The sequence below is a fragment of the Thioclava sp. NS-SX20 genome (assembly GCF_057380695.1).
Genome location: NZ_JBXXRY010000003.1, coordinates 57,672 through 113,222, shown reverse-complemented (window position 1 = coordinate 113,222; position 55,551 = coordinate 57,672). Strand labels below are relative to the sequence as shown.

The window sequence follows — 55,551 nt, the reverse complement described above, 5'->3', positions numbered from 1 at the left end:
GCCCCAGCCAAGCTCCAGCATGTAATCGCTGATTTCGGCAATGATGTCATAGCGGCGCATCACGGCCTGCTGGTCATAGCAGGGCTTGGCCGCCGTGTCATAGGGGTCGGAGATCTGGTCGCCCTCGGGGGTAAGTAGAAAGAATTCGGCCTCGATACCGGTCTTCACGCGAAGCCCTGCGGCTGCGGCCTCATCCACCAGCTTCTGCAGCACATTGCGCGGCGCCTGATCGACGGGCTCGCCTTCCATCACGCAATTTGCGGGCACCCAAGCCACCTCGGGTTTCCACGGCAGCTGGATCGCCGCCGACGCATCCGGCACCGCCAGCATATCGGGATGCGCAGGCGTTAGGTCGAGCCAAGTGGCAAAACCGGCAAAGCCCGCGCCGTCTTCTTCCATATCGGTGATCGCCTGAGCGGGCACCAGCTTTGCGCGCTGGCCCCCGAAGAGATCCGTGTAGGAGATCATGAAATATTTGACGCCCTTCTCGCGGGCAAACTCGGCAAGACCTGCCATCTGAACACCTCTTTATCCCTGTTGAGAATGGCGGGGCGTTTGCCGCCCTCGCCCTGTCTTTCGACCAATCTGGAAACGGGCTTAGAAGCCGCCCTTGCCCGGCCACCAGCTCGTGCCCGCCAGAGGCACCTGCGCCATAGCAGCGGCCTCCATAGTCAGCGCGCAAAGATCCTCGGGCTCGAGGTTGTGGACATGGTTATGGCCACAGGCCCGCGCGATGGTCTGGCATTCCAGCGTCATCACATTGAGGTAGTTGCGCAGGCGACGACCTGCCGCCACCGGATCAAGGCGCTTCATCAGCTCGGGGTCCTGCGTGGTAATGCCCGCAGGGTCGCGGCCTTCGTGCCAATCGTCATAGGCGCCCGCCGTGGTGCCAAGCGCGTTATACTCGGCCTCCCATTTCGGGTCATTGTCGCCAAGCGCGACCAAAGCCGCCGTGCCGATTGCCACCGCATCCGCGCCAAGGGCGAGCGCTTTCGCCACATCCGCACCGGTGCGGATACCGCCCGAGACAACCAGCTGCACCTCGCGGTGTAGCCCCAGATCCTGCAACGCCTGAACGGCGGGGCGGATACAGGCCAGCGTCGGTTGGCCAACGTTTTCGATGAACACGTCCTGCGTGGCAGCCGTACCGCCCTGCATGCCATCGAGCACCACCACATCGGCACCGGCCTTCACCGCCAAAGCGGTGTCGTAATAGGGGCGCGCACCCCCGACCTTGATGTAGATCGGCTTTTCCCAGTTGGTGATCTCGCGGAGTTCAAGGATCTTGATCTCCAGATCATCGGGGCCGGTCCAGTCGGGGTGACGGCAGGCCGAGCGCTGGTCGATCCCGACCGGCAGATCGCGCATGCCCGCCACGCGTTCGGTGATCTTCTGACCCAGCAGCATACCGCCGCCACCCGGTTTCGCGCCCTGCCCCACCACGATTTCAATCGCATCGGCGCGGCGCAGGTCATCGGGGTTCATCCCGTAGCGCGAGGGCAGATACTGATAGACCAGCTTTTCGGAATGGCCGCGCTCTTCCTCGGTCATGCCACCGTCACCGGTGGTGGTCGAGGTGCCTGCAAGGCTGGCCCCACGACCCAGAGCCTCTTTCGCGTGGCCCGAAAGCGCCCCGAAGGACATGCCCGCGATGGTGATCGGGATTTTCAGCTCGATCGGTTTCTTGGCAAAGCGCGTGCCCAAGGTGACCGAGGTATCGCATCTCTCACGATAGCCTTCCAGCGGGTAGCGCGACATCGAGGCGCCCAGAAACAGCAGGTCATCGAAATGCGGCACGCGACGCTTGGCCCCGCCGCCGCGGATGTCATAGATGCCGGTGGCGGCGGCGCGACGGATCTCGGAGTTGACCTCCTGCGAGAAGGTCCAGCTTTGGCGCGGTTCGGTATGCGGTGTCTTATCCATGATCGCGCTCCTTAATACTCGTCGGCGTGGTCGATATTGAAGTTGTAGAGCTTGCGGGCCGAGCCATAGCGTTTGAACTCTTCGGGCTTGGCGTCGGCGCCGGTCTTCTCAAGGATGTCCTTGAGGAAGGTGAGATGCTCGGGGCGCATCTCTTTCTCGATGCAATCAGCCCCCAGCGATTTCACTTTGCCGCGCACGAACAGGCGCGCCTCGTAAAGGCTGTCGCCCAACGCATCGCCCGCATCGCCCAGCACAACCAGATTGCCGCGCTGTGCCATGAAGGCCGACATATGGCCGATATTGCCATGCACCACGATATCGATGCCTTTCATCGAGATCCCGCAGCGCGACGACGCATTGCCCTTGATGTTCAACAGACCGCCACGACCGGTGGCACCGGCATATTGGCTGGCGTCGCCTTCGATGGTGACCACGCCCGACATCATATTCTCGGCCACACCCGGACCGGTCGAGCCTTCGACCGTCACCGTGGCTTCCTTGTTCATGCCCGCGCAGTAATAGCCCGTTGAGCCCTTGATGGTCACATCCAGCGGCCCATCCAGACCCACGGCCACCGCATGGGAGCCGCGCGGGTTGGTGATATCGAAAGCTTCATTCTTGCGGTCTTTGGCAGCCGCCTGCAGCGTGGAGTTCAACTCGCGCAGGGCAACCTGCGACATATCCAGAACAGTCATGGATCAACGCTCCCAGAAATAGACAGTGGCGGGTTCGGGTTCCCAGACGCGGGCCGCCTCGATGCCCGGCAGATCGGCAAAGGCGCGATATTCGCTGGCGAAGGCCACATAGTCTTCGGTCTCGGCCATGATCGCGGGCTTGCAGGCCACCGGATCGCGCACGACCCCGAAGCCGTTCTTGGTGCCGGTCACAAAGGTGAAGAAGCCGTCGAGATCCTCAAGCGTGCCCTCCAGCGCCTCGCCAAGGCTGGCACCATCCGCGATACGCGAGGAAATATAGGCCGCCCCCACTTCGGTGTCGTTTTCGGTCTTGGTGAAAACGCCCTTCTTGGCGAGCTTGCGGCGCATCGAGTTATGGTTCGACAGCGAGCCGTTATGCACAAGGCATTGGTCATCGGCGGTCGAGAACGGGTGCGCGCCCAGCGTGGTCACGGCGGATTCGGTGGCCATACGGGTGTGGCCAATGCCGTGGCTGCCGCCCATCTCGCGGATGCCGAACCGCTCGGCGACATCCTTCGGCAGGCCGATCTCTTTGTAGATCTCCATGCTTTCGCCCACGCCCATCACCCGCAGGCCCTTGGCCTCAACGGCGGCCAGAAGGGCAGCCTCGGCGGCAAGCGGCGCTTTGATCACGGCATGGGTGGAGACAACCTTCACCGAAACCACAACACCCGCAGCCTTCGACAGATCGTCTTCCAGACCCGCAAAATCCACATCCGGCGTATCCGATTGCACGGTGATTTTCACACCTTCGCCATCATCCCCATAGATCGCGATGCCCGCACTATCGGGGCCGCGTTCGGTCATGGTGATCAGCATATCGGTCAGCATATCGCCCAGCTTCGGGCGCAGATCATCCTTTTTCAAAAAAAGGCCAACAATCCCACACATAGGTCCTCTCCATTGCGTTCGAGACCGGCGCAGCGCGCCTTCAAGAACATCACTAAAGAGAATATTTTATTCCTTCTAGGAAAACCGCCGTTTTCTCCGGTCTTTCCGGAAGGCCGCATGGAACCGCATAGATTTTACGCAAAATCCGCAGGGCCAAGCCGCACAACGCCCAGCCCTTAGGCGAAAGATCAACGCGCTTGCGGATAGGTGATGATGGACAGGTAGCGGATCGGCAGGGCCGCCAGATCTTCCGGCCCGTGCGGCGCATCCGAGTCAAACACCAGCGAGTCGCCCGGTTCCATCAGATAGCGCTGGTCCCCGTGCCGATAGGTCATCTCGCCTTCCAGCATATACAGGATCTCGATGCCCTCATGCTGGAAGATGGGGAAGCGTTCGGTGGGATTTTCCAGCGTGATCATATAGGGCTCGACCACAACGCCGGAATTGTTCGACCCGATATGGCCCAGAAGCTGGTATTGATGGCCCGCCCGCGTGCCCTCCCGTTCGATTTCGACCCCGTCACCGGCTTTCACATGCATACAGCCGCGTTGCTCCTCGAACCCCGAGAACAACTGGACCAGCGGCACCCGCAACGCATGGGCCAAGGTGGAAATCGTGCTGAGCGAGGGCGAGGTCACACCATTTTCGATCTTCGACAGCATGCCCACCGAAAGCCCTGCCTGCCCTGCCAGATCGGCCACCGTCATGCGCTGGCGCTTGCGCAATTCGCGCACCTGACGGCCAATCGCCACCTCGAGGTTCTTCTCGCGGATCTCGCGCACGGCATGGGGGTTTTGTTGCAAACCCTTTTTGGTTTCAGACATGTCTGGCTCTCCCTCATGACAGTGCGAGGCCGCTTTGGAAAACCGGCCTGCGCAGAGCCATTATTCAAAAAAGTTTCTTGTCAGGAAAGGCCCTAAAACGCTGTCAAAGGGTTATATGCCTGAAAACATCCGCGAAATCCGCAACGCATAGCGGTCTGTCATCCCCGAAACGAAATCACCCATCGCATGCAGCGCCGTTTCCGCCGATGTCACATCCCGCAGGTCCAGCCCCAACACCCGCACGATCTGCGCCGCATGGGTGTCCAGCGCCTCGGCCTGCCATCCCCGCGCGCCAAGCTGCTGATAGATCGGGGCGATCCCGTCCAGCACATTGGCAATGACCCGATAGCCCGAAACTTCCAGCTCTGTCTTGCGCGGGGCGGTGAAGATACGCGCTTTGGCAAGATCGCGGATCGCGGAGAACTGTGCGCCCAGATGACCGGCCTCGACCAGAGCGTGGCTGAACCGGCCCTCCATGATCGCGCTGTAATGTGCCTTGAAGGCCTCCACACAGCTTTCGATGGCCCGCCCGATACTCATTGCCCGCAGAAGGGCGATCTCTTCGGCAGGCAGACGCGATGGGTGGCTTTGCACGGGCCTGTCCTCGCGCCCCGCCAGCCGGAGCAACGTGTCGCGCACCACCTCGAATGGCAGCTCGCCCGTGGTAAAGGCATCTTCGAGATCGACGATATTATAGCAGATGTCGTCAGCCGCCTCGACGACATAGACCAGCGGGTGACGCCGCCACCACTGGTTCGGGCCGATCTCGATCTGGGGCAGGCCAAGGCTTGCCGCCACCTCGGCAAAAAGCCGCAATTCCGAATGGAAAATCCCGAATTTCTTGGCGCCGAAATACCCATCGGCGTGATAGCTCTCCTCGCCCAATGCGGTTTTCGTCGCTGCCGAAAGCGGGTATTTCATGAAGGCGCCCAGCACCGCCTTGGACAGCCGCATCCCGCCATCATTGCGATACATCTCGGTGCGGGCGATGATACGGAACCCTTGCGCATTGCCTTCGAACTGGCGGAACTCGTCTTGCAGAGCGGGGTCCAGATCACCAAACATCCCGCGCCCCTCCTCGAAGGCCCGCGCGAACCATGCGCCAATCGAGGCCTCGCCCGAATGACCAAAGGGCGGATTGCCGATATCATGGGCAGCGCAGGCGGCCTGCACGATATTGGCAAGGCTGTTTTCCTCGCCCGCCGCGATATGGCCCTGCGCCACCAGCCATTGCCCGATGGCCATCGCCAGCGACCGCCCGACAGAGCCCACCTCGATCGAATGGATCAGCCGGTGATGCACGTGGTCATGTTCGTATAGCGGCTGCACCTGCGTTTTATTGGCCAGACGCCGGAAGGGTTGGGAAAACACGATCCGGTCGTAATCCTGCGTGAAGATGGAGCGGTTGCTCTGCTCGGAATAGGTCCGGTCGCACAGGCGTTCGTTCGACAGAAGCTTTGTCCAGTCCATGTTCATCTCCGTAGGGGCCGTCCCTTTCTAGCCCCAAGCCCCACCAATAGCGAGACGGCATCACACACCGCGCTTATTGCCCCAGATCATCACATGCAACTGCGGCAGCACCCGCGGGCGGAACCATTTTGCGGCAAGGGTCTGCTGGACCAGCCATTCCAGCCGCTTGGCCGCCACATCCAGATTGACGGGGGTCGCGGGGTCCACCTCGCGATTGCCCGGCTGCAGGTAAAGCGGCAGATCGGGATAGCTTGCCGCGGTGGCACGGGCAAAGGCGAAATCGTCCTCGTCGAAAACGACGATCTTCATCACCACCTGCGTATGCGGACCCGCCGCCTTGAGACAATCCTCAAAGCGCTCCCAGACGACCCGTTCCCCCGAGGAGGGCGGCTTCGGGCTCAGCACGAGCGTATCAAGCCGCCCGAACCATGCCGCAGGGATCGACCCCTGTGTCTCGCAGGCAAAACGGTAGCCTGCCGCCTGCCCCATCTCGATCACCGGTGCCAGATTCTGGATCGCCGGATTGCCGCCCGACAGCGAAACGGTCAGCGGTCTATGGTCCGACAGATGCACGATCTCGTCCCAGACCTCGGTCGGGGTCATGACCTCCCAGTCATGGCGATAGGCGCTGTCGACCGCGTGCAGACTGTCGCACCAGCTACAGCGATAATCGCAGCCGCCGGTGCGCACAAACACCGTCGGCTCGCCGATCAGCACCCCTTCCCCCTGAATGGTCGGGCCGAAAATCTCGCAGATCCGCAGGCTCATGGACGATATTCCGCCCATGTCTTGGGCGTCTCCGAGACCTTCACCGCCGCAACCTCGGGCCAGCGCGCCTTGCACCAGAGATAGAAGTGACGTGCCATATGTTCGGCCGTCGAGGGGCAATCGAGCACGTCATTGAGATGGCGATGATCGAAGGTGCCGTCAATATAGTCTTTCAGCGCGGCCAGTTCGTGATAATCGCGCACGAACCCGTCGGCATTCAGATCGGCGGCGGCCAGTTCGACCACGACGATATAGTTATGGCCATGCAACCGCGCACATTGATGGCAGGCGGGCAGGTGGTCCAACTGGTGAGAGGCGGAAAAGTGGAATTCTTTCGTGATCCGGAACATTACGGCATCTCCTTGGGCGCGGGCAGGACATGCGGCAACACAACGGCACAGGGGCGACACCCCTTTAGGATATAGGTCATAGGATCAGTCCTTGTTTTGATAACCGGGTAGGCTGCGACCGGTGCGCCCTCGATACAGCCTTCGCGATTTTCGCGCAAGCGGTCTGAAAAGACGAAAACCATCGTAAATTTTGGTCATTGCAATCGAATTTTCTTGCCAAAAGCTGCATGGCCCCCTATCCGCTGCGACCATGATGGATACATTGCCCCCCTGCCCCAATTGCGCATCCACCTATACCTACGAGGTCGATGCCCTGCTCACCTGCCCCGAATGCGGGCATGAATGGTCGGCTGACATGTCCGGCTCTGACGAAGAGGTCATCCGCGACGCGGTTGGCAATATTCTCGCCGATGGCGACACCGTGACCGTGATCAAGGATCTCAAGGTCAAAGGCAGTTCCTCGGTCGTGAAAGTCGGCACCAAAGTGCGCGGCATCCGCCTTGTCGGCGGCGATCACGATATCGATTGCAAGGTTCCCGGGATCGGCCAGATGGGGCTGAAATCCCAATTCGTCAAGAAAGTGAACGACTGACCCCCAAGACCGCCCTGCGCGCCCCGCCGGGCGCGGGGCATGCCCTTTCGAACGGGCTTTGAGGCGGGCTTGGATCGGCCAAGCCCGCCTGCCTGTTTCAGGCGATCTCTGCGACGATCTGGCCCGCCGCGAGGCTGGCGCCTTTTGCGGCCTGCAGATGGATCACCCCGTCCTTTTGCGCGACAACCGGTGTTTCCATCTTCATGGCTTCCATCATCGCCACAGTCTGCCCCGCGCGCACGGTCTCGCCTTCGCCGACCGTCCAGTCCAGAAGCAGGCCCGAGATGGGCGCGGCCACCCCGTATCCGGCACCTTCTGCCGGCCCCTCGCCCGCGCCGCGCGCAGAGGCTTCGGCGGCTCTGGCGGCACCCTCTGCCGGTATCGTGCCCAGATATCGCGCAAGCTTTGCCACAAGATCGGCCCCGAAGCCGACATCACACAAAGCCCCATCAATCTCGATCCGACCGCGCAGAACGGCGGGCGCAGGTTCGGGAGGCACACGCAGCGCCGCCTCCAGCGGTTCGGCAAAATCGGTTTCGATCCAGCGGGTATGCACCGTAAACCCCGTCTCCTGCGTGAAATCCTCGGCCTCCAGCGCGGCACGGTGGAACGGCAACACCGACGCGACCCCCTCGATCCGGAATTCTCTCAGCGCGCGGCGCGCCCGTGACAGCGCTGTTTTACGATCCGGCCCCCAGACCACCAGCTTGGCCATCATGGAATCAAACGTGCCGGGCACGGTGCTGCCACTTTCCACACCGCTATCGACCCGGACACCCGGACCGGATGGCGCATGGAACATCGAAATCCCGCCCGGCGTCGGCAGGAACCCCCGACCCGGATCTTCGGCATTGATCCGGAATTCGATCGCATGACCATTGGGGCGCGGGGTCTGGGATACGGATAGCGGCAGACCATCGGCAATCCGCAGCTGCTCGACCACCAGATCGACGCCGGTGGTTTCCTCGGTCACCGGATGCTCGACCTGCAGGCGGGTATTGACCTCGAGAAACGAGATCATCCCGTCCGCCCCAAGCAGAAACTCCACCGTCCCCGCCCCTTCATAACCGGCCTCGGTGCAGATCCTGCGTGCGGCATCATGGATCGTGTCGCGCTGCACCTCACTGAGGAAGGGCGCGGGGGCTTCTTCGATCAGTTTCTGGTTCCGGCGCTGGAGCGAACAGTCCCGCGTCCCCAACACCACCACATTGCCCAGACGGTCGGCAATCACCTGCGCCTCGACATGGCGCGGGCGGTCGAGAAAACGTTCGACATAGCAGGCCCCGTTGCCAAAGGCGGTCTCGGCCTCGCGGCGGGCGGCGTGATACAATTCCTCGATCTCGGCCATTTCGCGGGCGACACGCATGCCACGCCCGCCTCCACCATGCGACGCCTTGATCGCAATCGGCAGACCATGCGCCCGCACGAAAGCCAGCACATCTTCGGGCCCATCCACCGGACCGGGCGTCCCCGGGACCAAAGGCGCCCCCACCTTCATCGCAATGCGCCGCGCCGCGACCTTATCTCCCAGCTCGGCAATCACCGCGGGCGGTGGGCCAACCCATGCAAGCCCCGCCGCAAGCACCGCCTGCGCGAATTCGGCACTTTCCGACAGGAAGCCGTAGCCCGGATGCACCGCATCCGCCCCCGCACGCTGCGCGATTTCGAGAATGGCAGGGATATTGAGATAGGTCTCGGCAGGGCGCGAACCGGGCAGGGAAAAGGCCCTATCGGCTTCGCGCACATAGGGCGCATCCGCATCGGCATCCGCGAAAATCGCCACCGAACCCACTCCGTAATCACGGCAGGCGCGCACCACACGCAAAGCGATTTCGCCGCGATTGGCAATCAGTACAGTCTTCATTGGAACGTCTTTCGTGTCACATGCCCGCGCAGGGCTTGATTTCGGCAAAGGGCGCGACCGGATTGAACCGGATTTTCACGCCGGGCGGCAACTGGCCCGCCAGATCAAGGTGATAATCGGCAACGGCCCCGATCACCGGATAGCCGCCTGTCAGGGGGTGGTCGGCCAGAAACAGAACCGGCTGGCCGGAATGGGGCACCTGTATCGCGCCGGTCGCGGTGCCTTCGGAGGGCAGTTCGCTCTGGTCCGGACGGGTCAGTGGCGCGGCCCCGTTCAGCCGGATCCCGACACGGCTGGATTGCGCCGTCACCTCCCATTCCTGCTGGGTGAAACGGTCCAGTATCTGCGGCTCGAACCAGTCGCTGCGTGGCCCCATCACCACATCCAGCACCACCAGATCACCCGCTTTAGGCAGGGTGGGCAGGGAAATCGCAGGCCCTACGGCATCGGCGGGGGCATGGGCCAGCGCCAGATGCGCGCCTTGGCGAACCGGCTGTGGCCCGATCTCGGCCAGACTGTCCCATGTCACAGCCCCCATCACCGGTGCCACGGCAAACCCGCCCCGCACCCCGAGCAAGGCGCGCAGCCCCGCTTTGGGCACCGAGAGGGTGATCCTGTCGCCCGGATCCACCGCAATCGGCGCATGCGACCCGAAATCCCAGTCATTGACGCTGACGCGACAGGGCGCGCCCGTCACCGCAATCACGGCCGGTTCCTTGGCGCGGAAGGCAAACCCGCCGCCCGTGATCTCTAGTGCGGCGGTTCCCGCAGGATTGCCCAGCATACGGTTGAGCGCGCGCAGAGCGCCGCGATCCAGCACCCCCGAGGCCGCAACCCCTTGTGCCGCCTGTCCAGCCCGCCCGTTATCCTCGAACATCGCGGGGAAGGGCGCGGCCAGAACCTCGAAGCCACCCTGCCCCGATGGCATGTCCGCAGACGACGGAAGGGCCGCAACGGGATAGGCCGCAACTGCGTCATGGCGCTCGAATTGCACCTGATCTCCGGGCTGCAGCAACGCCGGAGGCGTGCGCCCCAGATCCCACATCGCCAGATCGGTGGTACCGATGATCTGCCAGCCACCGGGGCTGGCCTTGGGATAGATGCCCGAAAACGCACCGGCCAGCGCGACCGATCCTGCCGGAATGCGGGTCCGTGGCGTGCGGCGGCGGGGCACTTCCAAAGCCGGATCACCCCCCGCCATATAGCCGAAGCCCGGCGCGAAGCCGCAAAACGCCACGGTCCAGGGGCGGGCCTGATGACGCTCGATCACCTCGGCCACGCTGAGCCCTGTCAGCTCTGCCACCTCGGCCAGATCCTCGCCATCATAGCGCGTCGGAATGGTCACAATCCGTGCCGCCTTCTGCACATGTGGCGTCAGATCCAGCGCATCGATCTGTGCCGCCAGAGCCTGCGCCGAGACCTCTTGCGGATCAAACCGGACAAACAGGGTCCGCGCCGCGGGGATCGTTTCGCGAAGACCCGCCAGCGGGGCCTCGCGCAGCAGCGCATGCAGGGTCAGAACCTGTTCGAGATCGGCAAGCTCGACCAGCAGCGCATCCAGCGCGACGGGCAGGAAACGCAGATGGCTCATGCCGCACCACCCGCCCCGAAGGCCGCAAGCGACACGCCTTCACGCAGGAACAGCGCACGGATCTGGCGGGCCATTTCGACCGCGCCGGGGCTGTCCCCATGCACACAGATCGACTGTGCGTCAACACGGACATCACGCCCGTTGATCGAGCGGATCACCCCCTCGCGCACAAAGCGCAGCATCCGCTGTGCCACCACATCCGCATCATGCAAAACCGCACCCGGCAATTTGCGCGACACAAGCTGCCCCCCGTCATCATAGGCACGGTCGGCAAAGGCTTCGGCCACAACGCTCAGCCCCGCCTGCCGGGCGCGCTGCTCAAGAGGGCTGCCCGCAAGCACCATCAGGGTCAGGCTCGGGTCCACCGCCCCGAGCGCCGCAATCACGGCCTCCGCCTGACGCATGTCATGGGCAATGGTGTTATAAAGCGCCCCATGCGGTTTGACATAGCTCACCTTGGTGCCTGCCGCACGGGCCAGCCCCTGGAGCGCGCCGATCTGGTAGATGACCTCTGCTGTCAGATCCGCGCTGGCGACATCCATATTGCGCCGCCCGAACCCCGCCAGATCGCGATACCCCACATGGGCCCCGACCTGCACGCCGCGTTCTGCCGCCGCACGCAAAGTGGTCAGGATGCCGTTCGGGTCGCCGGCATGGAACCCGCAGGCCACATTGGCCGAGGTGACGATCTCCAGCATCGTCGCGTCATCCCCCATCGCCCATGCACCGAAGCTTTCGCCCAGATCACTATTGAGATCCATGTTTTCTCCCTTCAGAACAGTCTGTGGCAGGTTCGGGCCTTACTGCCCGAGGAACGCGAAGATCGAGCCAACCGATTTGAACCCCATATACCATGTCAGGGCGCAGACGATCGTCCCAAGGATCAGCAGGCTGCGCGGATAGCTATAGCCATTCAGCAGATCCCTGCGCGCCCAGCCCACATAGATGAAGAGGCTGAAGCCCAAAGGCAAGATCAACCCGTTGAACCCACCCGCAAAGACCAGCAGCGCCGCCGGTGCGGTGCCAAGCCCGACATAGGTTGCCAGCGAGGCGGCGATGAAAGCGACGGTCGCATAGGCCCGACCGCGCTCGGTCAGCGAGGGGAGGAACACCGTCAGGAAAGACACGGATGTATAGGCCGCGCCGATCACGCTGGTAATGGCCGCCCCCCACAGGATCGCGCCGAACACCCGCAGGCCCAGATCGCCCGCAGCCGCCTGAAAGGCCTGTGCCGCCGGATTGGCCGCATGCCCCGTGGTATCCATCACCAGACCCGCCGAGACCACGCCCAGCACGGCCAGAAACAGCACAAAACGCATCACGCCGGTGACCACGATGCCGGTCACGGACGCACGGGTGACCGCGGCAAGATTTTCCTCGCCCACCATCCCCTGATCCAGAAGACGATGCGCACCGGCATAGGTGATATACCCGCCAATCGTGCCGCCGACGATGGTCACGATCGTGGCGAAGTTGATGCTATCGGGCCAGATCGACTGCGAGAGCGCCTCGCCCACCGGAGGATGCGAGACCCCCGCCACGAAAAGCGTCATCAGCAGCATCACCACCCCCAGCACGACCACGACACGGTCCATCAGCAGACCCGCGCGACGCGAAAGGAAAATAGCCACCGCAATCAGCGCACTGATCAGACCACCGATCTTCGGGTCCATGCCCAAAAGTGCGTTGGTCCCCAGACCGGCCCCTGCGATATTGCCCACGTTGAAGACGAAACCGCCCAGCAGGATGAAGACCGCCAGCAGATACCCCGTCCCGGGCACGGCACGGTTGGCCAGTTCGGCCGCACGGCATTTCGACAGGGTCACGATCCGCCAGATATTCATCTGCACGACAAAATCGATCAGCACCGAGACGAGAATGGCGAAGGCGAAGGTGGCGCCCATGCTGGCGGTGAAGGTTGCGGTCTGGGTAATGAAGCCCGGCCCAATCGCCGAGGTCGCCATCATGAAAATCGCCGCAACCAGCGCGTGACGGCGCAGCTTGGCCCCTTTGCCGGTCGCGGTTGTCGCTGTTTCTATTTCGGACATTTATATCTCCCTTGATCCCTGTCGGGCGGATTGATCCGCCTCTCCTGTCACAAAAGAGAGCAACCATATTCACATTGTTCAACAATATATTTGTATCGTAGGCCATATTTGCAGGCATCACCCTATATTCGCATGCTTTATGATTAATAATTATGCAAATTCGCCCAATTATTACGCGACGCCAGAGGCGAATGGTGCTTGGGGGCGGGATATGCGATAGAGCGGAAGAGTCACTTTGAAGGTCCTTCCATGTCCGCACCGCCCCTCTCCCTTGCCGAACGCACCGCGCAGCGGATTCGCGATCAACTGATCATGGGAGAGCTTCTTCCGGGCCAGCGGCTCTCCGAAACCGCCTGCGCCGAGGGGCTGGAAGTCTCGCGCAATACGCTGCGCGAAGCCTTCCGCATCCTGACCAAGGACGGTTTGCTCCATCACGAGGCCAATAAGGGGATTTCGGTGGCCAGCCCGTCGATGGCCTCGATCATCGATATCTATCGGGTGCGCCGCGTGATCGAGGTGCAGGCCATTCGCGGCAGCTACGCCCAGCATCCGGCACTGGCGGCAATGGAGGCCGCCATCGCCAAGGCCCATCGCTCTGCCGCAGAGTGCGACTGGCGCGGTGTGGGCAGTGCCAATGTCGATTTCCATAGCGCGATTGTCGCCCTGAGCGACAGCCCGAGGCTTGCGACCTTCTATGCCAATCTGACAGCAGAGTTGCGGCTGGCCTTCGGTGTCATTCAGGACCCCGAATTCCTGCATGCACCCTTTATTCCGCTGAACGAGAAGCTGCTGGGGCTGATGAAAGCCGCCGAGACAGAAGCCGCCGCCCTGATGCTGGAAGGCTATCTTGACCAGTCCGAACGGATGCTGATCGCTGCATTCTCACGCAGCGATGCCGCAAAGGCCGCCCGCTAGCCCACCTCCCCCTTGCGACAGAAAAGACGCTTGGGGGGAGGGGCGCGGCCTTAGGCCGACGGCAGCCGGTTTTCCAGCCAACGCAGCGCCAGCGTCAGCGTGCCGCTGAGCACCAGATAGACCGCGACCAGAAACAGCAGCGGTTCATAGGTCAGGAATGTGGTCTGGCGCACGCGGGTGATCACCGCATAAAGGTCGGTGATCGTAATCGTGGCCACCAGAGGCGTTGATTTGAGTTGCAGGATGATCTCGCCGGTCAGCGTCGGCAGGGCGCGATGCAGCGCCCGCGGGAACCATACCCGACGGAACAGCATGAAGCGCGGCATCCCGAAGGCGCGCGCGGCCTCCAATTCGCCCTCGGGCACACCCGCAAAGGCCCCGCGCATCACCTCGCCCTCATAGGCCGCGAACGAGACAGTCAGCGCGATCAGCCCATAGGGCCATGCCTGCCGCAGATAGGGCCAGAGCCAGGAGTCACGGATTTCGGGAAACTGCGCGAAAAGCGACCCGAGCCCGTAATAGAACAGCCACATCTGCAACAGCAGCGGCGTGCCGCGGATCACCGTGCAGAAGGCCGTCGCCGCCCATTTCAACGGGCGCGGCCCCGTCACCTGCACCAGACCCAGAGGCAGGGCGCAGAGAAATCCGATCACCACGCTCGCGACCAGCATGATCATCGTCATGCCCAGACCGCTCCAGAGTTTGGGGAAATAGGTGGGCAGCCAGCTCCAGTCCATATAATGGACCATCGCGGCCACGGCCCCCACAGCCAGCAGCGCCATCACGATCCGGTGCGGCATCAGCGCGGCCCGCCATTGCCCCAGCAAACGGGACAGGGGCGCAGGTTCGAGCGGGGTGACAATATCGCTATCAGGCATCTCGGACTTCCCAGATCAGCGGGCCAGACCACGGCGCGCGCGTTTCTCGAACCAGCGCAAACCGAGATTGGACACAAGCGTCAGGGCCAGATAAAGCGCCCCCGCCGCGAAAAAGAACAGAAAATAGGACCGCGTCGCCGACGCCGCCTGACGGGTTGCCAGCGTCAGCTCGGAGAAGCCGATCACCGCCAGAAGCGCGGTATCTTTGGTGGCGATCATCCACAGATTGGCCATGCCCGGCAGGGCATGTGGCGTCATGGCGGGAAGTGTCACACGGGTCAGCACCTTGCGCGAGGACATACCGAAAGCATGGGCCGCCTCGATCTGGCCATAGGGCACCGCCTTGATCGCCCCGCGGATGACTTCGGTCGCATAGCCTCCCTGCACCAGCCCGATCACCAAGATCCCCGCCGTCAGGCCATTGATGTCGAAGCCCTCATAGCCCATCGCCTGCATCGCCTTATTGGCCAGATCCGTGCCGACATAGTAAAACAGCAGCATCAGCACCAGCTCGGGCACCGCGCGGATGAGAATGGTGTAAAGCTCGGCCACATCCCGCAGCACGCGCCCGCCATAGAGTTTCGAGACCGCGCCGATAATGCCGATCACAATGCCAAGCAGATACCCCCCAGCGGCCAGTTCTACCGAGCGCACGAACCCCGTCAGAAGGGTTCCGCCCCATCCCGGCGCGTTCAAGGCCAGCAGGCTGAAATCTATCCCCGTTGCCATGATACGGTTGCTCCTTCTGTCAGGGTAAAAGCCGGAAGGCCGGGCGCCTGAACGCCCGGCCCCACCACTTATTCGCCGTAGATATCAATCGTGAAATACCGCTTGGACAGGGTGTCATAGGTCCCGTCGGCACGGATATCGGCAATGGCCTTATTGACCCGCGCCAGAAGTTCGGTGTCTTTCTGGCGCACGCCGACGCCCACGCCACGACCCAGCGTTTCGGGGTCGCCCTTCACAGCACCGACATAATGGCAGCAGGCTTTCCCTTCGTCGGATTCGATGAAGGGCTGCATCGCCAGCGTATCGCCGACCACCGCATCGATCCGGCCTGCGGCAAGATCCTGCAGCTCTTCGTCCAGCGTCTGGTAGACGCGCACGCCACTGGCGCTATCGGCCAGATGGGCATTGACGAAATTCTCCTGGCTCGAGCCGGATTGCGTGCCGATATACAGCCCCTTCACGCCTTCGGCATCGGGGGTGATGTCGAGCGATTTCGCGGCCAGAATACCGGTCGGCGAGTCATAGTATTTATCCGAGAAGGCGATCTGCTTGGCACGCTCGGCGGTAATCGCCATCGAGCCCATAATCATATCGATCTTGCCGGTATTCAGCGCGGGAATGATCCCTTCCCATGCCACGGGTGCCACCACACAATCCGCGTCGATCCGCTTGCAGACCTCATGCATAAGGTCGATTTCCCAACCACTCCAGTTGCCATCGGCATCGGGAGTATAGAAGGGCGGATAGGGTTCAGCCGAGACACCGACCTTCAGGGTTTCAGCCATAGCAGGGATGGCCATACCGGCGGTGACCAACAGGGTCAGGGCGATTTTTCTGATCATATGCAGTCCTTTATCGGATGATTCAGGTTGAGGAGAAAACGGCAGCGCCTAGGGCCTAGCTGACCGAGCGAAGAAATTGCTGCAGATGCGGCGATTGCGGCGCCCCGAAGATCTGCTGGGGCGGGCCCTGCTCTTCGATGCGGCCGTCGCGCAGATAGACGACATGGCTTGCGACATCACGGGCAAAGGCCATCTCGTGGGTGACCAGAACCATCGTGCGCTTTTCCTGCGCCAGATCGCGCAGCACGGCCAGCACCTCGCCCACAAGCTCGGGGTCCAGCGCCGACGTCGGCTCGTCGAGCAGCATGGCATGGGGATCAACGGCCAGCACCCGCGCAATCGCCGCGCGCTGCTGTTGGCCCCCCGAAAGCTGCGAGGGCCATGCCTGCAGCTTGTCGCCCAGCCCGACCCGTTCCAGATAGGCAATCGCCCGCGCCTCCGCCTCGTCCCGCGACAGCCCCAGCACATGGATCGGCACTTCGGTCACATTGCCCAGAACGGTGCGGTGCGGCCAGAGGTTGAACGACTGGAAAACCATGCCCAGATGCGCCCGAATCCGCTGCACCTGCTGGCGGTTGGCAGGCTCCATCTCGCCGGAGCGGGTCTTGCGCAGCTCATAGGCCTCGCCCTTGATGCGGATCATCCCCGAGCTGGGCACCTCGAGTAGGTTGATGCAGCGCAGCATCGTGGACTTGCCCGAGCCGGAGCCGCCGATCACCGCGACCACATCGCCGGGATAGGCTTTCAGAGAGACCCCCTTGAGAACCTCAAGCGGGCCGAAGCTTTTGTGCAGATTGTCGATTTCGATGGTCGGGGTCATGATCTACCGGAGAAGTTCTGGCTGCGCCTGTTACGAAAAATTGCGAAGGTGTCTTGTCTTTTGGCCATTACTATACGATCGTATAACAGCATAAGACCCGTCTCAGAAACACGCACTGCCGTAACAGCGCCCCGCCAGAATGGAGATGTCGAACTATGCTCATTTCACAGGCACCCGCACCGCACTACGCACCAATGCTAGGCAGTTTGTTTCTTTCATCGCCCCGTCTTTGGGACTTTCCGCGCGAAAAAGCAACAGAGCGGGCCCCGTTATGAGCCGAAAAACATTCCAGCGCCTGCCAGAAGATGCCCGCCGTCTGGAGCTTCTTGAAGCGACACTGGCCTGTATCGGGGAAGACGGGCTGAATGGTGCCAGCGCCCGCAAAATTGCCGAGCGCGCCGGTGTCACGGCCGGATTGATCCGCCATTATTTCGGCTCGAAAGAGGAAATGCTGCGGGCGGCCTATGCCCATCTGATGACCCAGTTGACCGGTCAGGCCGAGGCGGTGGCGCAAACCCGCGCGCTGACGCCTGCACAGTCTCTGGCCGGTTTCATCTCGGCCAACCTGATGCGCCCGAACCTTTCGGCGCGCAAAGTCTCGCTCTGGTCGACCTTTATCGGGCGGGTCGAGCACGAGCCGGGATATTCGCAGATCCATCGCGCCAGCTATCAGGAATTCCTCGACCTGCTTGCCACGCTGATCCGCGATGCCCGCCATGCCTGTGAGCTGCCCCATGACGCGCCCCTGTGCCATGATCTGGCCATCGCGCTGAACGGGCTGATCGACGGCCTCTGGATCGAGGGGTCTCTGGACCACGGGATTTATGACCCCGAACGCCTGCCCCTGATCGCCCTCCAGGCAGCGGAAGGCCTGCTGCATCTCCCCAAAGACAGTCTGACCCAACATCAAATTGCCTCTTGAGAATGCCTGCCTCCTCGCAGGCTCGAAAGGATTTTTCCATGCGCTACGCTTCGGTGACCGACAGGCTCTATACTCTTGGAAGTGACAAATGGGCGGTGCATTTTGCCGCGCGTGACAGGGTTGCCCAAGGGCAGGACATCCTGGAACTGACCATTGGCGAACCCGATATCGCCCCCGCGCCCGAACTGGTGGAGGAATGCGTGCGCGCCCTCAAGGCAGGCCGGACCCGATATTCGAACGGACGCGGCGAGCCCGATCTGGTCGCCGCGCTGGCCGATCTCTACCGCCCCAGACTGCCCACGATCCGTGACGAGAATATCCTGTGCTTCCCCGGCACCCAGACCGCCCTGTTTGCCGTGATGACTGCGCTGGTGCAAAGCGGCGATGCGGTCTTGCTGGGCGATCCCTATTACGCCACCTATGAAGGGGTGATCCGCTCGACCGGCGCCATAATGCAGCCCGTGCCGCTACAGATGCGGCACGGATTTATCATGCAACCCGAAGATCTGGCCGCCGCGATCACCCCTGAAAGCCGCGTGCTGCTGTTGAACACGCCGCATAACCCGACCGGCGCGGTGCTCGACCGCAACACATTGGAGGCGCTTGGCGCGCTGGCTATTGCGCATGATCTGTGGATTGTCTGCGACGAGGTCTACGAGGCACTGATCTTCGAGGGCGGCTTCGCCTCGCCACTGGAAATCGATGCGCTGCGCGAGCGCACCATCGTGGTGTCCTCGATTTCCAAAAGCCATGCGGCAACCGGCTTCCGCAGCGGCTGGTCCATCGGTCCGGTCGAATTTTCGCGCAGGCTGCTGCCGATCTCGGAAACCATGCTCTTTGGGAACCAGCCCTTCATCGCCGATATGACGACCGCCGCACTGCGCGGCAATCACACCACCAGCGCCCAGCTGCGCACGGCGCTCGGACGACGGGCGCGCATGGTGACACGCATGATCGAAGAGAGCACGGGGCTGTCCTGCCACATGCCCTCGGGCGGCATGTTTGCCATGATCGACGTGTCGCAAACCGGCATGGATGGCGAGGCTTTCGCGTGGCGGCTACTGGACGAAGAGAATGTGGCGGTCATGCCCGGCTCGGCTTTCGGGGCGCAGGGGCGCGATCTGATCCGCGTCGCGCTGACGGTTCCGGATGCGGAACTGGCGGATGCCATCTCGCGCATGGCCGCACTTGCCCGAACCGCCCTAACCGGACAGCCCTGACCGGAGCGGCAAAAGACTGACGCCTTAAGACGGCGCGCGCGTTTCCTTCCGTCCGGAACGCCGCGCCGCCTTGGTGCGGCAGTCAGTCCGAAGACATGGGCAGGAAGCCTTCGGTGGTCGCTGTCGCCTTGGGACGTGTCAGCAGGCTTCCCGCCACAAAGAGCAGGCTGGCCACCGGAAAGCCCAGAACACCGGCATTCAGCCCGAACAGCCGGTTCCCGCTCAGATACATCCACAGCACGAACGCCACCCCGCCCAGAATAGAGAGCAACGCCCCCGTGGCCGTCCCCCTGCGCCAGAAAAACGCACCGATCGTGGCCGGAACCACCACCACCAGCCCCGCAGAGGCCGCAACCGACAGAATGGAGATCATCGAAAGCTGCAAGGTTGCGAAGACCAGCGCCAGCACGGAGATTACCGGAATGACAGCCTTCCCCACCCAGAGCTGGCGGCGTTCGGGCGCGTCGGGGCGCAGATTGCCATAGACGTCACGGGCAAAGATGGAGGAAAGCGTCAGCAGGATGGAATCGATTGTCGAGACCGCCGCGGCGAGAATCCCGACCATCACCACCACCCCCAGCACAGGCGGCACATAGTCCGAGGCCAGCAGGGTCGCGGTCGCCAGATCGGGGGTTGCCAGATCGGGGAACGCCACAAAAGCCGAAAACCCCCACAGGACCGAAACAAGCGTATAGACCAGCCCGAAACACAGAAAAATCAACAGCATCTGTCGCAAGGCCGCCAGAGATTTCGGCATGAACAGACGCTGGCTCACCTGCGGGTTGGAGATCGCGAAGAAGAACCACGGAATGGTCAGCCCCAGAAAGGTCGGGAAGCTGAAAAGACCCGGACCGGGCACCTGCAACATCTGCGGCGCACGGCTGGCGATGGTCTCAAACAGGACCGCGGGGCCGCCGAGTCTGGCCACCACAAGCCCCCCGACCAGCACCGAGGCCACAATCATCACAAGGGCCTGCAGGCTATCGGTCCACATCACGGAACGGATACCGGCGACGAAGGAAAAAACGATGGCCAGAAGCGTGGCCAGCACGACCCCCGCCCCGAACGGGATCGCGCCTTGGGTCATCCCCGACAGCAGATACCCCACCCCCGCAAGCTGCACCGCCGAATAGGGGATCAGGAACCCCAGCGCCGTCAGCCCCGCCGCAACCGCCACCCAGCGCGAACCATAGCGCTTTCCCAGCATTTCGGAGGGGGTGACAAAGGCATGACGGCGGGCCGCTTTCCAGAAGCGCGGCCCGAAGATCGACACCAGCGAGACACCGGCGAAATAGATAATCTCGAAGCCTAGCGCGCCGACCCCGCCCTTATAGGTCAGCCCCGCCAGCCCGACCATCATGAAGGCCGAATAGGTCGTGGCCGAGTAACTGAGCGCCGAGACGACCCCGCCCATCGAGCGGTTGCCCAGAAAATAGCGCGACATCGATTGGCCGCCCTGCGGACCGCGCTGGCGTGACAGATAGGCGACGACCGAAGAGAGCAGGACATAAAGAACCACACCCCACACCACCAGAGACACGGTCATTGCGTATCCTCCTCTTGCGCGGCAAAGCCTGCCGTGGCCACGACATTGAGACCGATCACCGCAAGACCGGCCAGTGCCCAGAACAGGAAGCAGCCATACCATGCAGCGATATCGCCCAACAGAAGGTAGGGGACGCCATAAGAGGCCAGAATGACGAGAGCCGTCAGGAAAAGCGCGAGGGGCCGTGACATGAGTATCCTTGCTTTCGGAAGACCGCAGACATGATTTCGGCGGCAAGATGCGGCATCGCGCGGCAGATGCCAATACGCCTTTACGCCGATGCTGCCGCCCAGCGGCGCGGGCAGAATGGCGGCTTTATGCACACAAGGCCTCACCGGATCTTGAAACCCGCATTATCTTGCCTGTAAGGTAAGCCAAAGTTTTCAGCACTGGCTCTTATTATGTCTGTATTTTTCTCGCAGGATGCCCGTATGGGGCGGCTCACCACGGTTCTCGGCACGGATGAGCTGGTGCTGCAGCGGTTCGATGGGACCGACCATATCAATGCGCTCTATGACTATCAGGTGGACTGTCTGGCCTCTTCGGCGGATGTCGATTTTGACGCGCTGATCGGGACGCATGCAAGCGTTGCGCTTGTCACCCGCGAGGGGAGTGACCAGTATTTCGACGGGATCGTGACCGAGGCCCGCTGGCTGGGCACGGGCGACAACGGGCACAAGTACCGCCTACGCCTTCAGCCGTGGTTCTTCCTGGCCAGCCTTCGCCGCAACCAGCGGATCTTCCATAATAAAACCGTAGTCGAGATCCTGACCGAGCTTTTGGGAAGCTACTCGGATGCGGGCAAGCTGACGGTCAATCTGGCGAACGACTATCCCGAGCTGGAATATACCGTGCAATACCGCGAATCCGATATGGCTTTTGCCACGCGGATGATGGAGCGCCACGGTATCAGCTATCACTTCACCCATTCCGAAGGCGCGCATGAGATGGTGCTCAGCGATGCCGTCGAGGCCCATGCGACCATAGGCGCCGTGCCCTTCAAGCCCGATGATGGCCACCATCAGGCTGATTTCGCGCATTTCTGGGACTGGCATCCGGCGCGGAGGATCACCACCGGCGCGATCCGCCTGACGGATTACAACTTCAAGACCCCCAATGCCGCGATGGAGACCGATCAGATCGGCGATGCCGAGTATGCTCAGGGGCAGATCGAGAGCTTCGACTGGCCCGGCGATTATCTGGCGCAATCGCGTGGGCGCGTTGTGGCGCAGCTGCGCACGCAGGGCGAGCGCGGTCAGGACCGCCGCTATGAAGCGGTGGGCGACATCATCACCCTGCGCGGTGGCACGCGGGTCGATCTGGCGGGCGACACCGTTCCGGGGACTGGTGAGGAATATATCTGCCTTTCCGCAAGCCATTCCTATACTTCGGATAATTACGGCTCGGGCGGGACCGAAGGTGATGGTTACGCCTATTTGGGGCGTTATATCCTCATGCCGTCTTCCGCGCCTCTGGTGCCCGAACTCAAGACCCCGCGCGCCGATGTGAAGGGCCCGCAGACGGCGGTGGTAGTCGGCGATGGCGAGATCGATTGCGACGAATATGGCCGCATTCTGGTGCAGTTCCACTGGGATCTGGATGCCGATTATTCCATGCGCTGCCGTGTCTCGCAAAGCTGGGCCGGCAACGGCTGGGGCGGCATGGTCATCCCGCGGATCGGCATGGAGGTCGTGGTCGAATTCCTCGACGGCGACCCCGACAAGCCGCTGGTCACAGGCTGTGTCTATAACGGCAAGAACGCCGTGCCCTATGACCTGCCCGCCAATAAGACCGTCTCGACCTTCAAATCCGACACCCATCAGGGTTCGGGCTACAATGAATTCCGCTTCGAGGACGAGAAGGACCGCGAAGAGGTCTTCATGCATGCGCAGAAAGACCACAATACAATCATCGAGAATGACGAGAGCCATTCCATCGGCCATGACCGCTCGAAATCGGTGGGTAATGACCAGTCGGAATCGATTGGCCATGACAAGACGATCTCCGTCGGCAATGACCACCGCGAGAATATCGGCAACGATATGTATTACGATGTGGCCCGCAACCAGCAGGAAAACTACGGCAAGGACCACATCCATCGCGTCGGCAATATCCACAAACAATCGATCTATGCCGACCACCTCTATGAGGTAGGCCGCAATTATCAGGGCGAGGTCGCTGGCAAATTCACGCTGGATGTGGGCAGCTCGATCACAAATAACACTGGCAAGCACACGCTAATGGCCTTCGAGAAATTCCAGATCAAGGGTCCGGGGGGCAAGATCACCATCGACGCCTCGGGGATCACGCTGGAAGCCGCCAAGATCAACCTCAAAGGCGCGGTCTCTATGGGCGGGTCTGGCTCGGCTCAAGTGCCGACGCTGCAGATGGCGGCCAAGGAAGGCCTGCCGCTTTGCGAGGAATGCGCCGCCGCCAAGGAGGACAGCTGATGCCACAGGTCGCACGGGTGGGCGATAAACATGTTTGCCCCAAACAGGGTCACGGAACCAATGTGATCGTCTCGGGCGGCACGGCAATGGCGGATGGCAAGCCGATTGCACGGGTGGGCGATAAATGCGCCTGCGGCTGCACCATTGTCACAGGGTCGTCGCAGCAGACCCTTGACGGGCGACCGGTGGCGATTGTCGGCTCCAAAACCTCGGGCGGTGGCACCATCGTTTCCGGCTCGCCCAACCATACCGCCTGACAGAGCGCAAAGCGCGCGCCATCGCCAGAACCTGACGATGCCAGATCAAACGGCCAGATCAAACGGCCAAATCAAACACAGGGGCCGACAGGTGCCCCGTTTCTGTTTGCGATATCCCCCGCGCCAGAAAATCCGGCCCAACATAAACCCTGCCCCGCAACCGCATGAAACATGAAGCTCGTGAAGAGCCGGTGCCGCTGCAGAATGCGCGCGCTTTCAGGTCTTTTCCCGCCACGACTTCAGAATGACAGACGTCGTGACGGTCAGCACCTCGGGATGCCGTGACAAACGGTCACGCAGCTCTTCGAGAATGCTCAGATTGGCCGCCTCCAGCAGAATACGCATGTCGGTATCGCCCGTCAGCGACCATGCCGAGACCACCTCGCTCCAGCGCTGGATCGAGGCGTAGACGATCGAGCAGGTATTGCGCTTGAGTTGCAGATCGAACATCGCCCGCGTGCCGGTGACCGAATCCACCTGCGTCGTGTCCACCTCGATCGTGAAACGGCTGATGACCTTACTCTCGATCAGCTTGTCGACATGATATTTCACCGTCGGGCGCGACAGGCCGACAATATCGGCAATCTCGGTCAGAGACCGGCGACTGTTTTCGCGCAGCAATTCCAAAATCAGGTTCTCTGTCGGACTCAAACGCATCGAAACTCTCCCATTACGTGTCAGGATAACGAGTTTTTCTTCGAAACGAAGAGAGAATTGCGTTTTGAATTGTAGGCGGCGCCACGTCAAGGCGGCCACACTTACCATGTCATTCAACGAAGGGATCATGATTCATGGATTTAGTCTTCAAGAGTAGCGAGGTCACCGAGGCTTTTTCCGGACAAAGCTGGGAAAAGACCGTTTTCTGTGAATTCGACACTGCATTGACAAGCAAGAGCCGCCCCTTCCCCTGTGTCTTCGGCGTCGCCGGTTTCAAAGCGGATCGCCTGCGCTTCGCTTTCCCCGACCCGCTGACACCGGAAACTCTGGCCCCCATCCTGAAATCCTATCTTGCCCAGGCGCGCGGGATCGGCCCGATGACCTCGCTGGTCATCTTTGCCCGTCCCGGTCCGGTTCAGTCCTTCGACCGTTACCGCGAACAGTTCTGGGACCTGCTTGACGGTCTCGTCGCACTGGATGACAGCCCCCAACCCGACGGGGTCTCCCGCAATCTCGATGATCCGACATGGGAGTTCTCCTTTGGCGGCGAACCGATTTTCGTGGTGTGCAACACACCCGCCCATGTCATGCGTCAAAGCCGCCGGGCCAGCAGCTTCATGATCACCTTCCAGCCGCGCTGGGTGTTCAACGGCATCACCGATAGCGACGAGCCGGGGGTCCAGCGTTCGCTCAAGCGCGTGCGCGACCTGTTGGAGGATTACGACCTGATCGCCCCCTCGCCCTCGCTGGGCCATTACGGCGATCCGGCCAACCGCGAATATACACAATATTTCATCGACGATACCAACGAGACCCCCGCCTGCCCGTTCCATCGGCTGGGCGAGGCCCGTCTGCAGCTCGTCAAGGAAGGATAACCCCATGAAAGACCTGACATCGACACCCGAAACCACCGCCACGCCCTCGGTCAAACAGATCGCACTCGCCAAGGCCGATTACTGGTCGATCATCGAAAAGCTCATGCCACAGCAGGGCTGTATCGAGGTCCAGCAGGACGCGCCGGGCAAGGAACATGCATGGCACCAGCACCCGACCGATGAAACGCTTGTGGTGCTGGAAGGACAGGCGCGCTTCTACTGGGAGGGGGGCGAACAGATCTGCGGCGCGGGGGCCGTGATCTCGCTACCGGCGGGGGTGCGCCACGGCTCTGTCGCATTGGACGAGGGCGTGCGCTATCTGATTTCGTTCCATGCCGTCGAGCTTGCCGATCATGGCTGAGCTGAAAAAATCCCTTGGCGTCACGCGCGGCACGGCGATGATGCTCAATATCGTTCTGGGGGCGGGTCTTTTGACGCTGCCGGGACTGGCGGTGCAGGAAGTGGGTAGCTCCGCGACCCTGATCTGGATCGCCTGCGCGGTGGCCGCCGCCCCTCTGCTTTGGGTCTTCGCCATTCTCGGGCGGCGCTACCCCGATGCGGGCGGCATCGCCTCTATCATGGGCCACGCCTTTGGCAAATCCGGCCGGATCTGTGCAACCTTGCTGTTTCTGGGGGCGGTTTCGGTAGGGCTGCCCGCTGTGGCTCTGACCGGCGGGCATTACGTCGCCGCAACCTTTGGCGGCCCCGCGGCAGTATATGCAGGCGCGCTGATCGTGGCCGCTCTGGGGGTCAATTTCCTGTCTGCCGAAATGGCCGGACGGGTCAACACCTTCATCGCCTCTCTGGTTCTGGTCTTCATTCTGGGGCTGGCCATCGTGGGCTATCTGGCCGTGCAACCCGCCTTCGACCTGTCGGCAGCCAGCACACCATCCGCCGATACCGACCTGCGCCATCTGGGCATGGTCTTCATGATGGTGTTCTTCGCCTTTACCGGCTGGGAAGTCAGCGCCAATCTGGGCGGCGAATTCCGCAACCCCAAGCGGGACGTCCCCCGCGCGATGGCGCTTTCCTTCTTTCTGGCGGTGGGGCTCTATCTGGTGCTGGCGCTGGTTGTGGCCAAGGCGGGCGCATTGGGCGCAGGCCCCGCACCTTTCGCGCAGATTTTCGGCCAGTCCTTCGGCCCTGCGGGCCGCATCACCATTGCCGCACTCGCCGTGCTGCTGATCTTTGCCAATCTGTCAGCCGCAATCTGGGCGGTCTCGCGCATGGTCTATTCCGCCGCCCGCGACGGGCTGCTTCCGGCCCCGATTGCCCAGATCCGCAACGACGTGCCGCTGAATGCCGTCATGGTCACGGTCGTCGTGCTGCTGAGCGTGGTCGGTCTGGTCGGCGCGGGTATTCTGGATATGTCGCATCTTCTGGCGGCAGCGGGGCAGAACTTCCTGCTGCTCTATACCGGTGCGGCGGCATCCTTGCTGCGCCTCGAACGCCGCACCGCCTACCGGCTCCTCTCGCTAGGATGTCTCGCGCTGGTCTGCCTGCTGTTCATCGGGCGCGGCGGACAGGGGCTTCTCTATCCTGTCCTGCTGATCGCACTGGGACTGGCAATCTCGTTCTTGCAGAAGGGCGATGCGGCCCTGCGCAACCAGTCCCCTGCGGAATAGGCGGAGCCCGGCCTTCTCCCTGACGGGCACTCCCCCAAACTGGCCGGTCGCAAGACCGGCCTTTTTTCATCGCCGACCGCTGCCCCGCGCCGATTGACCCGCCCGAGCAGGAAGCGTATCGCAAAGATCCCACCACCGATGCCGCCAGCCAACGGACCCCAAGCCATGCCCCATCCGCCTTTCGTGATCTCGATCCAAAGTCAGGTTGTCTTTGGCCATGTCGGCAATTCGGCGGCGGTCTTTCCGATGCAGGCGGCAGGGCTGGAGGTCGCAGCCATCCCGACCGTCGTCTTTTCGAACACCCCCGACTATCCGACCCTGCGCGGACAGGCCCTGCCCGCCGCCTTCTTTGCCGATCTGCTGCGCGGCGCGCAGGAAAGGGGCCTGCCCGAGCGGGCGGATTTCCTTCTGACGGGCTATATCGGTTCGGTCGAGGTGGCGCGGCAAACCGCCGCGTTCATCGCGCAGGCCAAAGCCGACAATCCGGACCTCTTCTATCTCTGCGATCCGGTGCTGGGCGATAGCGGGCCGGGTCTCTACGTGCCGGAAGCCATTGCCGATGTCATGCGCGATCTGCTCCTGCCGCTGGCCGATCTGGCCACCCCCAATCCGTTCGAACTGGCATGGCTGACCGGCCAGCCCTTTACCACGCTGGAGGCACTGGAGCACGCCCGACGCGCGCTTGGCATGGGGTCGGATGCGCGGCTTGTGGTGACCGGCTGCGCCTTGGAGGACACAGCCGATGGCCATATCGAAAGTATCATTCTGGGCCCCGAGCCTCCCAGCCGCCATCCTGTACGCAAACTTCCGATCGCCCTGCCCGGCACGGGGGATCTATTTGCCGCGCTGATCATCGCCGGGCTGGGGCACGACCTGTCGCTTGCACAGGCGGTTGAACAGGCGCAACAGCTTGTGGCAATGGCGCTGTCCCATGCCAAAACGCTGGGGGCGGGCGAGGTCGTGCTGAGCAATCCGGAGTTCCGCAAGGCCCTGCTGACCCTTTCGCAAGACCGCTAGGCCAGAGGCAGACCTCAAGGCCTGCCCTTGGCCGTTCCGCCCGCCAGCTTACAACCCGCCGAAGTGGAAGGCTTTGGTTTCGAGATATTCCTCGATGCCTTCCTGCGCGCCCTCACGCCCCAGACCCGAAGCTTTGACGCCACCAAACGGCGCTTCGGCATGGGAGACCGCACCGGTATTCAGACCCACCAGACCGGTTTCCAGCGCCTCGCCAAAGCGGAAAGCACGGGCCATATCGGTGGTGTAGAAATAGGCGGCCAGACCGAAGGGCGTGCCATTTGCGATCTCCAGTGCCTCTTCCTCGGTCTCGAATTTGAAGACCGGAGCCACAGGACCAAAGGTCTCTTCACCGGCGCATTGCATGTCCAGCGTCGCACCCACCAGAACCGTCGGATCGGCATATTGCGCCGTCAGCGCGCGCTTCTTAGTCGCACGGGTAGCACCTTTGGACAGCGCATCCTCGATATGGCGGTTGATCTTGTCGATTGCGGCCGAATTGATCATCGGGCCGATGGTGGTGTCTTCCGCCGTGCCGGGCCCGACCTTCAGCGCATTTACCTTCTCGGCCAGCTTGGCCACGAAAGCGTCATGGATGCCCGATTGCACCAGCAGACGGTTGGCACAGACGCAGGTCTGGCCGCCATTGCGGAACTTCGAGGCCATAGCGCCTTCGACAGCCGCATCCAGATCGGCGTCGTCGAACACGATGAAGGGCGCATTGCCGCCCAGCTCCAGCGACATCTTCTTCAGCGTCGGCGCGCATTGTTCGGCCAGAAGCGCCCCAACACGGGTCGAGCCAGTGAAGGACAGTTTGCGCACCACGGGGCTTGCGGTCAGCGCACCGCCGATGGCCTCGGGGCGACCGGTCAGGCAGTTCAAAACGCCTGCGGGAATACCCGCACGCTCACCCAGAAGGCACAGCGCCAGCGCCGAATAGGGCGTGAAATCCGAGGGTTTGATAACCATCGTGCAGCCTGCCGCCAGACCCGGTGCCACCTTGCGGGTGATCATCGCGGTCGGGAAGTTCCACGGCGTGATGATCGCGCAGACGCCCACGGGCTCTTTCATCGCGAAGATCTTCTTGCCCTTCACGGGGCTGGGGATGATATGGCCGTTGATGCGACGCGCCTCTTCGGCAAACCAGCGGAGGAAGGACGCGCCATAGACGATCTCTCCCTTGGCCTCGGCCAGCGGCTTGCCCTGTTCGGCGGTCAGGATCAGCGCCAGATCATCGGCATTCTCCAGCATCAGATCATACCACGCCATCAGGATATCGGCGCGCTCGGCATGGGTCTTGGCCTTCCACGACTTCATCGCCTCTGCCGCGGCGGCAATCGCCTCTTCGGTCTCGGCGGCGGTATTGTCGGGCATATGGCCCAGCACATCGCCGGTGGCGGGATTCATCACCGCCATATCGGCCCGCGCGCGCCACTCGCCATTGATCAGCGCGGCCTCTTGGAACAGCTCGGGGTCGCGCAGCTGGGCGCGCAGATCAAAGCTTTCATGCAGGGTCATCTTATGCCTCCAATGCGGCTTTCACCGCTGCGGTAATTTCATCGGTGGTGCTGGCGCTCGGACGGGTGCCGATGCCACGGGCGGTGGCGGCCTCGATGGCGGCCAGAATAGCCTCGGCGGCGGTTTTCTCGCCCAGATGCTCAAGCATCATAGCGCCCGACCAGATCGCGGCAATCGGGTTGGCGATGTTTTGACCCGCGATATCGGGGGCCGAGCCATGCACCGGCTCGAACATCGAGGGTACCGACGGATCGGGGCAGATATTGGCCGAGGCCGCAAAGCCCAAGCCGCCCTGAATGGCCGCACCCAGATCGGTGAGGATATCGCCAAAGAGGTTCGAGGCCACGATCACATCCAGATCCTGCGGTGCCATCACCATCTTGGCGGCCATCGCGTCGATATGCATATGGCTGACGGTCACATCGGGATATTCGGCGGCCAGCTTGTCGGTCATCTCGTCCCAGAACACCATCGAGTATTTCTGGGCGTTGGATTTGGTGACAGAGGTCAGATGCTTGCGCCGCGCACGAGCCTGCTCGAAGCCGAAGCGCAGGATACGTTCGACGCCCTTGCGGGTGAAGATCGAGACCTCGGTCGCCACCTCATTGTCCTGCCCCTGATGCACGCGGCCACCGGCTCCGGCATATTCGCCCTCGGTATTCTCGCGGATGCACAGGATATCGAACCCTTCGGATTTCAGCGGGCCTTCCACACCCGGCAACAGGCGGTGCGGGCGGATATTGGCATATTGGGTGAACGCCTTGCGGATCGGCAGCAAAAGCCCGTGCAAAGACACCGAATCCGGCACGGTCTTCGGCCAACCCACGGCGCCCAGATAGATGGCATCGAAGGGACGCAGCTGTTCGATCCCGTCCTCGGGCATCATCTTGCCGGTCTCGACGTAATATTCACAGGACCACGGGAAGGTGGTGGGCTTCAGCGCAAAACCGAATTTGGCCGCAGCCACATCCAGAACTTCCATCGTCGCATGGGTCACATCAACGCCAATCCCGTCACCGGGGATAAGGGCGAGCGTATAGGTCTTCATCTTTACTCCTTTGGCCGATTACAGATCGATCAGCACAGATTTCGTGCGCCGGTTGGCGCGGTAAGCCTCGCGGCCCAAGTCCTTGCCCAGACCCGAGGCTTTCCAGCCCCCCGTCGGCAGAATGTGATCACGCGAGCGGCCATAGCGGTTGACCCAGACGGTGCCGGCCTCAAGCCGACCGCTCAGACGCAGGGCACGCGAGAGGTCTTGCGTGAACAGCCCCGCGCACAGCCCGTAGGTGTCATGTGCCGCCAGCGTCATGGCCTCTTCCTCGCTGTCAAAGGTCTGGAAGGTGGCCACGGGGCCGAAGATTTCTTCGGTCACGGCGGGGTTCGTCTCATCCACACCTGCAATCAGGGTCGGCTGGTAGAAGCTGCCCGCGCGGTCAAAGGCAGCCCCACCGCAGAGGATCTCGCCGCCCTTGGCACGGGCCGCCTGCACGATGGAATCGATACGCCCCATCTGACGGGCGGAAATGATGGGCGAAAAGCCCGCAGCCCCCGCATGGGTCACATCAGGCACCTGGCGGCCAAATTCCGCCATCAGCTTGGCAGACAGCTCGTCAGCCACCGAGGCCGCGACCAGAATGCGCGAACCCGCCACGCAGAATTGCCCCGCATTGGGCAGGATACCCTTGGCCAGACATTCGGCCGCCTTATCCAGATCGGCATCGGCAAAGACCAGCATCGGGCTTTTGCCGCCCAGCTCCAGCGTCATCGGCTTGATGCCATGGCGCGCGATATTCTCCATGATCGCCGCCCCCGCGCGGGTCGAACCGGTGAAAGACACTTTATCAATGCCCGGATGGCCGGTGATCGCATTGCCGGTGGTCGGCCCGTCACCCAGAACCACATTCACCAGACCCGCCGGAATGCCCGCGCGCACCGACAATTCGGCCATATAGAGCGTGGTATAGGGCGTCATCTCGGAGGGTTTGATGACAACAGCATTTCCTGCCGCAAGCGCGGGGCCCAGCTTCCAGCCCGCCATGGAGATCGGGAAGTTCCACGGGGTCACCGCGCCGATCACGCCATAGGGATGGTCCGAGATATAGCCGAACTGCCCGTCCGACGTGGGCACCAGATCACCGCATTCCTTATCGGCGAATTCCGCGAAGAACCGGATCTGCTCGGCGGTGACCGCGATATCGCCGGTGAGCGCCTGCGCATAGGGGCGCGAGGAACAGATCGCCTCAAGGCTCGCCAGATAGGGCGCCTCGGCCTCCATCAGATCGGCCCATTTATGCAGCGCCTTGGCGCGGTCTCGCGGTGCAAGCCCGCCCCAGTTCGAGGTCTTCAACGCCTGCCGCGCCGAGGCGACAGCGCGATCCACCATCTGCGCATCGGCACAGGCAATGGCGCCGATGCGTTGGCCTGTCGAGGGCGAGATGACCTCGATCGCCTCGGGGGCTGCGACATAGTCGCCACCAATAAAATGGCCCGAAGGCAAAGAGACCGAAGTGGGGTCGAATGCGAAACTCATGCTATCCTCATCATGCTTGGCCCCAGCCTAAGCGAGACCGGCGCGTGAATTCTGGTTAAAACGCCCGCGCCGACGGCATAATTGTCTGCGCAAGCGCTCTGGCAGCATAATATGCCGGCTTAGAACTTCGAGACTTTGCCCCATTGGCTTTCGTTGAAACGCGCCAGCTTGTATTGCGCGGTCTCGGTGATGGGGGTGCGGCCCAGCAGCATATCGGCCACCAGATGCCCCACGCCCGGACCGATGCCGAAGCCATGGCCCGACAGGCCCGCCGCCAGCGTCAGCCCCTTCAGGCCGGTGTCGGTGTCGATCACCGGCACGCCATCGGGGGTGGAATCGATGAAGCCCGCCCAAGAGGCCTGCACCGGCAGCACCTTCAGCGCAGGCAGCAGATCGCGCGCGCGTTGCAGGGTCAGAGTGACCAGCCCCTTGTCGGGCACGGGGTCCAGCACGCGGGCGCGCTCCATCGGGGTGATCTGGTCAAGCGCCCATGTCTTGCGGGTCTCGAAGCCCGCTTTCCATGCCTGCAACCCGCCCGGAGTGAGGCTTTTCCAGCGCTTGGTGAACATCGGCAGGAAGTGCTTGGCCTGAGCGATCATGCCCGGCGTCGGGTCAACGGCGGCCTTGCCCGAGATCGCCAGTGTATAGGCGCCATCGCCGCGCCGCGTGATCGAGACCGCCGCCGTATGCAGCGCCTCGGGGATGCCTTCCGCCCCCGGAGCCACCGAGAGAATCGAGCTGCGCACCGAGGCCTGCGGGAAGGCGATGCCCTGCTGATGCAGGAAGCTCGACGCCCATGCGCCGCCTGCCATCACCACCTGCTGCGTCTTGATGGTGCCGCGTTCGGTCACCACGGCGCTGACCTGCCCTGCGGAGGTCTCCAACCCGCGCGCCGCGCAATTCTGGATCACATGGCCGCCGTGTTTCAAAATGCCCTTGGCAATCACAGGGGCTGCGCGCGAGGGATCCGCCGTGCCGTCGCTGGGCGACCAGACACCGCCCGCCCAGGGCTTTTGCGTGGCGGCTCCGCGTAGGGCGGCCTCGGCGGCGCTGAGCATACGGGTATCAACCCCCTCGCCCCGCGCGAATTCGCCCCATTTCGCCCAGCCCTCGATTTCCGCCGCATCATTGGACAGATACAGCAGACCACAGCGTTTGAACCCCATGTCCTCGCCGATATCGCGGGTCATATCTTCCCATAAATCCAGAGACTTGGTCGACAAAGGCAATTCCCGCGCATCGCGGTTCTGCTGGCGGCACCAGCCCCAGTTGCGGCTGGATTGTTCGGCGCCCACGCGGCCCTTTTCCAGCAGGACAACCTTCTGCCCTGCCCGCGCCAGCCAATAGGCCGCACAGGTGCCGACAATCCCTGCGCCGATGACAACGCAATCCGCCTCGGCGGGCAGCATATCACTGCTTTCCAATGTCAAAAGAGGGGCAGGCATCGGCGTCTCCTTATTATTTCCCGCAGGCTAACCGCCCCCGCGCAGCGTCATCTGCCAAATCTCGGGCTTTTGTGGCATTTCATGTTGTATGCGCCGCCTTGCACACTCTTCCTTGCGCTGTAAAACACGCTAAGAATGGTCGGAAAAGCGATCACGGCAGGGGAAGACATGAGCACGGCCTATAAACTGGACAGAATCGACCTGAAGATTCTGGCGGAGCTGCAACGCAATGGCCGCATTACCAATGTCGAACTTGCCGATCTGGTGGCGCTCTCGCCCTCACCCTGCCTGATGCGGGTCAAGAAGCTCCAGCGGGCGGGATATATCAGCGGCTATACCGCACAGATCGACATGACGAAGCTCGGGGAAACCCTGACGGTGTTCACCGAGTTCACCCTCAAGAACCATCGCCAGATCGACTTCGCCCGCTTTCAGGAGGCGTTGGAAAAGGTGGATAGCTGCATCGAATGCCATCTGGTCTCGGGGGGCTATGACTATCTGGCCAAATTCGTCACCGCCTCTATTGGCGATTACCAGACCATCCTCGAAGGGCTCGTGGACCGCGATATCGGTATCGACAAATATTTCAGCTTCGTGGTGATGAAAACGCCCTTCGTCAAAACCCAGATCCCGCTGACGCGGATCTTTGCCGACCGGCTGTGAAAAAGCCCCGCGAAGGGCGGGGCTTTCACTTAGCGGTTGGCGAATGTGGCAATCAGTTCGGGGTCCTGTTCCAGCGTGTTCAGCCAGTTCGTATCAAGCTGCGGCACAGACGAAATCAGCAGCCGCGAATAGGGATGCAACGCCTCCGCGCTCATGCGGGCCGCAGGCAGCGCCTCGACCACCTCGCCCTTATACATCACCAGCACCTCGTCACAGATCGCCTCGACGGTCGAAAGATCATGGCTGATGAACATATAACTCAGGTGCAGTTCACGCTGCAGCTCTTTCAGCAGCTCGATGATCGCCGCCGCCACAACCGTATCCAGCGCCGAGGTGATCTCGTCGCACAGGATCAGCTCCGGCTCGGCGGCCAAGGCGCGGGCCAGATTGACGCGCTGTTTCTGCCCGCCCGACAGTTCGCCCGGCAGGCGGTGGCGCAGGCTGGCAGGCAGACGCACCATGTCCAGCAGCTCGATCACGCGGGCCTCGCGCGCCTGCCCCCGCAGCCCGTGATAGAAGGTCAGCGGACGGCCCAGAATGGTGCCGATGGATTGTGCCGGATTCAGCGCCGTATCGGCTAGCTGGAACACGATCTGCGCACGGCGCAGCTGTTCCTTGGAGCGTTTGGCCAGATCAAGCGGCATTTCCTGCCCGTCCACCATCGTATAGCCGCGATAGGGCGGCAAGATCCCCGCAATCGCCCGCGCAAGGGTTGATTTCCCCGAGCCGGATTCCCCGATCACCCCAAGATTGCGGCCCCGATCCAGCTTGAAATTCACGTTTTTGAGGATTTTGGCATAGGGCACGCCATCGCGCATCGGCCCGTATCCGGCGCAAAGATCATGCACCTGCAGAATGGGCGTGTGCTTGGCGCGGTCCGGCACGCCGGAGGGTTCATGCAGCACCGGCTCGAAAGCGGCCAGAAGCTGTCTGGTATAGGGATGGGCAGGCGCATGCAGGATCTGCTCGCAGCTGCCTTCTTCCTGTATCTCGCCGCCCTTCAGCACCACGATCCGGTCCGCAATCTGCGCCACCACCGCCAGATCATGGCTGACATAGACACCCGCCGCCCCGACCTCGGCCATCGCATTGCGAAACGCCCGCAACACCTCGATCTGGGTGGTCACATCCAGCGCAGTGGTCGGCTCATCGAAAATTACCAGCTTGGGGCTACCGATCAACGCCATCGCCGCCGACAGCCGCTGCAACTGCCCGCCAGAGACCTGATGGGGATAGCGTTGACCGATGGTCTCGGGGTTGGGCAGAGCCAAGGCACGGAACAGAGATACAGCCTTGGCCTCGGCCTCATCGCGGGGCATCAGGCCGTGGATTGTGGTGATTTCCACCACCTGATCCATGATACGCTGGCTGGGGTTGAAGGCCGCAGCCGCCGATTGCGGCACATAGGACACCTCGGTGCCGCGAATACGGGCACGGGCTTTTTCCGACATCGCGGTCACGATATGCCGGTCCAGCCGGATTTCGCCGCCGGTGATCTCGCAGCCGGTGCGGGTATGGCCCATCAGCGACAGCGCGATCGTGGTTTTGCCCGAACCGGATTCCCCGATCAATGACACCATCTCGCCGGGGGCGATGTCGAAACTGACCCCCTTGATGATCTCGATTTTACGCCCCGCATCGGTGGTCGCCCCGATCCGCAGATCACGGACCGAAACAAGCGCGGTTTCTTGTGCGAAATCTTTCATGGTTCAGCTCCTGTCGCGGATTTTGGTGGGCAGGTTGTCGATGAACAGGTTCACCGAAATGGTCAGCGAAGCGATGGCCAAGCAGGGGAAGACCACCGCCGGCGCCCCCAGCGACAGACCTTCGATATTCTCGCGCACAAGCCCGCCCCAATCGGCATTGGGCGGCTGCACCCCGAGGCCAAGGAAGGACAGCCCAGAAAGCACCAGCACGATGAACACGAAACGCAATCCCAGATCGGCCAGAACGGGGCCGAGGATATTGGGGAAGATCTCGCGGGCGATCAGATAGGGGGTGCCCTCGCCCCGCGCACGGGCCACCGTCACGAAATCCATCGTGTTCACATTGACCGCCAGCGCGCGGGCAAAGCGATATGCCCCGGGCAGATAGATCACCGCCAAAGTCCCGACCAGCACCGGAATGGAGGAGCCGATGGCCGCCACCGTCACCAGCCCGAACAGCAGCGAGGGAATGCCGTTCAGCGCATCCAGCAGCCGCGACAGGATCATGTCGAACCAGCCCCCCGCGACCGCCGCCACCATGCCAAGGATCACCCCGCCCGAACAGGCCAGAAAAACCGAGGCCAGCGCGATGCCGACGGTGTAACGCGCGCCCAGCAACACACGCGAGAATACGTCGCGCCCCAGATAATCCGTGCCCATCCAGAACTTTCCGGAGGCGGCACCGAAGAAATCCCAATCGACGATCTCGCCCGGCGGATGCGGCGCAAGGGCACTGCCGCAGATCGCGATCACCGCCCAGAACAGGATCACGGCCAGACCGATACGGCCGACCCAATTAAACGAATAGCCAAGGTTTTTCGGCGTCGGGAGGCGGAAACTTGTCATATTCATCAACGGCGCAGCCTCGGGTTGGAGAGAATAGCGATAAGATCGGCCAGCGTGATCAGCAGCAGATAGCTGACGCAGAAGATCAACGCGCAGGACTGGATCAGCGGCAGGTCGCGGGTGGAAACGGCATCGACCATCAGCTTGGCCACGCCGGGATAGTTGAAGATCGTCTCGACGATGATGACCCCGCCCACCAGATAGCTCAGCGACAGGGCGACCGCATTGGCGATCGGCCCCAGCGCATTGGGCAGCGCATGTTTGAGCACCATCCGCTTGCGCGAGGCCCCCTTCAGCAGCGCCATCTCGACATAGGGGGTGTTGATCGTCTCGATGACGGCCGCACGGGTCATGCGGATCATCTGCGCCGAGATGACGAAGCTCAGCGTGATCACCGGCATCGCATAGGCCTTGAGAAGCGCCCCGAACGAGGTCACCTCTGCCGCCCCGTAGCTGAGCGCGGGAAGCCAGCCCAGCCAGACCGCAAAGATCAGCACCGACAGCGTGGCCACCATGAATTCGGGTACCGAGATCACCGAAATGGTCAGGATCGACACGATCCGGTCAAACCAGGACCCGCGCCACATGGCCGCCCCGATCCCGAGACCGAGCGCGACCGGCACCGAGATCACGGTGGTGATCCCCGCCAGTTTCAGCGAGCTCAGAAGCCGCCCGCCCACCAGATCGGCCACGGGGATATTATTGACATAGGAAATACCGAGATCACCGTGGAAAAAGCCCAGAAGCCAGCCCAGAAAGCGCAGGAGGGCGGGCTTATCAAGGCCCATCGCCTCGCGCAGACCGGCCACGGCATCGGGCGTTGCCGCCTGTCCCAGCAGGATTTCCGCCACATCTCCGGGCAGGAGTTCGGTGGCAAAGAACACGGCGAAAGACACGATCAGCAATGTCAGGATCGCGATACCAAGCCGTTGGAAAACAAGAACCCAAGGCATAAACGACTGGGGCAAGGGGCACCTCCCTTCGGAGCAATCTTCAAGAATGGCCCCTGCGCGCCAAGGCGCGCAGGTCCGCTCGGCTATGATCAGGCGTTCAGCCAGATATGTTCGGCAAAGGTGAAGCCCATCAGCGCCCCCAGCGGGTTCGGGCGCATCCCCCCGACCTTATCCGAAAGCCCGTCGACATTGGAGATATAGGCCGGAATGATCGTGCCCGCCTCATTGGCCACCATTTCCTGCATTTCCCAATAGATCGAGGTCCGCTTCTCCTCGTCCAGCGAGCCGCGCGCCTCCAGCATCATCTTGTCGAATTTCTCCGATTTGTAATGGCTTTCGTTCCACGGCGCATCCGAGGCATAAAGCAGCGAGAACAGGATATCGGGGGTCGGGCGCGGGTTGATATTGCCGAAATGCACCGGCGATTTCAGCCAGTAATTCGACCAATAGCCATCGGGCGGCACCTGATCGACTGTAAATTTCATGCCGATCTGCGCGCCCATCTGCTGGATGATGGTCGCCATATCCACCGAGGAATTCGCCGCCGTCGAGGCCACAAGCGGGATCTCGACCCCCAAAAGCCCCGCTTTCTCGAAATGGTGTCTGGCCTGATCGGGGTCGTAAGCGCGCGGTTTGAGATTGGGATTGTGATACCGGTCCGATGCCGAAACGGGCTGGTCATTGCCGATTTCGGCCATGCCCCGCAGGATCGACTTCTGGATCGCCTCGCGATTGACCAGATATTTCATCCCCTCGACAAAGCCGGTCTTGGCACCCGGCTCCATATCCAGCCGGATATTGAGGTCGGTATAGCTGCCCGAGCGCGTGATCGAGGTCTGCACCCCCGGCTTGCCGTCCATAAAGCGCACCGAACGCGGGTTGAGCGAAGCCCCGACCTGAATATCCCCCGACAAAAGCGCATTGACCCGCGCATTGGTATCGGCAATCGCGAAGAATTCGAAACTATCAAGATAGGGGGCTTTGTCCTTGAAGTAATTCGGGTTTTTCACAGCGATCGACCGCACACCCGGCTCGAAGGTTTCGCAGATGAAAGCACCTGTGCCGTTGGCCTTGCTGAAATCGGTCGTGCCATCGGCGATGATCATGAAATGGTGCATCGCCAGAATGGTCGGCAGATCGGCATTGGCGCCGGCCAGCACGATCTTCACCGTCAGATCGTCAAGCTTGGAGATTTCGGTCATCTGCGCGGCCATCGCATTGGCCTTGGACCCTACGGACGGATCAAGATGGCGCTTGAGAGAATAGACCACATCCTCGGCCGAGAGGGTCTTGCCGTCATGGAAGCTCACACCGGATTTCAGCTTGATTTCCCATGTCTTCGCATCATCGGTCTTGAGACTGTCGGCCAGTTCCATCTGCACGACGCCCTGTTCGTCGAGAATGGTCAGGCGGTTATAGAACGCACAGCAGCGCACGTAATCGGTCGACATGGAGGCCTTGGCCGGATCAAGCGTATCGGCGGTCGAGGACGACCAGCCCGCAGCTTTCAGATGCCCGCCATAGACAGGGGTCGCCGCGACCGCCTGATCGGCCCGCAGCAGAAGCGACCCGCCCGCCGCCATCCCGATCCCCGAGGCCATCAGCATCTTCAGAAGATCCCGTCGCGAGGCCCCGCGACGGATCATCGTCTCGACCATCGCATCATCGCGACCGGACCAGTTTGTCGGCTTATATGTCATATCGTGGGTATCCCTGTCAGGGGTGCGCAGCCGCACCGTTTTTATGATCGTTGGACGGAAGCCCGGGCGGTCTTGATGCCGCCCTGGGAAAGATGTGTCAGCCGCGAAAGGCCGCGTCTGCCGCTTGCGCCAGACCGGCCAGCGCATGGAAATGGTAATCGGGTTCGGTGAACTCTTTCGGGGCGATCGTGCCGCCATATCCGCTTTGCGCGTGCCGCCGCTGGATCCAAGCGTTTGTCATGCCCAATGCGCGCGAGATGCCGATATCATGATACTGGCTTTGCGCGGTATGCAGGATGTCCTCCTTCGACCCGCCATCCTGTTCCACATAGGCAAAAACCTGATGGAAGTAATCGGGGTCGGGCTTCTCGCAGCCGGTATCGTCGGTGGTGAACCCCGCCCAGAACGGCTGGCCCAGTTTCTCGGCATATTTCTCGAAAGCCCAGCGGCGGGCATTGGTCATGGCCACCAGCTTGTAATGCTGTTTGAGCATCGCCATCGCCTTGACGCTATCGGGGAAAGGCTTGGCCTCGCCCACGATGTCGATCATCAGCTGACGGTATTCTTCGGTGTCGGGCAGGCCCATCGCTGCGGCAATGCGCGCATAGCACCGCCCCAGATCATCGGGGAAACGCTGCGCGCCCTCTTCATAGCGCGCCTCGCGATAGACCGACAGCGCAGCCTCGCCGTCAATCGCCAGACCTTCCTTGGCCGCGATCTGCGCAAGCCCTTCTTTGATGGCCCCTTCGAAATCGATCAGGGTGCCGACCACATCGAACGTGACATAGCGAAAGGCGGTCAACGGTTTGGTGGCGGTGGTGGTTGCCATTTTCGGCAGTCCTTTCTGCGGGTGGACCGGAGGAGAGATCCGGCAAAAACGCGGGCGGGAGAGGTGGCGGCGGGCCTGCCTCCGCGCGAGGGTAGGCTGAGCTGCGGGCGCCGGTATCTCCCCTGCAATCTTGGTCTTACAAACCCCAGTGTGCCGAAGGATCCTGCGCTTGGAACACCGAATTGAGGGGGCTTCACGGCATAATCTTCTGTATCGATCCGCGCAGGGACAGAATTTCATGCGGCAAGGGCGCAACCGGCCCGAGGGCCGGCCGGCAGAGGTCAGTAGCCTTTTGCCTGATCGACCTGACCGGGCACGGGCGTTCCGTTGGTGGTGGCCTCGATCACGGCAAGCACATGGCGCGCGCCCTCCTCATGGCCGGTTTTCGCGGCAATATGCGGCGTAATCAGCACACGCGGATCGGCCCATGCCCAATGATCGGCAGGCAGGGGTTCGGGGTCGGTCACATCCAGCATTGCCGCAGCAATCCGGCCGCTGTCCAGCGCCGTTCTGAGCGCCTCCAGATCAAGCTGCGGCCCCCGTCCGGCCTGCACCAGCCGCGCGCCCTGCGGCAGTTGCGCCAGAAACGCGGCATCCATCAGCCCCCGCGTCTGCCCGGTCAAAGGCAGAAGACACACGAGAATGTCGCTGCGCGCCAGAAATTCCGGCAGGCCCGCCTGATCATAGACGGCACATTCTGCCGTGGACCGCCCCGAGCGCGACCATCCGGCCACCTCGAAGCCAAGCGCGCCCAGCGTCTGCGCGACAAGCTGCCCGATCCGCCCCATTCCCATGATCCCCACACGGGCCTCATGGGCAGAGCGGGGCGCATGCAGCTGCCAGCGTCCCTCGCGAGCCTGCGCGATATATAGTGGCAGATCGCGATGCAGCGCCAGCACCGCCATCACCACCCAGTCCCGCACCATCTGTTCGATACCCGGCGCAATCGTGCGCGACAGGATGACCCCTTCGGGCATGGGCGGCATCTGGTCCACCCCCGCCCCGACCGAGATCACCGCCCTGAGATTGGGATAGCGCGCCAGATTCTCCGGCGGTTGCCAGCAGGCGATATGGGTGATGGCGGCAGGATCTGTCACTGCCGCCTCGCCCATCACCATCTCGACCCCCGCACGGGCCAGCATCTGCGCCCAGACCGCACCGCGTTCGGGAACCGAAAGATACAGAAGCGCCATCAGGCCATCGCCGCGCGGACATCCGCATCATCCAGCGTCTCGTCCAGCACCGCCTTGGTGCGCGCCACGATCTGGTCGATCTCGTCATCGGTACAGCAGAGCGGCGGCGCATAACCGAAGATCCCCTGAGCGAAGGACCGCACGATCAGCCCCTTGTCCCATGCGCGATCAAACAGCCGTGTCGCCGGCTGGACCGAGGCAGGCAGGCGGGTTTTCTTGTCCTTATCCGTCACCAGTTCGAGTGCGGCCAGCATCCCGCGGCCCCGCACATCGCCCACAAGCGGGTGATCGGACAGGCTCTGCAACCCCTCCATCAGACGCGCACCGGCCTTGCGACCATTCTCCAGCAGCCCCCCTTCGTAAAGCGACAGCACTTCCAGCGCGACCGCCGCCGACACGGGATGCGCCGAATAGGTGAAACCGTGGCCCACCGCCTTGGCGCCCGCGCCCTCGGCAATGGTCTCGAACACATGGTCCGACATGAACACCGCCCCCATCGGCACATAGCCCGAGGTCAGGCCCTTGGCCGTGGTCATCATATCCGGCACGATGCCCTCTTCCTCGCAGGCAAAGAGCGGACCGGTGCGCCCGAAACCGGTGATGACCTCATCCGCGATAAACAGGATGTCCAATTCGCGGCAGGCCTCGCGCATGGCCTTGATCCAGCCCTTCGGCGGCACGAGCACACCGCCCGACCCCTGAATCGGCTCGACATAGAATGCCGCGACGCGCTCCGGCCCGATCGCGGCCACCTTCGCCTTCAGTTCAGCCACTGAGGCGGCAATGATTTCGGCGTCGCTTTTCAACGGGTTGCGATAGGTGTAATGCGACGAGATCTTGTGCTGCCAGCTATAGGGCACACCGAACCCCTCGTGGAAACCGGCCAGCGCGGTCAGGCCCGCACCCATGCTGGTCGACCCGTGATAGCCTTCCTCGACCGAAATGAACTGGTCCCGCCCGGGCTGCCCCTTGGCATGCCAGTAATAGCGCACGAAACGGATCGTGCTGTCGACAGCATCCGAGCCGCCCAACGAGAAATAGATATGGTTCAGATCCCCCGGAGCCCGTTCGGCCAAGGCCGCGGCCAGCTTGATCGGGGCTTCGGACCCAAGGCCGAAATAGCCCGTGGCATAAGGCAGCTTGCGCATCTGTTCAGCCGCCGCCTCGACGACGCTTTCATGGCCATAGCCCGCATTCACGCACCAAAGACCGGCAAAGCCGTCAATCAGCTCGCGCCCTTCGGCATCGGTCACCCGCGCCCCTTTGGCCGAGGCCAGCACCCGCACACCACGCGCAGCATGGCCTTGAAACGAGGACACGGGGTGGATCAGGTGCTGGCGATCCATCTCGATCAGGGAATTGGTCAACATTGACAGTCTCCTAAGATCAGCCCAGGGCCTGTGACACGAGGGCATAGGTTTTCAGTTCTAACGATTGCGCCGGTGCTGCGGCGCGGTCGCGGGTGCGGGCGCGCTCGCCCGCAGGGCGCACCATCTCGATCCCGCCCCCCGCATGGTGCAGACCCAGCGCCTTGGCATGATCGGCCAGAGCGTGCTCGGGCGCGAAATCGACGCGCAGGAACTGCCCCGCCACGCGGCAGGCCGCTTCCGAAAGCAGCGCCCGCGCGGCACGGTCATCTGCCGCAAGGATCGGCCCGATCACGTGCCCGCGTCCGAAGGCACGGATCATCGCCACCCCGCCTTGCATGGCGATCACCTCGCCCTGTGCGGCAATCTCGTGCAGCACGCGGCTCCGCTCCATACCGGTCGCGGCGCGATCCGCCGCCAACAGGACGGCCAGATCTTCGGGCGTGGCCTCCCGCACCGGCTGTTCGGGGGCTTGGGCCTGTGCGACACCCTGATATTGCGCCACCTCGCCCACGGCCTGAAAGCCGAGCTTGCGATACAGCGGCAAACCGTCGGCAGTGGCCACCAGCCGCAGCTCCATGCTGCCCGCCCGATCCAGCAGCGTCTGCATCAATGCCCGCCCCAACCCGCGCCCGCGCATCGCCGCGTCGACGATAATCATATTCATCGTGCCGACATCGCCCAGCAGCGACAGGATCGCGGTCCCCACAACCTTGTCCCCCTGCAGCGCCACCACTGCCTCGGACACGCCCAGCACCAAGGCCCAGTCTTCGCGACGATGGGGCCATGCAACAGCCTGCGACATCGCATGGGCCTGCGCCAGATGCGCAGGCTCCATCGGCGCAATAGTGATTTGGGCGGCATCGGTCATGGCTCGGGTCTCTTTCCTTCTTGCATCTGTCCGCTCCAGACTAGCGCCTGCACCACGGCAGTTTCCCTTGCATCGCGGGGTCGGGCCGCAGCCTAGATCGCATTTGCCGCAGCCCGACAGCATTTTATGCCGCCCTTCAGGCCGCCTGCCGGTCGATCAGGGAGGACAACATCGCACAGGTGCCCTCGAGCTCGGACAGGGTGAGATATTCCTCGGGTTTATGCGCACGCGCAATATCTCCCGGACCACAGACAATGGCCGCAATCCCCGCTTGCTGGAACAAACCGGCCTCTGTGCCAAAGCTGACCGCGCCCTGTGCAGCCCGCCCCGTCAGGGTCTCGGCCAAACGGGCAAGAGGGGCCTCGGGAGCCAGCGCAAGGGCGGGATATTCCGACAGCCAATCGAGGCTGACCCCTTCGGGCAAATCCACCAGAACCTCCTGCAGGATCGCTTTGGGGGATACGCCGGCAATGGCCCGGGCCTCGATCTGGGCTTCGGCGAAATCCGGAATGATATTCACCGCCTGGCCTCCGCAGATCGTGCCGATCTGCACCGAGCTGTAAGGCGGGGCGAAGCGTGCATCCTGCGGCCCCCGCGTCAAGGCTTCCGCCTGCGCACAGATCCGCGCCAGCACCGGCACCAGCCGCTGGATGGCATTCTGGCCCAGATCGGGACGCGAGCTATGCCCCGAACGCCCCTTGGCCGAAAGCCGCAGCGCCGCCTTGCCTTTATGCGTCAGCACCGGCACCAGTCCGGTGGGCTCACCGATAATCGCCCCCTCGGGCGGCGCGCAGAGCGCAGGCAGGGCGGCCAGAAGATGCGGCACCCCTTTGCACCCCGCTTCCTCGTCATAGGACAGCGCGATATGGAGCGGCGCACGCAGAGCCATCCGCCCCATCGCGGGAGCCGCCGCCAGCACCGCAGCCACGAAGCCCTTCATATCACAGGCCCCGCGCCCGATCAGCCGGTCCCCCTCGCGGCGCAGCACGAACGGATCGGCGCGCCATTCCGGTTCGGTGGCAGGCACCACATCGACATGCCCCGACAGCACAATGCCGGGCACGTCTTTCGGACCGAAGCTTGCGAAGAGGTTGGACCTGTCGCCCTCGGGCCCTGCCAGAACCGTCACCTCGGCCCCATGCGCGCGCAGATAACGCGCCACATCCTCGATCAGCGCCCCATTGGGCTGGCCGACCACCGTTGGAAAGCCCACCAGACGGGCCAGAAGATCCGCGGGCGTAAGCGTGGCGGGCATAAGCGTGGCGGGCGTAAGAGTGGCGGGGCTCATGCTGCGATCACAAAGATTTTGCGCAGCGTTTCGAGCGTCTGCCATGTACCGACAAAGCCGGGCTTCAGGATGAAACTGTCGCCTGCCGCGAATTCATGACTGGCCCCGCCCTCTTCCGAAATCAGGCAGCGCCCCGACAGGATGTGGCAGAACTCGAAAGTATCGCCCTTCATCGAGACCGTCTTGCCCGGCGTAGCCTCCCAGATGCCGGTACGGATCTTGCCCCATTTGGCGGCCTCGGCCAGCGCGGCATCAAGCTCCCATGTCTTATACTGCGGCTGCCCCTCGATCCGCCGCTCGGGCGCGGCGGTCGCTTCGCGCGGGGGAAAGGCGGGCGAGGTCTCTAGAGGAAGAAGGCACGTCATGGGAGATCCTTTCGGCTAGGTGTGGGACGCATTCCGATAGACCCATCCTGCCCGATCCCGCCTGCGCCAAGGCATCGAAACCGTGGCACAGGCGGCAGCGCATGCCGATCTGCGCGCTGCAAACGGTATTTCCTGCGCTAGAGGCCGCACTTGCGGCACCTATAGTCGCGGCAAAGGCGTCAGGCTGGACCCATCTTACAGTTCCCGGAGACAGCTATGACCTTCCGCCCGAAATTCATCACCTTCGACTGCCACGGCACGATGATCAACTTCGACATGGCCGGTGCGGCGCGCCACCATTACAGCGCGCATCTCTCCGCGCCCGCAATGGACGCCTTCATCCGCGATTTCTCGGCCTACCGTCTCGACGAGGTGCTGGGCGCATGGAAGCCTTATGCCGAAATCGTCCATAACGCGCTGGAACGGACCTGCAAACGCAATGCTGTGCCATTCGATGCCGCAGTGGCGCATGATATCTACACCCGCGTGCCCACTTGGGGGCCGCATGCGGATGTGCCCGCAGGGCTGGCCCGTATCGCACCGCATATTCCGCTGGTGGCCCTGACCAACTCGATGAATGCGCAGATCCCGCATAACATCGCCAAGCTCGGGGCCCCCATCGCCCATGTCTTCACCGCCGAAAGCGCAGGCGCCTATAAACCACAGATGAGGCCGTTCGAATATATGCTGGACGAGCTGGGCTGCGGGCCGGAGGACATCCTGCATGTGTCGTCGAGCTTCCGCTACGATCTGATGACCGCGCATGACATGGGCATCAAACACAAGGTCTGGGTCAACCGCGCCCATGAACCGGCCAATCCGTTCTACGGCTATACCGAGGTCAAGGATATCTCCGGTCTGGCCGAGGTTGTCGGCCTGTAGGCCGCAAGAAGGGGGAAGAGATGGATTATCACTCCTACTGGCATGACACATCGACCCCCTTCGCCCATGCCCAATCCGGCGCGGTCGAGGGGCAGTTCGACGTGGTCGTGATCGGCGCAGGCTTCACCGGCCTGAACGCCGCACGCAAACTGGCGAAGGAAGGTGTCCATGTGGCGGTTCTGGACGCCGCCCATGTGGGCGCGGGCGGATCGGGGCGCAATGGCGGGCATCTCAATAATGGCATCGCTCATGGTTATGGCGACGCCAAGGCACATCTGGGGGCCGAACAGGCACACCGCCTTTACAAAGCCTATGACCGCTCGATCGACATGATCGAGGCGCTGGTGGCCGAAGAGGGCATCGATTGCAACTTCCGGCGGTCGGGCAAGCTCAAACTGGCCTCGAAACCGAGCCATGTGGCGGGGCTGCGGGCGAATTTCGAGCTGATCCACCGCGAGGTCGACCCCGAGACCCGCTGGATCGAACGGCCGGGACTGGCACAGGAGATCGGCTCGGACGCCTTCCATGCCGGAATGCTCTACGAAAAAAGCGCGATGATGCATATGGGGCGCTATGTGAACGGTCTGGCCGAGGCCTGTCACCGCCACGGCGCGAAACTCTGGGAATATGCCCCGATGACGGCGCGGCGCAAAACCGCGACGGGCTGGGACATCCTCACACCGCGCGGCACCCTGTCGGCCAACCGTGTGATCCTTGCCACAGGGGCTTACGGAGGGGTCGTGCCCGAGGCGCCGCTGAGCTATTTCCGCAAGCGGATGATTTCGGTCGGGTCCTTCATCATCGCCACACGCCCGCTGAGCCCCGCAGAGGCGGCCAGCATCGCCCCCGCCAACCGGACCTATGTCACCTCGATGAATATCGGCAACTATTTCCGGCTCTCGCCCGATAACCGGCTGATCTTCGGTGGCAGGGCGCGGTTTTCGGCACGCTCGGATCAGGCCTCCGACGCGAAATCCGGCGCAATCCTGCGCCGCGCGATGCTGCGCCTGTTCCCCCAGCTTGCTCCGGTGGAGATCGACTATTGCTGGGGCGGGCTCGTGGGCATGACCAAAGACCGTTACCCGCGCGCGGGCGAAACCGATGGTCTGCTTTACGGCATGGGCTATTCCGGCCACGGGGCGCAGATGTCGACGCTGGTCGGGCAGGCGCTGGCCGATATGGCCTTGGGACGCGCCGGAACCAACCCGCTGGCCGGGCTGGAATGGCCCACCATCCCGATGTATAGCGGCAAACCGTGGTTCCTGCCTCTGGTGGGGATGTATTTCGGGCTGAAAGACAGGCTCTCCTAGCTCCCGCCCCGCCCCCCCCGCACCAAGGGCCGCGCGTCCTGCGCGGCTCGTCGTGCGGGGATAGGGTGTAATGCGGCGTCAGGCGCGGGAAAGATGCTGTCTTTTTCCTCCGACGGGCGGGGGATGTGGAATATCGGCCTCTGCTCGGTTGCCCGATCTGTCACGCCGTTGTAATCAGCTAGAACCTGCCCATCCGCCGCCTCTCAAGGGAGATAGAGTGTCCTATCAGCCAACCACAAAATCGGATACTATCGCCCAGCAACTGTCCACGCGCATCATCCGTGGCGAATTTGCCCCGGGCGAAAAGCTGCGTCAGGATCTGATCGCGCGCGAATACGGGGTCAGTCAGGTCACCGCCCGCGAAGCCCTGCTGCGGCTGGCCTCGCAGGGGCTGGCCATCAGCCTGCCCCGTCGCGGCATGTGCGTCACCCCGATCGACAAGGATGCGATCGAGGAATTGCGTCTGATGCGCCACGCGCTGGAGCCGCTGGCGCTGGAGCGGTCGGTGCCGTATCTGAACCCCGCCCAGATTGCCGAGATCGAACATCTGCACGAGGCCTGCAATGCCGCCGCGACCGCCGAAGATTGGGAAGAGGCCAATCGCGGCTTCCACATGGCGATTATCGCAGGCTGCCACATGCCGCGCCTTGTCAGCGAGATCAGCAACCTCCAACTGCTGTATGCGCGGCACTTCAAAGCCCGCTATAGCGACAAATGGCGCCGCAGGGACGACCCTGACCACGCCGCGATCCTCAGCGCCATCAAGGCCCGCGATGCCGCACGTGCCCGCACGGTGATGCAGCGCCATCTGATGCGCTTTTCCTGATCGGGGCAGCTCCGACCGGTTTGCGCGCCACGATCCACACCGCCTGATAGGTCAGCGACACCCCCTGCGCCGTGCCGAACTGCTGTCGATAGGCGGCCTCGAAACGGGCAAGGCGGGCGCGGGTCCAGCTTTGCCGCGCCTGTCCGTTGACCCCTGTGCGGCGCAAATGACGCAAGACCTCGCGCGGCGAGGGGAAATAGAGCGGCAAGAGATCCTCGCCACAGGCCAGAACGTCTAGATCGGGCGCCACGGCTGCGGCCAGAGCGTGGCGAGGACACAGCCCAGGGGCCTGTGCCTGCGAGCCGAGCGCGGACAGTTCACGGAAATGCCCGGGCCCGAAGCCCGAAAGCGCCAGCCACCCCCCCTCCGGCAAGGCCCGCGCGGCCCGTCGCACCAGCGCCAAAGGGTCGGGCAGCCACTGGATCATCGAGGCCGACGCGATAAGCGAGGGCACCTCGGGCCAGTCGAGCGCGAGGGCATCGCCGCAGAGGAACGTCGCTCCATACTGCCGTGCCGTCTGGCAGGCCGCAGGGGAAAGGTCATTGAGCGTCATCTGGGGACAATCGAACTGGCGTTGCAGCCGCGCGGTCAGATGCCCCGTGCCGCAACCGAGTTCAAGCACCGAGCCGAACCGCGCCGGTGCACCGGCACGGGCCAGCGCCCCCACCAGCAGATCCGCAATCCGCGCCTGCGGGCAGGCCGCTTCGTGATAACTGTGGAAGCTGCGGCTGAAGCTGCGCTGCACCCGCTGGGACAAAAGTGCGCTCATTGCAGCCAGTCCTGCCAGTCCTGCCCCGCCCGAAACGGCACATGGGGTGCATCGACAAACCGCACAGCCGCAGCGCGGGAGTGCCACGCATATTCCTGTGCCTGTGGCGGCACGATCCTGTCGCGGCGGGGAATCCAGATCCGGTCGAAGGCATAGGCGGGCGCAGGGCCGCGCGCCATCACCGCCAGCAATTCGGCACGGGCCGCCTCCAGATCAAGCTGCGGCGCAGGGCCTGCCAGTCCGGCGCGACGGCAGAAGGTGGCAAATGTCGCCGCCGTCAACCCCTCGGCAGTGGCCCGCACCCGCTCGGGCGGTATGCCGGAGGTGACCGATGCAGGGGTCAGGGTTCCGGCGATCGCGACAGAGCGACGGAGGCGAAGACCCCGCCCCACCAATCCCTGTTCCGCCAACCAATGCGCCGCGCCTGCAACGCCGAAGGAATAGGCCAGAAGATCGATATGGGCATATCCCTCCAGCGGGGGCAGATCGACCGTCAGATCCTTGTAATCATCCAGCAAAAGCACATCGGTCTGGCCCACCATCCCCGCAAAAGCCGCCGCGCCAAGCGCCCATCCGCCAAAGACCAGAAGCAGGTCGCGGTGCTTCCGTGGCCCGAGCCATTGCCCTTTCATCGGGCTCCCTCCGCCAGTTCCAGCATGGCAGTGCTGACCTTGCGCAATTCGGCAGGGGTGATCACGAAGGGCGGCATGCAATAGATGTTGCGCCCGAAGGGACGCAGCCACACGCCCGTCTCGCACGCCCGCCGATGCGCCAGATCCGGATCGACGGGGCGGTCCATCTCGATCACGCCGATGGCCCCGAGAACCCGCATATCGACCACATGCGGTAAGTCCCGCGCGGGGGCCAGATCCTGCGCAAGCTGGCGCGAAATGGCCGCCACCTCGGCCGCCCAATCACGTTCGTGCAAAAGCTCAAGGCTGGCAATGGCCGCCACACAGGCCAGAGGATTGGCCATATAGGTCGGGCCATGCATCAGCACATTGGCGGCACTTTCCCCGATCCCACGGGCGACGGCCTCGGTCGCGACGGTCGCCGCCATGCTGATATGCCCGCCGGTCAGCGCCTTGCCGATGCACAGGATATCGGGGGTGACGGCGGCATGATCGGCCGCAAACAGCCTGCCCGTGCGCCCGAACCCCGTGGCGATCTCGTCCAGGATCAACAAAATGCCATAGTCCCGACACAGCGCCTGCGCGCCCTGCAACCACGCGGGGTGATAGAAATACATCCCCCCCGCCCCCTGCACCACCGGCTCCACGATCAGCGCCGCCAGCCGATGCGCGTTCCGCGACAGGAGCACCTCCAGCGCGCCCAGCCCGTTCTGTGCCGGATCGGCAGACCAGTCCTGCCCGAAGGCAATCGGCGGACGCGGCAGGAAATGCTGGATCGAGAGCGCGCCCTGAAACAGACTGTGCATCCCCGTCTGCGGGTCACAGACGCTCATCGCCTTCCATGTATCGCCGTGATAGCCACCACGGATCGTGGCAAACTCGGCCCGCTCCGGATGGCCCATCGCCCTTTGGTATTGTACCGCCATCTTCAGCGCCACTTCCACCGCGACCGAACCGCTATCGCAATAGAACAGCCGGTCCAGCCCCTCAGGCAGAAGCGCCACCAAGCGCTGGCCCAGATCGATTGCGGGCATATGGGTCAGGCCACCAAACATTACATGCGGCATCCGGTCCAACTGGCGGTGCATCGCTGCGGTAATGGCGGGATGGCGATGGCCGTGCACCGCGCACCACCACGAGGACATCGCATCGATCATCCGCCCGCCATCGGCACGGGTCAGCCACACGCCCTCGGCCTCGGTGACAAGATGCATCGGACCGGGATCGAGCACATTGGTATAGGGATGCCACAGATGGCGGGCGTCAAAGGCAAGGGCTGTCACAGATGGCTCCGGATGGTGGCAAGATCGATGCCGTCAAAGGCGCGGGCAAGGCTGTCGCGCCCCAGATCGGGCAGCAGCGGCAGGCGGCCCAGACGGGGAATGGCGCAGGTGTCCACGATGCTCTGCTCGACATCGGGGGCCGGATCGCCCACGAACGCGACGCCAATCACCGAACAGCCCGCCGAACGCAGCGCCAGAAGCGACAGCGCGGTATGGTTGATCGTGCCAAGCGCCGTGCGCGCCACCAAGATCACCGGAGCTTGCCAGAGCCGGAACATATCCAGAAAGAAGGCTTTGCGCGTCAGCGGCACCATCACGCCCCCCGCGCCTTCCACCACCAGCGGCCCGTCCACCGCAGGAAGGGCCAGCCGGTCCGGATCGATCTCGATGCCTTCCGCCTCGGCAGACAGATGCGGCGAGGCGGGGCGGCGCAGGCGGTAGGCTTCGGGCAGAGGCGTCACCCCTGCCAGTCTTGACACGATCAGGCTGTCGGTCTCCTCCTCCAGCCCCGACTGGACAGGTTTCCAGTACTGCGCACCAAGCGCCGCTGTCAGACCTGCGGCAAACACGGTTTTGCCAATGCCGGTATCGGTTCCGGTAACGATGACGGCGCTCATGCGGCCTCCTTCTGATAGGCGGCGAGGGTTTCGAACAGGGCGGCAATTTCGGCAGGGGTGACATTGCCCGTCACCGAGATCCGCAGCCGCGCCGTGCCGCGCGCAACGGTGGGCGGGCGGATCCCACGCAGGTCGAACCCCTGCCCGCGCAAACGATCGGCCCATGCCATCACCTGCGCATCCCCGCCCAGTATCACCGGAATGATCTGGCTGTGCAGTCCGGCGCGGTCGATCCTGTGCAGCCGCGCCTGATCATGGGCAAAGGCAATCCGCGCCTGCGTCTGTGCCACCAAGGCAGGCGTTGCGGCCAGATGCGCGAGAACCTCGCGCAAGAGTGCAGCCGTAAACGGGGCCGGCGCGGTGGCAAAGATGAAAGGCCGCGCACGGGAGATCAGACTATCGATAAAAACCTTCGCGCCACAGACAAGCCCGCCCGAAACGCCCAGCCCCTTGCCGCATGTATGCAGGCTGAGAACCTCGGCCTGCAGACCATGCGCCAACCCGCGCCCCGACGGGCCAAACACCCCGGTGGCATGGGCCTCGTCCACCACCAGCACCGCCTCCTCCGCCTGTGCGAGGCGGTCGAAGGCAGCCAGCGGCGCCAGATCGCCCTCCATCGAATAAACGCTTTCCAGCGCAATCCAGACCTGCCCGCGCCCCCCCGATGCCCGCCAGTCCGCAATCGTCTGGCGGGCCGCCTCGACATCATTATGGGCAAAACTGCGCAGGTCGGCCCGCCCCAGCCGGAAGCCCTCATGGGCGCTGGCATGGACCAGCGCATCATAGGCCACCAGATCGCCCGCCGCAGGCAGCGTCGAGAAGATCGCCTGATTGGCCTGAAAACCGCCGCCCATGAACAGCGCCGCTTGCGCACCGAAAAAGGCGGCGGCTTCGGCCTCCAGCGCCTCGTGTTCGGGATGGTTGCCGCGCAAGAGCCGCGAGCCCCCCGCGCCCAGAGGCACATCGCGCGCCAGAACCCGCAGCGCGGCTTCCTTGAGAAAGGCCGAGCCGGTCAGGCCAAGATAGTCGTTCGAGGCAAAATCCACCCCCTGACGTGGCGCGACAACCCTGCGGCGATGGCGTGCCTCCAGATGGCCGAGCATATCGTCCAGACGCGCGAGAGCCTTCATTGCGCCGCCCTCACTCTGCGGCTTTTGTCTCGCAGCGCCCTGCCATTGTCTCGGCACGCAAGCCGAGCTTGGCAAACAGGACCGCATCCTTGTCCTCTTCGGGGTTTTCTGCCGTCAGCAGGGTCTCGCCCACAAAGATCGAATTCGCACCCGCCAGAAAACACAAGGCCTGCATCTCGTCGCTCATCTCGCTGCGCCCTGCCGAAAGCCGCACATAGGAGGCCGGCATCATGATCCGTGCCGTCGCGATCAGCCGCACGAAGTCGATCGGGTCCACCGGCTTGGCCTCTGCCAAGGGCGTATCCGCCTGCGGCATCAGCATATTGATCGGCACGGAATCGGGCGCAGGGTTCAGATTGGCCAGAGTGACCAGCATATCGACGCGGTCCTGCGCATGCTCGCCCATCCCCAGAATACCGCCCGAGCAGACTTTGATCCCCGCCTCTTTCACGCGGTTGAGGGTGTCGATCCGGTCAGCGAAACTACGCGTGGTGATCACCTCGGGATAATAGCGCTCGGAGGTGTCGATATTATGGTTATAATAATCGAGACCGGCATCGCGCAGGCGGATCACCTGACTGTCATCCAGCATACCAAGCGTCATACAGGTTTCCATACCCAGACCGCGCACCCCTTCGACCATCGCCACAAGGGCGTCCATGTCGCGCTCTTTGGGCTCGCGCCATGCCGCCCCCATGCAAAACCGCGTGGCCCCTCCGTCACGCGCCTTGCGGGCCGCGCTGAGAACACGCTCCACCTCGATCATCTTCGAAGCGGAAAGCTGCGAGCCGTTCCGCGCCGATTGCGAACAATAGGCGCAATCCTCGGCACAGCCGCCGGTTTTTATCGATAGAAGGCGGGAAGTCTGGATCTGGTTAGGATCGAAATTCTCCCGATGCACCGATTGAGCGCGAAAAAGGAGATCCATAAGCGGCATATCATAAAGAGACTTTGCGGCCTGGCTGGTCCAAGTGCTGGCTGTAGTAGACATTATCGACAAAAACCCAATATTTCATATCTCGTAAATTTATTATCGATATTATGAAAGGCATCAAGCCCTTTTCTTGCCCTGCGCCAGACAAGCCTAGCAACCAGCGCCTAACCTCCTACAGAAAAAAGAAAAAACGTTACGTCCGCCCCGCAATCCGCGCGGACCAAAGGCAAAAGCGCATAAAAACGCCCCCGCGAGGGAGTGTCGCGGGGGCGGGCTCGCCCTGCGGCATAGGGACCGCAAGACAAAACGGATGGATCAGGCCGCTTCGGGCTGACGCCAGCGCGGGAAGGGGTCGGGCAGGTCGGCCCAGCGATGCGGCGGGCACTCTTCGGGGTCGACAAGGGCCGCATCAAGCGCCTTGGTGATCCCCTCCTTGTCGAGCCCCGCCCCGATAAACACCAGTTCCTGACGGCGGTCGCCATAGGGTTCGGCCCAGTGATGTTCGAGATATTGCCGCGCGCTGGGGCTGTCGGGCCAGCGATCTTGCGGCACCGATGCCCACCAGATCCCCATCGGTCGCACCGCCGAAAGCGCCCCCGCCAGCGAGAACTCCGCCAGCCAGTCGGGGCGGGTCGCAAGCCAGAAATGGCCTTTTGCACGGATCACCCCCCGCAGCGGCCCGTTCAGCGCATCATGGATGCGTTGCGGATGGAAGGGCAAACGCGCGCGATACACGAAAGAGGACACGCCATATTCCTCGGTTTCCGGCACATGATCGGCAAAACCATACAGCTCTTTCGCCCAGAGCGGGTGGTCATGCGCGGTATCGAAATCGAACAGGCCCGTGTCGAGAATACGCTCGGGCGCAACCTGCGAATGGTCCGTCTCGATGATCTGCGCATCAGGGTTCAGCGAGGTGATGATCTTGCGCGCCGCATCCACCTTGGCAGGCCCCGCATCGCTGACCTTGTTCAGCACCACCACATCCGCGAACTCGATCTGGTCAACCAGCAGGTCGACAATCCGCCGCTCGTCGCCCTCGCCCAGACTTTCGCCGCGATCGGCGATGAAATCATGGCTGGAATAGTCGTTCAGCAGGTTGGCCGCATCGACCACGGTCACCATCGTATCAAGCCGCGCCACATCCGAGAGGCTGTCGCCGTTTTCATCGCGGAACTCGAAAGTCGCCGCCACAGGCAGCGGCTCGGCGATACCGGTGCCTTCGATCAGCAGATAATCGAAACGCTTTTCTTCCGCGAGACGGCGCACCTCGGCCAGAAGATCGTCACGCAGGGTGCAGCAGATGCAGCCATTCGTCATCTCGACGAGCTTCTCCTCGGCATGGCTCAGCTCTGCCCCGCCCGAACGCACCAGATCGGCGTCGATATTCACCTCGGACATATCATTCACGATCACCGCCACACGGCGGCCTTCGCGATTGTTCAGGATCGCATTCAGCAATGTCGTTTTTCCGGCGCCCAGAAAACCTGAAAGCACCGTGACCGGCAAGCGGGTATCTTCGACTGACATGGTAGGCCCATCCTTTATGTCATCTTTTGTTATGTTATACTATAACAAATCATATCCCGTCACAGAGTGCAAGAGGCCATATGATCGGCGCCCACTCTATCTGTATCGCGCCACCAAGAGAAAAACTCCTCCGACGGCTGGACCTGTCGGGATCTTTGACCTAGCCTGCCCCTATCGACCGAGTGGCAACTAGGGTTCCGGGCGCTATGCGCCGTCAGCGACCGAGCGTTGCAGAGACCGGAGGCCATATCCTCTGGCTGCACCCGAGGGATAAAATCCCAGAGGCGGAGACGTCGAGATCAACCAACGCCCGAGCACGTTTTCGGGCGCATGAAGGGGGTCTCCATGACGCTATCTGCCATTCTTCTGGTGCTCTGCGCCGCTTTTCTTCACGCGGGCTGGAATTTGCTGGCGAAACGGGCGGCTCAGGCCGGACCGGTTTTCGTGCTGGCCTATTCGGCCTGCGCCTGCCTGATCTACACGCCTTGGGTGGTTTGGATTTTCTGGCGCAGCCACATTGCGGAAAGCGCCACAGACCTTGATGCCACCGGCCCGAGCCTCACGGGGCTACTGGTGATGGTGGCCAGCGGGCTGATCC

General features: G+C 62.8%; 55 protein-coding genes (2 of these 55 running past the window's edge). 15 read left to right on the top strand and 40 right to left on the bottom strand.

The window, feature by feature from the left end; all coding sequences use genetic code 11:
• The 8 genes from glnT to AC2ISB_RS16205 all read right to left on the bottom strand — a co-directional run.
• Positions 1-516: the 5' portion of a type III glutamate--ammonia ligase gene (glnT, locus tag AC2ISB_RS16240; protein WP_486577223.1), read on the bottom strand. 789 nt of this gene lie to the left of the window's left edge; the window shows 516 of its 1,305 coding nt (coding positions 1-516); the start codon lies at positions 514-516; its stop codon lies off the left edge, out of view.
• Between the two features lie 81 nt (positions 517-597).
• Positions 598-1,923 carry an FMN-binding glutamate synthase family protein gene (locus tag AC2ISB_RS16235; RefSeq protein ID WP_330647151.1) on the bottom strand — a complete coding sequence of 442 codons (1,326 nt, stop codon included), beginning with the start codon at positions 1,921-1,923 and terminating at the stop codon, positions 598-600.
• An 11-nt stretch (positions 1,924-1,934) separates the two neighbouring features.
• Complete coding sequence (locus AC2ISB_RS16230; protein WP_339109582.1) at positions 1,935-2,618, bottom strand: GXGXG domain-containing protein; 684 nt, start codon at positions 2,616-2,618, stop codon at positions 1,935-1,937.
• Positions 2,619-2,621: 3 nt separating this feature from the next.
• Positions 2,622-3,509, bottom strand: a complete 888-nt coding sequence (locus AC2ISB_RS16225) for a class II glutamine amidotransferase (protein ID WP_486577222.1) — start codon at positions 3,507-3,509, stop codon at positions 2,622-2,624.
• Positions 3,510-3,697: 188 nt separating this feature from the next.
• Positions 3,698-4,333 (bottom strand): helix-turn-helix domain-containing protein, encoded by a 636-nt coding sequence (locus AC2ISB_RS16220; RefSeq protein ID WP_330647154.1) that lies wholly within the window; start codon positions 4,331-4,333, stop codon positions 3,698-3,700.
• A gap of 111 nt (positions 4,334-4,444) precedes the next feature.
• Positions 4,445-5,803: a dGTP triphosphohydrolase gene (dgt, locus tag AC2ISB_RS16215; protein WP_486577221.1), complete on the bottom strand. Its 1,359-nt coding sequence runs from the start codon at positions 5,801-5,803 to the stop codon at positions 4,445-4,447.
• 60 nt (positions 5,804-5,863) lie between these two features.
• On the bottom strand, positions 5,864-6,571 hold the full coding sequence (queE, locus tag AC2ISB_RS16210) for a 7-carboxy-7-deazaguanine synthase QueE (protein ID WP_330647156.1): 708 nt from the start codon (positions 6,569-6,571) through the stop codon (positions 5,864-5,866).
• Positions 6,568-6,921, bottom strand: coding sequence for a 6-pyruvoyl trahydropterin synthase family protein (locus AC2ISB_RS16205; protein WP_330647157.1), 354 nt, complete (start codon positions 6,919-6,921; stop codon positions 6,568-6,570). Before AC2ISB_RS16205 ends, queE begins: the two co-directional genes overlap by 4 nt.
• A 250-nt stretch (positions 6,922-7,171) precedes the next feature.
• On the opposite strand from AC2ISB_RS16205, the gene AC2ISB_RS16200 reads away from it, so the two are divergent.
• Positions 7,172-7,513, top strand: coding sequence for a zinc ribbon domain-containing protein YjdM (locus tag AC2ISB_RS16200; protein WP_330647281.1), 342 nt, complete (start codon positions 7,172-7,174; stop codon positions 7,511-7,513).
• A 97-nt stretch (positions 7,514-7,610) separates the two neighbouring features.
• Here the strand turns inward: AC2ISB_RS16200 and AC2ISB_RS16195 are convergent, their stop codons facing one another.
• From AC2ISB_RS16195 to AC2ISB_RS16180, 4 genes are read right to left on the bottom strand one after another with little or no spacing between them, the layout of a single operon-like run.
• Positions 7,611-9,377 carry an acetyl/propionyl/methylcrotonyl-CoA carboxylase subunit alpha gene (locus AC2ISB_RS16195; RefSeq protein ID WP_486577220.1) on the bottom strand — a complete coding sequence of 589 codons (1,767 nt, stop codon included), beginning with the start codon at positions 9,375-9,377 and terminating at the stop codon, positions 7,611-7,613.
• Between the two features lie 16 nt (positions 9,378-9,393).
• Positions 9,394-10,968, bottom strand: a complete 1,575-nt coding sequence (locus AC2ISB_RS16190; protein ID WP_486577219.1) for a 5-oxoprolinase subunit B/C family protein — start codon at positions 10,966-10,968, stop codon at positions 9,394-9,396.
• Positions 10,965-11,729: a LamB/YcsF family protein gene (locus AC2ISB_RS16185; protein ID WP_339109576.1), complete on the bottom strand. Its 765-nt coding sequence runs from the start codon at positions 11,727-11,729 to the stop codon at positions 10,965-10,967. Before AC2ISB_RS16185 ends, AC2ISB_RS16190 begins: the two co-directional genes overlap by 4 nt.
• A 39-nt stretch (positions 11,730-11,768) precedes the next feature.
• Positions 11,769-13,016, bottom strand: a complete 1,248-nt coding sequence (locus tag AC2ISB_RS16180) for an NRAMP family divalent metal transporter (RefSeq protein ID WP_330647161.1) — start codon at positions 13,014-13,016, stop codon at positions 11,769-11,771.
• A gap of 249 nt (positions 13,017-13,265) precedes the next feature.
• Between AC2ISB_RS16180 and AC2ISB_RS16175 the strand changes: the two genes are divergently transcribed.
• Complete coding sequence (locus AC2ISB_RS16175; protein ID WP_330647162.1) at positions 13,266-13,931, top strand: GntR family transcriptional regulator; 666 nt, start codon at positions 13,266-13,268, stop codon at positions 13,929-13,931.
• A 50-nt stretch (positions 13,932-13,981) separates the two neighbouring features.
• Here the strand turns inward: AC2ISB_RS16175 and AC2ISB_RS16170 are convergent, their stop codons facing one another.
• The 4 genes from AC2ISB_RS16170 to AC2ISB_RS16155 all read right to left on the bottom strand — a co-directional run bounded on the left by AC2ISB_RS16170 (position 13,982) and on the right by AC2ISB_RS16155 (position 17,200).
• A complete protein-coding gene (locus AC2ISB_RS16170) occupies positions 13,982-14,731 on the bottom strand; it encodes an ABC transporter permease (protein WP_330647282.1) in 750 nt (249 codons plus the stop codon).
• A 93-nt stretch (positions 14,732-14,824) separates the two neighbouring features.
• On the bottom strand, positions 14,825-15,538 hold the full coding sequence (locus tag AC2ISB_RS16165; protein ID WP_330647163.1) for an ABC transporter permease: 714 nt from the start codon (positions 15,536-15,538) through the stop codon (positions 14,825-14,827).
• 68 nt (positions 15,539-15,606) lie between these two features.
• The gene (locus tag AC2ISB_RS16160) at positions 15,607-16,380 is read right to left on the bottom strand and encodes a transporter substrate-binding domain-containing protein (RefSeq protein ID WP_330647164.1); all 774 of its coding nucleotides are present in this window, start codon (positions 16,378-16,380) and stop codon (positions 15,607-15,609) included.
• Between the two features lie 55 nt (positions 16,381-16,435).
• Entirely contained in the window at positions 16,436-17,200 is a 765-nt protein-coding gene (locus AC2ISB_RS16155) for an ABC transporter ATP-binding protein (RefSeq protein WP_339109573.1), read from the bottom strand.
• Positions 17,201-17,471: 271 nt separating this feature from the next.
• On the opposite strand from AC2ISB_RS16155, the gene AC2ISB_RS16150 reads away from it, so the two are divergent.
• Complete coding sequence (locus AC2ISB_RS16150; protein WP_330647166.1) at positions 17,472-18,122, top strand: TetR family transcriptional regulator C-terminal domain-containing protein; 651 nt, start codon at positions 17,472-17,474, stop codon at positions 18,120-18,122.
• A 38-nt stretch (positions 18,123-18,160) separates the two neighbouring features.
• A complete protein-coding gene (locus tag AC2ISB_RS16145) occupies positions 18,161-19,342 on the top strand; it encodes a pyridoxal phosphate-dependent aminotransferase (protein WP_330647167.1) in 1,182 nt (393 codons plus the stop codon).
• Between the two features lie 82 nt (positions 19,343-19,424).
• Here the strand turns inward: AC2ISB_RS16145 and AC2ISB_RS16140 are convergent, their stop codons facing one another.
• Both AC2ISB_RS16140 and AC2ISB_RS16135 read right to left on the bottom strand, forming a co-directional pair.
• Positions 19,425-20,888, bottom strand: coding sequence for a sodium:solute symporter family protein (locus AC2ISB_RS16140; protein ID WP_486577217.1), 1,464 nt, complete (start codon positions 20,886-20,888; stop codon positions 19,425-19,427).
• Positions 20,885-21,079, bottom strand: coding sequence for a hypothetical protein (locus tag AC2ISB_RS16135; RefSeq protein WP_330647169.1), 195 nt, complete (start codon positions 21,077-21,079; stop codon positions 20,885-20,887). The genes AC2ISB_RS16140 and AC2ISB_RS16135 overlap by 4 nt, the downstream gene beginning before the upstream one ends.
• Before the next feature lie 210 nt (positions 21,080-21,289).
• Between AC2ISB_RS16135 and AC2ISB_RS16130 the strand changes: the two genes are divergently transcribed.
• Together AC2ISB_RS16130 and AC2ISB_RS16125 are read left to right on the top strand one after the other, a co-directional pair.
• The gene (locus tag AC2ISB_RS16130) at positions 21,290-23,338 is read left to right on the top strand and encodes a type VI secretion system Vgr family protein (protein ID WP_486577216.1); all 2,049 of its coding nucleotides are present in this window, start codon (positions 21,290-21,292) and stop codon (positions 23,336-23,338) included.
• Complete coding sequence (locus AC2ISB_RS16125) at positions 23,338-23,595, top strand: PAAR domain-containing protein (RefSeq protein WP_330647171.1); 258 nt, start codon at positions 23,338-23,340, stop codon at positions 23,593-23,595. Before AC2ISB_RS16130 ends, AC2ISB_RS16125 begins: the two co-directional genes overlap by 1 nt.
• A 216-nt stretch (positions 23,596-23,811) precedes the next feature.
• On the opposite strand, the gene AC2ISB_RS16120 is transcribed toward AC2ISB_RS16125, so the two are convergent.
• The gene (locus AC2ISB_RS16120) at positions 23,812-24,252 is read right to left on the bottom strand and encodes an Lrp/AsnC family transcriptional regulator (RefSeq protein ID WP_330647172.1); all 441 of its coding nucleotides are present in this window, start codon (positions 24,250-24,252) and stop codon (positions 23,812-23,814) included.
• A 134-nt stretch (positions 24,253-24,386) separates the two neighbouring features.
• On the opposite strand from AC2ISB_RS16120, the gene AC2ISB_RS16115 reads away from it, so the two are divergent.
• The 4 genes from AC2ISB_RS16115 (at position 24,387) to pdxY (ending at position 27,769) form a co-directional block, all read left to right on the top strand.
• The gene (locus AC2ISB_RS16115; RefSeq protein ID WP_330647173.1) at positions 24,387-25,127 is read left to right on the top strand and encodes a YqcI/YcgG family protein; all 741 of its coding nucleotides are present in this window, start codon (positions 24,387-24,389) and stop codon (positions 25,125-25,127) included.
• Positions 25,128-25,131: 4 nt separating this feature from the next.
• Positions 25,132-25,488: a cupin domain-containing protein gene (locus tag AC2ISB_RS16110; protein ID WP_330647174.1), complete on the top strand. Its 357-nt coding sequence runs from the start codon at positions 25,132-25,134 to the stop codon at positions 25,486-25,488.
• Positions 25,481-26,752, top strand: a complete 1,272-nt coding sequence (locus AC2ISB_RS16105; RefSeq protein ID WP_330647175.1) for an APC family permease — start codon at positions 25,481-25,483, stop codon at positions 26,750-26,752. The genes AC2ISB_RS16110 and AC2ISB_RS16105 overlap by 8 nt, the downstream gene beginning before the upstream one ends.
• Positions 26,753-26,917: 165 nt before the next feature.
• Positions 26,918-27,769, top strand: a complete 852-nt coding sequence (gene pdxY / locus AC2ISB_RS16100; protein WP_486577214.1) for a pyridoxal kinase — start codon at positions 26,918-26,920, stop codon at positions 27,767-27,769.
• Positions 27,770-27,817: 48 nt separating this feature from the next.
• Here pdxY and AC2ISB_RS16095 read toward each other — a convergent pair whose 3' ends face one another.
• The 4 genes from AC2ISB_RS16095 to AC2ISB_RS16080 form a co-directional block, all read right to left on the bottom strand.
• Positions 27,818-29,284 (bottom strand): NAD-dependent succinate-semialdehyde dehydrogenase, encoded by a 1,467-nt coding sequence (locus AC2ISB_RS16095; RefSeq protein WP_486577213.1) that lies wholly within the window; start codon positions 29,282-29,284, stop codon positions 27,818-27,820.
• 1 nt (position 29,285) lies between these two features.
• Positions 29,286-30,332, bottom strand: coding sequence for a tartrate dehydrogenase (locus AC2ISB_RS16090; RefSeq protein ID WP_486577211.1), 1,047 nt, complete (start codon positions 30,330-30,332; stop codon positions 29,286-29,288).
• 18 nt (positions 30,333-30,350) lie between these two features.
• The gene (locus AC2ISB_RS16085; protein WP_486577210.1) at positions 30,351-31,814 is read right to left on the bottom strand and encodes an aldehyde dehydrogenase family protein; all 1,464 of its coding nucleotides are present in this window, start codon (positions 31,812-31,814) and stop codon (positions 30,351-30,353) included.
• A 119-nt stretch (positions 31,815-31,933) separates the two neighbouring features.
• Positions 31,934-33,259 (bottom strand): NAD(P)/FAD-dependent oxidoreductase, encoded by a 1,326-nt coding sequence (locus AC2ISB_RS16080; protein ID WP_486577209.1) that lies wholly within the window; start codon positions 33,257-33,259, stop codon positions 31,934-31,936.
• Between the two features lie 168 nt (positions 33,260-33,427).
• On the opposite strand from AC2ISB_RS16080, the gene AC2ISB_RS16075 reads away from it, so the two are divergent.
• The gene (locus AC2ISB_RS16075; protein ID WP_330647181.1) at positions 33,428-33,922 is read left to right on the top strand and encodes an Lrp/AsnC family transcriptional regulator; all 495 of its coding nucleotides are present in this window, start codon (positions 33,428-33,430) and stop codon (positions 33,920-33,922) included.
• 29 nt (positions 33,923-33,951) lie between these two features.
• On the opposite strand, the gene AC2ISB_RS16070 is transcribed toward AC2ISB_RS16075, so the two are convergent.
• The 10 genes from AC2ISB_RS16070 to AC2ISB_RS16025 all read right to left on the bottom strand — a co-directional run bounded on the left by AC2ISB_RS16070 (position 33,952) and on the right by AC2ISB_RS16025 (position 45,040).
• Positions 33,952-35,628 (bottom strand): ABC transporter ATP-binding protein, encoded by a 1,677-nt coding sequence (locus tag AC2ISB_RS16070; RefSeq protein WP_486577207.1) that lies wholly within the window; start codon positions 35,626-35,628, stop codon positions 33,952-33,954.
• Between the two features lie 3 nt (positions 35,629-35,631).
• Positions 35,632-36,480, bottom strand: coding sequence for an ABC transporter permease (locus AC2ISB_RS16065; protein ID WP_330647183.1), 849 nt, complete (start codon positions 36,478-36,480; stop codon positions 35,632-35,634).
• Complete coding sequence (locus tag AC2ISB_RS16060; RefSeq protein WP_339109804.1) at positions 36,480-37,427, bottom strand: ABC transporter permease; 948 nt, start codon at positions 37,425-37,427, stop codon at positions 36,480-36,482. The genes AC2ISB_RS16065 and AC2ISB_RS16060 overlap by 1 nt, the downstream gene beginning before the upstream one ends.
• An 89-nt stretch (positions 37,428-37,516) precedes the next feature.
• Positions 37,517-39,127, bottom strand: coding sequence for an ABC transporter substrate-binding protein (locus tag AC2ISB_RS16055; protein WP_330647184.1), 1,611 nt, complete (start codon positions 39,125-39,127; stop codon positions 37,517-37,519).
• 97 nt (positions 39,128-39,224) lie between these two features.
• Entirely contained in the window at positions 39,225-39,956 is a 732-nt protein-coding gene (locus AC2ISB_RS16050; RefSeq protein ID WP_486577206.1) for an HAD-IA family hydrolase, read from the bottom strand.
• 281 nt (positions 39,957-40,237) lie between these two features.
• Positions 40,238-41,149: a 2-hydroxyacid dehydrogenase gene (locus AC2ISB_RS16045; RefSeq protein ID WP_486577205.1), complete on the bottom strand. Its 912-nt coding sequence runs from the start codon at positions 41,147-41,149 to the stop codon at positions 40,238-40,240.
• Positions 41,149-42,519, bottom strand: coding sequence for an aspartate aminotransferase family protein (locus AC2ISB_RS16040; protein WP_330647187.1), 1,371 nt, complete (start codon positions 42,517-42,519; stop codon positions 41,149-41,151). The genes AC2ISB_RS16045 and AC2ISB_RS16040 overlap by 1 nt, the downstream gene beginning before the upstream one ends.
• A gap of 16 nt (positions 42,520-42,535) precedes the next feature.
• Positions 42,536-43,387, bottom strand: coding sequence for a GNAT family N-acetyltransferase (locus AC2ISB_RS16035; RefSeq protein ID WP_486577204.1), 852 nt, complete (start codon positions 43,385-43,387; stop codon positions 42,536-42,538).
• A gap of 136 nt (positions 43,388-43,523) precedes the next feature.
• Positions 43,524-44,675, bottom strand: coding sequence for an acetylornithine deacetylase (gene argE, locus AC2ISB_RS16030; protein WP_486577203.1), 1,152 nt, complete (start codon positions 44,673-44,675; stop codon positions 43,524-43,526).
• Positions 44,672-45,040 (bottom strand): cupin domain-containing protein, encoded by a 369-nt coding sequence (locus AC2ISB_RS16025; protein WP_486577202.1) that lies wholly within the window; start codon positions 45,038-45,040, stop codon positions 44,672-44,674. Before AC2ISB_RS16025 ends, argE begins: the two co-directional genes overlap by 4 nt.
• Before the next feature lie 216 nt (positions 45,041-45,256).
• Between AC2ISB_RS16025 and AC2ISB_RS16020 the strand changes: the two genes are divergently transcribed.
• From AC2ISB_RS16020 to AC2ISB_RS16010, 3 genes are all read left to right on the top strand, one after another.
• Positions 45,257-45,922 (top strand): haloacid dehalogenase type II, encoded by a 666-nt coding sequence (locus AC2ISB_RS16020; protein WP_330647191.1) that lies wholly within the window; start codon positions 45,257-45,259, stop codon positions 45,920-45,922.
• Positions 45,923-45,942: 20 nt separating this feature from the next.
• Positions 45,943-47,232, top strand: a complete 1,290-nt coding sequence (locus AC2ISB_RS16015; RefSeq protein ID WP_330647192.1) for an NAD(P)/FAD-dependent oxidoreductase — start codon at positions 45,943-45,945, stop codon at positions 47,230-47,232.
• A 217-nt stretch (positions 47,233-47,449) separates the two neighbouring features.
• Positions 47,450-48,058 (top strand): GntR family transcriptional regulator, encoded by a 609-nt coding sequence (locus AC2ISB_RS16010; RefSeq protein ID WP_330647193.1) that lies wholly within the window; start codon positions 47,450-47,452, stop codon positions 48,056-48,058.
• Here AC2ISB_RS16010 and AC2ISB_RS16005 read toward each other — a convergent pair.
• From AC2ISB_RS16005 to AC2ISB_RS15975, 7 genes are all read right to left on the bottom strand, one after another.
• On the bottom strand, positions 47,994-48,827 hold the full coding sequence (locus AC2ISB_RS16005) for a methyltransferase domain-containing protein (RefSeq protein WP_486577201.1): 834 nt from the start codon (positions 48,825-48,827) through the stop codon (positions 47,994-47,996). The two genes, AC2ISB_RS16010 and AC2ISB_RS16005, sit on opposite strands and share 65 nt — an antisense overlap.
• Complete coding sequence (locus AC2ISB_RS16000) at positions 48,824-49,459, bottom strand: pimeloyl-ACP methyl esterase BioG family protein (protein WP_486577199.1); 636 nt, start codon at positions 49,457-49,459, stop codon at positions 48,824-48,826. Before AC2ISB_RS16000 ends, AC2ISB_RS16005 begins: the two co-directional genes overlap by 4 nt.
• Positions 49,456-50,742, bottom strand: coding sequence for an adenosylmethionine--8-amino-7-oxononanoate transaminase (gene bioA, locus AC2ISB_RS15995; RefSeq protein ID WP_486577198.1), 1,287 nt, complete (start codon positions 50,740-50,742; stop codon positions 49,456-49,458). The genes AC2ISB_RS16000 and bioA overlap by 4 nt, the downstream gene beginning before the upstream one ends.
• Complete coding sequence (bioD, locus tag AC2ISB_RS15990) at positions 50,739-51,359, bottom strand: dethiobiotin synthase (protein WP_330647196.1); 621 nt, start codon at positions 51,357-51,359, stop codon at positions 50,739-50,741. Before bioD ends, bioA begins: the two co-directional genes overlap by 4 nt.
• Positions 51,356-52,489 (bottom strand): aminotransferase class I/II-fold pyridoxal phosphate-dependent enzyme, encoded by a 1,134-nt coding sequence (locus AC2ISB_RS15985; protein WP_486577197.1) that lies wholly within the window; start codon positions 52,487-52,489, stop codon positions 51,356-51,358. The genes bioD and AC2ISB_RS15985 overlap by 4 nt, the downstream gene beginning before the upstream one ends.
• 10 nt (positions 52,490-52,499) lie before the next feature.
• Positions 52,500-53,480 (bottom strand): biotin synthase BioB, encoded by a 981-nt coding sequence (gene bioB / locus AC2ISB_RS15980; RefSeq protein ID WP_330647198.1) that lies wholly within the window; start codon positions 53,478-53,480, stop codon positions 52,500-52,502.
• Positions 53,481-53,738: 258 nt separating this feature from the next.
• Positions 53,739-54,953, bottom strand: coding sequence for a GTP-binding protein (locus AC2ISB_RS15975; RefSeq protein ID WP_339109548.1), 1,215 nt, complete (start codon positions 54,951-54,953; stop codon positions 53,739-53,741).
• Between the two features lie 345 nt (positions 54,954-55,298).
• Between AC2ISB_RS15975 and AC2ISB_RS15970 the strand changes: the two genes are divergently transcribed.
• Positions 55,299-55,551: the 5' end (the start) of an EamA family transporter gene (locus AC2ISB_RS15970; RefSeq protein WP_486577196.1), read on the top strand. 650 nt of this gene lie beyond the right edge of the window; the window shows 253 of its 903 coding nt (coding positions 1-253); it begins with the start codon at positions 55,299-55,301; the stop codon falls past the right edge of the window.

What these genes read in the sequence shown, in the direction of transcription:
- AC2ISB_RS16235 (WP_330647151.1), bottom strand. Translation starts at nt 1,923, where the DNA reads ATGGATAAGACACCGCATACCGAACCGCGCCAAAGCTGGACCTTCTCG.
- AC2ISB_RS16230 (WP_339109582.1), bottom strand. Translation starts at nt 2,618, where the DNA reads ATGACTGTTCTGGATATGTCGCAGGTTGCCCTGCGCGAGTTGAACTCC.
- AC2ISB_RS16225 (WP_486577222.1), bottom strand. Translation starts at nt 3,509, where the DNA reads ATGTGTGGGATTGTTGGCCTTTTTTTGAAAAAGGATGATCTGCGCCCG.
- AC2ISB_RS16220 (WP_330647154.1), bottom strand. Translation starts at nt 4,333, where the DNA reads ATGTCTGAAACCAAAAAGGGTTTGCAACAAAACCCCCATGCCGTGCGC.
- dgt (WP_486577221.1), bottom strand. Translation starts at nt 5,803, where the DNA reads ATGGACTGGACAAAGCTTCTGTCGAACGAACGCCTGTGCGACCGGACC.
- queE (WP_330647156.1), bottom strand. Translation starts at nt 6,571, where the DNA reads ATGAGCCTGCGGATCTGCGAGATTTTCGGCCCGACCATTCAGGGGGAA.
- AC2ISB_RS16205 (WP_330647157.1), bottom strand. Translation starts at nt 6,921, where the DNA reads ATGTTCCGGATCACGAAAGAATTCCACTTTTCCGCCTCTCACCAGTTG.
- AC2ISB_RS16200 (WP_330647281.1), top strand. Translation starts at nt 7,172, where the DNA reads ATGATGGATACATTGCCCCCCTGCCCCAATTGCGCATCCACCTATACC.
- AC2ISB_RS16195 (WP_486577220.1), bottom strand. Translation starts at nt 9,377, where the DNA reads ATGAAGACTGTACTGATTGCCAATCGCGGCGAAATCGCTTTGCGTGTG.
- AC2ISB_RS16190 (WP_486577219.1), bottom strand. Translation starts at nt 10,968, where the DNA reads ATGAGCCATCTGCGTTTCCTGCCCGTCGCGCTGGATGCGCTGCTGGTC.
- AC2ISB_RS16185 (WP_339109576.1), bottom strand. Translation starts at nt 11,729, where the DNA reads ATGGATCTCAATAGTGATCTGGGCGAAAGCTTCGGTGCATGGGCGATG.
- AC2ISB_RS16180 (WP_330647161.1), bottom strand. Translation starts at nt 13,016, where the DNA reads ATGTCCGAAATAGAAACAGCGACAACCGCGACCGGCAAAGGGGCCAAG.
- AC2ISB_RS16175 (WP_330647162.1), top strand. Translation starts at nt 13,266, where the DNA reads ATGTCCGCACCGCCCCTCTCCCTTGCCGAACGCACCGCGCAGCGGATT.
- AC2ISB_RS16170 (WP_330647282.1), bottom strand. Translation starts at nt 14,731, where the DNA reads ATGCCGCACCGGATCGTGATGGCGCTGCTGGCTGTGGGGGCCGTGGCC.
- AC2ISB_RS16165 (WP_330647163.1), bottom strand. Translation starts at nt 15,538, where the DNA reads ATGGCAACGGGGATAGATTTCAGCCTGCTGGCCTTGAACGCGCCGGGA.
- AC2ISB_RS16160 (WP_330647164.1), bottom strand. Translation starts at nt 16,380, where the DNA reads ATGATCAGAAAAATCGCCCTGACCCTGTTGGTCACCGCCGGTATGGCC.
- AC2ISB_RS16155 (WP_339109573.1), bottom strand. Translation starts at nt 17,200, where the DNA reads ATGACCCCGACCATCGAAATCGACAATCTGCACAAAAGCTTCGGCCCG.
- AC2ISB_RS16150 (WP_330647166.1), top strand. Translation starts at nt 17,472, where the DNA reads ATGAGCCGAAAAACATTCCAGCGCCTGCCAGAAGATGCCCGCCGTCTG.
- AC2ISB_RS16145 (WP_330647167.1), top strand. Translation starts at nt 18,161, where the DNA reads ATGCGCTACGCTTCGGTGACCGACAGGCTCTATACTCTTGGAAGTGAC.
- AC2ISB_RS16140 (WP_486577217.1), bottom strand. Translation starts at nt 20,888, where the DNA reads ATGACCGTGTCTCTGGTGGTGTGGGGTGTGGTTCTTTATGTCCTGCTC.
- AC2ISB_RS16135 (WP_330647169.1), bottom strand. Translation starts at nt 21,079, where the DNA reads ATGTCACGGCCCCTCGCGCTTTTCCTGACGGCTCTCGTCATTCTGGCC.
- AC2ISB_RS16130 (WP_486577216.1), top strand. Translation starts at nt 21,290, where the DNA reads ATGTCTGTATTTTTCTCGCAGGATGCCCGTATGGGGCGGCTCACCACG.
- AC2ISB_RS16125 (WP_330647171.1), top strand. Translation starts at nt 23,338, where the DNA reads ATGCCACAGGTCGCACGGGTGGGCGATAAACATGTTTGCCCCAAACAG.
- AC2ISB_RS16120 (WP_330647172.1), bottom strand. Translation starts at nt 24,252, where the DNA reads ATGCGTTTGAGTCCGACAGAGAACCTGATTTTGGAATTGCTGCGCGAA.
- AC2ISB_RS16115 (WP_330647173.1), top strand. Translation starts at nt 24,387, where the DNA reads ATGGATTTAGTCTTCAAGAGTAGCGAGGTCACCGAGGCTTTTTCCGGA.
- AC2ISB_RS16110 (WP_330647174.1), top strand. Translation starts at nt 25,132, where the DNA reads ATGAAAGACCTGACATCGACACCCGAAACCACCGCCACGCCCTCGGTC.
- AC2ISB_RS16105 (WP_330647175.1), top strand. Translation starts at nt 25,481, where the DNA reads ATGGCTGAGCTGAAAAAATCCCTTGGCGTCACGCGCGGCACGGCGATG.
- pdxY (WP_486577214.1), top strand. Translation starts at nt 26,918, where the DNA reads ATGCCCCATCCGCCTTTCGTGATCTCGATCCAAAGTCAGGTTGTCTTT.
- AC2ISB_RS16095 (WP_486577213.1), bottom strand. Translation starts at nt 29,284, where the DNA reads ATGACCCTGCATGAAAGCTTTGATCTGCGCGCCCAGCTGCGCGACCCC.
- AC2ISB_RS16090 (WP_486577211.1), bottom strand. Translation starts at nt 30,332, where the DNA reads ATGAAGACCTATACGCTCGCCCTTATCCCCGGTGACGGGATTGGCGTT.
- AC2ISB_RS16085 (WP_486577210.1), bottom strand. Translation starts at nt 31,814, where the DNA reads ATGAGTTTCGCATTCGACCCCACTTCGGTCTCTTTGCCTTCGGGCCAT.
- AC2ISB_RS16080 (WP_486577209.1), bottom strand. Translation starts at nt 33,259, where the DNA reads ATGCCTGCCCCTCTTTTGACATTGGAAAGCAGTGATATGCTGCCCGCC.
- AC2ISB_RS16075 (WP_330647181.1), top strand. Translation starts at nt 33,428, where the DNA reads ATGAGCACGGCCTATAAACTGGACAGAATCGACCTGAAGATTCTGGCG.
- AC2ISB_RS16070 (WP_486577207.1), bottom strand. Translation starts at nt 35,628, where the DNA reads ATGAAAGATTTCGCACAAGAAACCGCGCTTGTTTCGGTCCGTGATCTG.
- AC2ISB_RS16065 (WP_330647183.1), bottom strand. Translation starts at nt 36,480, where the DNA reads ATGAATATGACAAGTTTCCGCCTCCCGACGCCGAAAAACCTTGGCTAT.
- AC2ISB_RS16060 (WP_339109804.1), bottom strand. Translation starts at nt 37,427, where the DNA reads ATGCCTTGGGTTCTTGTTTTCCAACGGCTTGGTATCGCGATCCTGACA.
- AC2ISB_RS16055 (WP_330647184.1), bottom strand. Translation starts at nt 39,127, where the DNA reads ATGACATATAAGCCGACAAACTGGTCCGGTCGCGATGATGCGATGGTC.
- AC2ISB_RS16050 (WP_486577206.1), bottom strand. Translation starts at nt 39,956, where the DNA reads ATGGCAACCACCACCGCCACCAAACCGTTGACCGCCTTTCGCTATGTC.
- AC2ISB_RS16045 (WP_486577205.1), bottom strand. Translation starts at nt 41,149, where the DNA reads ATGGCGCTTCTGTATCTTTCGGTTCCCGAACGCGGTGCGGTCTGGGCG.
- AC2ISB_RS16040 (WP_330647187.1), bottom strand. Translation starts at nt 42,519, where the DNA reads ATGTTGACCAATTCCCTGATCGAGATGGATCGCCAGCACCTGATCCAC.
- AC2ISB_RS16035 (WP_486577204.1), bottom strand. Translation starts at nt 43,387, where the DNA reads ATGACCGATGCCGCCCAAATCACTATTGCGCCGATGGAGCCTGCGCAT.
- argE (WP_486577203.1), bottom strand. Translation starts at nt 44,675, where the DNA reads ATGAGCCCCGCCACTCTTACGCCCGCCACGCTTATGCCCGCCACGCTT.
- AC2ISB_RS16025 (WP_486577202.1), bottom strand. Translation starts at nt 45,040, where the DNA reads ATGACGTGCCTTCTTCCTCTAGAGACCTCGCCCGCCTTTCCCCCGCGC.
- AC2ISB_RS16020 (WP_330647191.1), top strand. Translation starts at nt 45,257, where the DNA reads ATGACCTTCCGCCCGAAATTCATCACCTTCGACTGCCACGGCACGATG.
- AC2ISB_RS16015 (WP_330647192.1), top strand. Translation starts at nt 45,943, where the DNA reads ATGGATTATCACTCCTACTGGCATGACACATCGACCCCCTTCGCCCAT.
- AC2ISB_RS16005 (WP_486577201.1), bottom strand. Translation starts at nt 48,827, where the DNA reads ATGAGCGCACTTTTGTCCCAGCGGGTGCAGCGCAGCTTCAGCCGCAGC.
- AC2ISB_RS16000 (WP_486577199.1), bottom strand. Translation starts at nt 49,459, where the DNA reads ATGAAAGGGCAATGGCTCGGGCCACGGAAGCACCGCGACCTGCTTCTG.
- bioD (WP_330647196.1), bottom strand. Translation starts at nt 51,359, where the DNA reads ATGAGCGCCGTCATCGTTACCGGAACCGATACCGGCATTGGCAAAACC.
- AC2ISB_RS15985 (WP_486577197.1), bottom strand. Translation starts at nt 52,489, where the DNA reads ATGAAGGCTCTCGCGCGTCTGGACGATATGCTCGGCCATCTGGAGGCA.
- bioB (WP_330647198.1), bottom strand. Translation starts at nt 53,480, where the DNA reads ATGTCTACTACAGCCAGCACTTGGACCAGCCAGGCCGCAAAGTCTCTT.
- AC2ISB_RS15975 (WP_339109548.1), bottom strand. Translation starts at nt 54,953, where the DNA reads ATGTCAGTCGAAGATACCCGCTTGCCGGTCACGGTGCTTTCAGGTTTT.